This window comes from Halomonas sp. LES1 (genome assembly GCF_031846005.1).
Lineage (GTDB): Bacteria > Pseudomonadota > Gammaproteobacteria > Pseudomonadales > Halomonadaceae > Halomonas.
In genome coordinates this window covers 1-57671 of record NZ_JAVRGC010000001.1, presented here as the reverse complement: position 1 = coordinate 57671, position 57671 = coordinate 1, and the positions used below count along the sequence as shown (strand labels likewise).

The 57671-nt window shown below is 65.1% G+C and carries 51 protein-coding genes and 1 tRNA gene (1 of these 52 running past the window's edge); 30 read left to right on the top strand and 22 right to left on the bottom strand.

The window, feature by feature from the left end; translation table 11 throughout:
- Positions 1-648: the 5' end (the start) of a bifunctional acetate--CoA ligase family protein/GNAT family N-acetyltransferase gene (locus RM463_RS00260; RefSeq protein ID WP_311428509.1), read on the bottom strand. The gene continues 2100 nt to the left of window position 1, outside the view; 648 of the gene's 2748 nt are visible here — the first part of the coding sequence; the start codon lies at positions 646-648; the stop codon falls past the left edge of the window.
- 122 nt (positions 649-770) lie between these two features.
- Between RM463_RS00260 and RM463_RS00255 the strand changes: the two genes are divergently transcribed.
- Together RM463_RS00255 and RM463_RS00250 are read left to right on the top strand one after the other, a co-directional pair.
- Positions 771-1754 (top strand): histone deacetylase family protein, encoded by a 984-nt coding sequence (locus RM463_RS00255; RefSeq protein WP_311428508.1) that lies wholly within the window; start codon positions 771-773, stop codon positions 1752-1754.
- 63 nt (positions 1755-1817) lie between these two features.
- The gene (locus RM463_RS00250) at positions 1818-2450 is read left to right on the top strand and encodes an XRE family transcriptional regulator (protein ID WP_311428507.1); all 633 of its coding nucleotides are present in this window, start codon (positions 1818-1820) and stop codon (positions 2448-2450) included.
- Here the strand turns inward: RM463_RS00250 and RM463_RS00245 are convergent, their stop codons facing one another.
- Positions 2451-3302, bottom strand: coding sequence for a formate dehydrogenase accessory sulfurtransferase FdhD (locus RM463_RS00245; protein ID WP_311428506.1), 852 nt, complete (start codon positions 3300-3302; stop codon positions 2451-2453).
- 102 nt (positions 3303-3404) lie between these two features.
- Here RM463_RS00245 and RM463_RS00240 point away from each other — a divergent pair, with 102 nt between their 5' ends.
- From RM463_RS00240 to glp, 11 genes are all read left to right on the top strand, one after another.
- On the top strand, positions 3405-3836 hold the full coding sequence (locus tag RM463_RS00240) for a DUF3305 domain-containing protein (RefSeq protein ID WP_311428505.1): 432 nt from the start codon (positions 3405-3407) through the stop codon (positions 3834-3836).
- Complete coding sequence (locus RM463_RS00235; RefSeq protein ID WP_311428504.1) at positions 3833-4456, top strand: DUF3306 domain-containing protein; 624 nt, start codon at positions 3833-3835, stop codon at positions 4454-4456. The genes RM463_RS00240 and RM463_RS00235 overlap by 4 nt, the downstream gene beginning before the upstream one ends.
- Before the next feature lie 61 nt (positions 4457-4517).
- On the top strand, positions 4518-6260 hold the full coding sequence (locus tag RM463_RS00230; protein ID WP_311428503.1) for a 4Fe-4S dicluster domain-containing protein: 1743 nt from the start codon (positions 4518-4520) through the stop codon (positions 6258-6260).
- A gap of 4 nt (positions 6261-6264) precedes the next feature.
- Positions 6265-6918, top strand: coding sequence for a molecular chaperone TorD family protein (locus RM463_RS00225; RefSeq protein WP_311428502.1), 654 nt, complete (start codon positions 6265-6267; stop codon positions 6916-6918).
- 87 nt (positions 6919-7005) lie between these two features.
- Positions 7006-7209: a twin-arginine translocation signal domain-containing protein gene (locus tag RM463_RS00220; RefSeq protein ID WP_195687501.1), complete on the top strand. Its 204-nt coding sequence runs from the start codon at positions 7006-7008 to the stop codon at positions 7207-7209.
- Positions 7210-7235: 26 nt separating this feature from the next.
- Positions 7236-10088, top strand: a complete 2853-nt coding sequence (locus RM463_RS00215; RefSeq protein WP_311428501.1) for a molybdopterin-dependent oxidoreductase — start codon at positions 7236-7238, stop codon at positions 10086-10088.
- A gap of 55 nt (positions 10089-10143) precedes the next feature.
- Positions 10144-10797, top strand: a complete 654-nt coding sequence (gene fdh3B / locus RM463_RS00210) for a formate dehydrogenase FDH3 subunit beta (RefSeq protein WP_195687499.1) — start codon at positions 10144-10146, stop codon at positions 10795-10797.
- 12 nt (positions 10798-10809) lie between these two features.
- On the top strand, positions 10810-11868 hold the full coding sequence (locus RM463_RS00205; RefSeq protein ID WP_311428500.1) for a formate dehydrogenase subunit gamma: 1059 nt from the start codon (positions 10810-10812) through the stop codon (positions 11866-11868).
- Between the two features lie 86 nt (positions 11869-11954).
- Positions 11955-12302 carry a DUF1244 domain-containing protein gene (locus RM463_RS00200; protein ID WP_311428499.1) on the top strand — a complete coding sequence of 116 codons (348 nt, stop codon included), beginning with the start codon at positions 11955-11957 and terminating at the stop codon, positions 12300-12302.
- Positions 12295-12816 (top strand): molybdenum cofactor biosynthesis protein B, encoded by a 522-nt coding sequence (gene moaB, locus RM463_RS00195; RefSeq protein ID WP_311428498.1) that lies wholly within the window; start codon positions 12295-12297, stop codon positions 12814-12816. Before RM463_RS00200 ends, moaB begins: the two co-directional genes overlap by 8 nt.
- Before the next feature lie 77 nt (positions 12817-12893).
- Positions 12894-14120: a gephyrin-like molybdotransferase Glp gene (gene glp, locus RM463_RS00190; RefSeq protein ID WP_311428497.1), complete on the top strand. Its 1227-nt coding sequence runs from the start codon at positions 12894-12896 to the stop codon at positions 14118-14120.
- Here glp and RM463_RS00185 read toward each other — a convergent pair.
- From RM463_RS00185 to RM463_RS00140, 10 genes are all read right to left on the bottom strand, one after another.
- Positions 14107-14694 (bottom strand): ACP phosphodiesterase, encoded by a 588-nt coding sequence (locus RM463_RS00185; RefSeq protein WP_311428496.1) that lies wholly within the window; start codon positions 14692-14694, stop codon positions 14107-14109. The genes glp and RM463_RS00185 overlap by 14 nt on opposite strands.
- Before the next feature lie 7 nt (positions 14695-14701).
- On the bottom strand, positions 14702-15055 hold the full coding sequence (locus tag RM463_RS00180) for a TusE/DsrC/DsvC family sulfur relay protein (protein WP_311428495.1): 354 nt from the start codon (positions 15053-15055) through the stop codon (positions 14702-14704).
- Positions 15055-15342: a sulfurtransferase complex subunit TusB gene (gene tusB / locus RM463_RS00175; RefSeq protein WP_311428494.1), complete on the bottom strand. Its 288-nt coding sequence runs from the start codon at positions 15340-15342 to the stop codon at positions 15055-15057. The genes RM463_RS00180 and tusB overlap by 1 nt, the downstream gene beginning before the upstream one ends.
- Before the next feature lie 11 nt (positions 15343-15353).
- A complete protein-coding gene (gene tusC, locus RM463_RS00170) occupies positions 15354-15728 on the bottom strand; it encodes a sulfurtransferase complex subunit TusC (protein WP_311428493.1) in 375 nt (124 codons plus the stop codon).
- 12 nt (positions 15729-15740) lie between these two features.
- Positions 15741-16133 carry a sulfurtransferase complex subunit TusD gene (gene tusD / locus RM463_RS00165; RefSeq protein ID WP_311428492.1) on the bottom strand — a complete coding sequence of 131 codons (393 nt, stop codon included), beginning with the start codon at positions 16131-16133 and terminating at the stop codon, positions 15741-15743.
- An 80-nt stretch (positions 16134-16213) separates the two neighbouring features.
- Positions 16214-16888 (bottom strand): Bax inhibitor-1/YccA family protein, encoded by a 675-nt coding sequence (locus RM463_RS00160; RefSeq protein WP_195687489.1) that lies wholly within the window; start codon positions 16886-16888, stop codon positions 16214-16216.
- Between the two features lie 112 nt (positions 16889-17000).
- Positions 17001-17432, bottom strand: coding sequence for an NUDIX hydrolase (locus tag RM463_RS00155; protein WP_311428491.1), 432 nt, complete (start codon positions 17430-17432; stop codon positions 17001-17003).
- Positions 17433-17546: 114 nt separating this feature from the next.
- Positions 17547-18101 carry a YaeQ family protein gene (locus RM463_RS00150; protein ID WP_311428490.1) on the bottom strand — a complete coding sequence of 185 codons (555 nt, stop codon included), beginning with the start codon at positions 18099-18101 and terminating at the stop codon, positions 17547-17549.
- A gap of 108 nt (positions 18102-18209) precedes the next feature.
- A tRNA-Ser gene (locus RM463_RS00145) sits at positions 18210-18299 on the bottom strand.
- 86 nt (positions 18300-18385) lie between these two features.
- Positions 18386-20092, bottom strand: coding sequence for a potassium/proton antiporter (locus RM463_RS00140; RefSeq protein ID WP_311428489.1), 1707 nt, complete (start codon positions 20090-20092; stop codon positions 18386-18388).
- A 155-nt stretch (positions 20093-20247) separates the two neighbouring features.
- On the opposite strand from RM463_RS00140, the gene RM463_RS00135 reads away from it, so the two are divergent.
- Complete coding sequence (locus RM463_RS00135) at positions 20248-21444, top strand: ABC transporter substrate-binding protein (RefSeq protein ID WP_311428488.1); 1197 nt, start codon at positions 20248-20250, stop codon at positions 21442-21444.
- A 30-nt stretch (positions 21445-21474) separates the two neighbouring features.
- On the opposite strand, the gene RM463_RS00130 is transcribed toward RM463_RS00135, so the two are convergent.
- The 3 genes from RM463_RS00130 to RM463_RS00120 all read right to left on the bottom strand — a co-directional run bounded on the left by RM463_RS00130 (position 21475) and on the right by RM463_RS00120 (position 25183).
- A complete protein-coding gene (locus RM463_RS00130; RefSeq protein ID WP_311428487.1) occupies positions 21475-22248 on the bottom strand; it encodes an alpha/beta fold hydrolase in 774 nt (257 codons plus the stop codon).
- A gap of 81 nt (positions 22249-22329) precedes the next feature.
- Entirely contained in the window at positions 22330-23013 is a 684-nt protein-coding gene (locus RM463_RS00125; protein ID WP_311428486.1) for a 7-cyano-7-deazaguanine/7-aminomethyl-7-deazaguanine transporter, read from the bottom strand.
- Positions 23014-23236: 223 nt separating this feature from the next.
- Positions 23237-25183 (bottom strand): propionyl-CoA synthetase, encoded by a 1947-nt coding sequence (locus RM463_RS00120; RefSeq protein ID WP_311429106.1) that lies wholly within the window; start codon positions 25181-25183, stop codon positions 23237-23239.
- Positions 25184-25440: 257 nt separating this feature from the next.
- Here RM463_RS00120 and RM463_RS00115 point away from each other — a divergent pair, with 257 nt between their 5' ends.
- Positions 25441-25767: a helix-turn-helix transcriptional regulator gene (locus RM463_RS00115; protein ID WP_195687481.1), complete on the top strand. Its 327-nt coding sequence runs from the start codon at positions 25441-25443 to the stop codon at positions 25765-25767.
- A gap of 76 nt (positions 25768-25843) precedes the next feature.
- On the opposite strand, the gene sohB is transcribed toward RM463_RS00115, so the two are convergent.
- Positions 25844-26893, bottom strand: a complete 1050-nt coding sequence (gene sohB / locus RM463_RS00110) for a protease SohB (RefSeq protein WP_311428485.1) — start codon at positions 26891-26893, stop codon at positions 25844-25846.
- A 146-nt stretch (positions 26894-27039) separates the two neighbouring features.
- Here sohB and RM463_RS00105 point away from each other — a divergent pair, with 146 nt between their 5' ends.
- Complete coding sequence (locus RM463_RS00105) at positions 27040-27351, top strand: SCP2 sterol-binding domain-containing protein (protein WP_311428484.1); 312 nt, start codon at positions 27040-27042, stop codon at positions 27349-27351.
- 251 nt (positions 27352-27602) lie between these two features.
- Here the strand turns inward: RM463_RS00105 and nudC are convergent, their stop codons facing one another.
- Genes nudC through RM463_RS00085 form a run of 4 tightly spaced genes read right to left on the bottom strand, consistent with a single transcriptional unit; the run spans position 27603 to position 30384 of the window.
- Positions 27603-28373, bottom strand: coding sequence for an NAD(+) diphosphatase (gene nudC, locus RM463_RS00100; protein WP_311428483.1), 771 nt, complete (start codon positions 28371-28373; stop codon positions 27603-27605).
- Positions 28373-29113 carry a DNA polymerase III subunit epsilon gene (gene dnaQ, locus RM463_RS00095; protein WP_311428482.1) on the bottom strand — a complete coding sequence of 247 codons (741 nt, stop codon included), beginning with the start codon at positions 29111-29113 and terminating at the stop codon, positions 28373-28375. The genes nudC and dnaQ overlap by 1 nt, the downstream gene beginning before the upstream one ends.
- A gap of 10 nt (positions 29114-29123) precedes the next feature.
- Positions 29124-29591 carry a ribonuclease HI gene (gene rnhA / locus RM463_RS00090; RefSeq protein ID WP_195687476.1) on the bottom strand — a complete coding sequence of 156 codons (468 nt, stop codon included), beginning with the start codon at positions 29589-29591 and terminating at the stop codon, positions 29124-29126.
- Positions 29584-30384, bottom strand: coding sequence for a methyltransferase domain-containing protein (locus RM463_RS00085; RefSeq protein WP_311428481.1), 801 nt, complete (start codon positions 30382-30384; stop codon positions 29584-29586). Before RM463_RS00085 ends, rnhA begins: the two co-directional genes overlap by 8 nt.
- Positions 30385-30452: 68 nt before the next feature.
- On the opposite strand from RM463_RS00085, the gene gloB reads away from it, so the two are divergent.
- The 7 genes from gloB to RM463_RS00050 all read left to right on the top strand — a co-directional run bounded on the left by gloB (position 30453) and on the right by RM463_RS00050 (position 40148).
- Positions 30453-31220, top strand: a complete 768-nt coding sequence (gloB, locus tag RM463_RS00080) for a hydroxyacylglutathione hydrolase (RefSeq protein ID WP_311428480.1) — start codon at positions 30453-30455, stop codon at positions 31218-31220.
- A gap of 73 nt (positions 31221-31293) precedes the next feature.
- The gene (locus RM463_RS00075) at positions 31294-32484 is read left to right on the top strand and encodes a transglycosylase SLT domain-containing protein (protein WP_311428479.1); all 1191 of its coding nucleotides are present in this window, start codon (positions 31294-31296) and stop codon (positions 32482-32484) included.
- Between the two features lie 97 nt (positions 32485-32581).
- Entirely contained in the window at positions 32582-34465 is a 1884-nt protein-coding gene (locus tag RM463_RS00070; protein WP_311428478.1) for an extracellular solute-binding protein, read from the top strand.
- A gap of 78 nt (positions 34466-34543) precedes the next feature.
- Entirely contained in the window at positions 34544-35617 is a 1074-nt protein-coding gene (locus tag RM463_RS00065; protein WP_311428477.1) for a microcin C ABC transporter permease YejB, read from the top strand.
- A 4-nt stretch (positions 35618-35621) separates the two neighbouring features.
- On the top strand, positions 35622-36716 hold the full coding sequence (locus RM463_RS00060) for an ABC transporter permease (RefSeq protein WP_311428476.1): 1095 nt from the start codon (positions 35622-35624) through the stop codon (positions 36714-36716).
- A complete protein-coding gene (locus RM463_RS00055; RefSeq protein ID WP_311428475.1) occupies positions 36709-38286 on the top strand; it encodes a dipeptide ABC transporter ATP-binding protein in 1578 nt (525 codons plus the stop codon). Before RM463_RS00060 ends, RM463_RS00055 begins: the two co-directional genes overlap by 8 nt.
- Positions 38287-38498: 212 nt before the next feature.
- Positions 38499-40148, top strand: coding sequence for a GGDEF domain-containing protein (locus RM463_RS00050; RefSeq protein WP_311428474.1), 1650 nt, complete (start codon positions 38499-38501; stop codon positions 40146-40148).
- On the opposite strand, the gene RM463_RS00045 is transcribed toward RM463_RS00050, so the two are convergent.
- Both RM463_RS00045 and RM463_RS00040 read right to left on the bottom strand, forming a co-directional pair.
- The gene (locus tag RM463_RS00045) at positions 40145-40843 is read right to left on the bottom strand and encodes a pseudouridine synthase (protein WP_311428473.1); all 699 of its coding nucleotides are present in this window, start codon (positions 40841-40843) and stop codon (positions 40145-40147) included. The two genes, RM463_RS00050 and RM463_RS00045, sit on opposite strands and share 4 nt — an antisense overlap.
- Entirely contained in the window at positions 40843-41658 is an 816-nt protein-coding gene (locus RM463_RS00040) for an amidohydrolase (RefSeq protein WP_311428472.1), read from the bottom strand. Before RM463_RS00040 ends, RM463_RS00045 begins: the two co-directional genes overlap by 1 nt.
- A 125-nt stretch (positions 41659-41783) precedes the next feature.
- Here RM463_RS00040 and RM463_RS00035 point away from each other — a divergent pair, with 125 nt between their 5' ends.
- The 7 genes from RM463_RS00035 (at position 41784) to RM463_RS00005 (ending at position 57337) form a co-directional block, all read left to right on the top strand.
- Positions 41784-43799, top strand: coding sequence for a capsular polysaccharide biosynthesis protein (locus tag RM463_RS00035; RefSeq protein WP_311428471.1), 2016 nt, complete (start codon positions 41784-41786; stop codon positions 43797-43799).
- Complete coding sequence (locus RM463_RS00030; protein ID WP_311428470.1) at positions 43800-45059, top strand: capsular biosynthesis protein; 1260 nt, start codon at positions 43800-43802, stop codon at positions 45057-45059.
- Positions 45038-45814 (top strand): SDR family NAD(P)-dependent oxidoreductase, encoded by a 777-nt coding sequence (locus tag RM463_RS00025; RefSeq protein WP_311428469.1) that lies wholly within the window; start codon positions 45038-45040, stop codon positions 45812-45814. The genes RM463_RS00030 and RM463_RS00025 overlap by 22 nt, the downstream gene beginning before the upstream one ends.
- Positions 45811-47427: a sulfatase-like hydrolase/transferase gene (locus tag RM463_RS00020; protein ID WP_311428468.1), complete on the top strand. Its 1617-nt coding sequence runs from the start codon at positions 45811-45813 to the stop codon at positions 47425-47427. Before RM463_RS00025 ends, RM463_RS00020 begins: the two co-directional genes overlap by 4 nt.
- On the top strand, positions 47424-55202 hold the full coding sequence (locus RM463_RS00015) for a type I polyketide synthase (RefSeq protein WP_311428467.1): 7779 nt from the start codon (positions 47424-47426) through the stop codon (positions 55200-55202). Before RM463_RS00020 ends, RM463_RS00015 begins: the two co-directional genes overlap by 4 nt.
- Positions 55199-56539 (top strand): aminotransferase class I/II-fold pyridoxal phosphate-dependent enzyme, encoded by a 1341-nt coding sequence (locus tag RM463_RS00010; RefSeq protein WP_311428466.1) that lies wholly within the window; start codon positions 55199-55201, stop codon positions 56537-56539. Before RM463_RS00015 ends, RM463_RS00010 begins: the two co-directional genes overlap by 4 nt.
- Positions 56540-56902: 363 nt before the next feature.
- A complete protein-coding gene (locus RM463_RS00005) occupies positions 56903-57337 on the top strand; it encodes an REP-associated tyrosine transposase (protein WP_311428465.1) in 435 nt (144 codons plus the stop codon).
- Positions 57338-57671: the final 334 nt, after the last annotated feature.

Below are 57671 nucleotides of genomic sequence, written 5' to 3'. Positions count from 1 at the left end.
CAGGATGGCCTGGCTGGGCGAGTACTGGTTGATGTAGTCGAGCAGGTCGGGAAGCATCACATCGACGCTGTCCCCCAGGGTGATCAGGTGAGAAAAGCCCACCCCACGCCCCGCCGCCCAGTCGATCATCGCCGTGCCCAGCATGCCCGACTGCCCCAGGTAGGCGACCTTGCCCCGCTTGATGGTCTGGCTGGCATAGGAGGCGTTGAGTCGGCGGCCGGGAACGATCAGGCCCATGCACTCGGGGCCCAGCACGCGGATGCCCGAGGCACGGGCGGCATCCAGCATTCGGCTGCGAATCGAGGCCTTGCCGTCGCGCTCCTCGTCGAGGTGTGAGCCGCCGGAAAGCACCAGGGCGGCACGACAGCCGAAGCTTCCCAGCCTGGCGATACGCCCCGGCACCGTCTCGATCGGGGAACAGATCACCGCCAGGTCGGGCACCTCGGGAAGCTGAGACACCCGGGAGAAGCCCGGTTGACCGTGTACGCTGCTGTAGCCCTTGGGGTTCACCGCCCAGATGGCGCCGGGATACTCCCCCTCGAGAAGGTTGCGGATGACGATCCCCCCCAGGGATCCCGGCTTTTCCGAGGCACCGATCACGGCGATGGTACCGGGTTCGAAGAAGTGGTGAAGGAAACGGGTACTCACTGAGATCTCCCGGCAGTTGGCGCATGGCGCTTGAAGTAACTGCCTACTGTGTACGACCTATTGACACTGTCTGGCAAGGGCTCGAGACAAGTAAAGTGAGCCGGGTCTGCATGGAGAGCCACATGATTACCGGATATATCACGCATCCCGACTGCCAGCTTCACCATATGGGGCCTGAGCACCCGGAAAGTCCCCTGAGACTCGAGGCGATTCGCGCTCGCCTCTCCCTGACGGGAACCCTGCAGCAGACCATGCAGACCGAGGCGCGCCCGGCGACCGAGGAGGAGCTCGCCCTGGTTCATCCCGTGCGCCACCTTCGCGCCCTGGACAAGTGCGTGCCGGAGACTGGCATCGTCACCCTGGACAGTGACACCATGATGAACCCTGACAGCCTCAAGGCGGCGCGCGTCGCCGCCGGTGCGGTGCTCCGCGGTGTCGATCAGGTGTTTCGTCGCCAGTCCGACAACGTCTTCTGTGCGGTGCGCCCGCCCGGCCACCATGCCGAAGCCACCGACGCCATGGGGTTCTGTTTCTATAACAACATCGCGGTGGGCGCCGCCTATGCCCGCGAGAAATACGGTGCGCGGCGCATCGCCATCCTCGACTTCGATGTCCACCAGTGCAATGGCACCATCGACATCTTCAAGGATGATCCCGAGGTACTGGTCTGCACCAGTTTCCAGTTCCCCTTCTACCCCTGGCGCTACCTGCGTAGCGAGTGGCAGAACGTGGTCAACACGCCGCTCTCCGCCGGCACCGCCAGTGCTGGCTTTCGCCAGGCCATCGAGGATGACTGGCTACCCGCCCTGCATCGTTTCAAGCCCGATCTGGTGCTGCTCTCCTCAGGCTTCGACGCCCATCGCGAGGATGATATGGCCGAGCTCTGCCTGGAGGATGAAGACTTCCACTGGGTCACACGGATGGCATTGGAAATTGCCGAGCTCTATGCCGACGGCCGCCTGGTATCGGTACTCGAAGGGGGTTATCACCTGGCATCACTGGGACGCAGCGTCGACGCCCACGTCAAGGCACTCCTCGGGCTGCCTTTCGGTGAGGGTGATGACGATGACCCGAGCACGCTTGCGGTTGAAAGCAACCGCAGATAGCCGACACCCGGTGGCGCTGTGGTAAGCTGAGGAAAATCTGTTTCCTATAGTGAACAAAAGAGCATGCCAGATACCACCGACCAGGATGCCGCCCTGCGCATCGCCTCCGGGCGCAAGCCCTTCGTGGAACCGCTGCGCCTCGGCGAGCGTCTCCGCGAGATACGTCTCTCTAACCAGTGGACGCTGGAGGATGTCAGCCAGCGCACGGGGCTTGCCCGCTCCACCCTGTCGAAGATCGAGAATGACCAGATCTCGCCGACCTTCACCGCGGTTCAGAAGCTGATCGGCGGGCTGGACATCGACCTGCCCCAGCTTCTCTCCCCGCCACGCCAGCAGACTCGCACTATGGGGCGCCGCGACCTGACTCGCCGTGGCCAGGGCGACCTGCACCCGACACCCACCTATGAACATGAGCTGCTGAGCTGCGAGCTGGCACTGAAGCGCATGATTCCCTTCAAGACCATCGTGCGGGCACGCGCCTTCGAGGACTTCAGCGAGTGGGTGCGCCATGACGGCGAGGAGTTTCTGATGGTGCTGGAGGGCGAGATCCTGCTCTACTCGGAGTTCTACGAACCGCTACGCCTGGAGAGCGGCGACAGCATCTATTTCGACAGCGCCATGGGCCATGCGCTGGTCTCTACCAGCGAGCAGGATGCCGTGGTGCTATCGGTCTGTACCCGCGGTGAGGCCGCCTGATCAGGCCTTCTCGCGTCGCTTGTCCCCCGGGCGCCTGGCGGGGACGGCATCGAGCTCGAGGCGCCAGTGAGCATGGATCGCCTGGAAGTGGCGCCCCTTGGCGCGGGCGATCAGCATGACGCCGAACCGCTCCGCCAGCTCCACGCCCTTCTGGGTCACCCCCGAGCGCGATACCAGCACCCCGATGCCCATCTGGGCCACCTTGATCACCATCTCCGAGGTCAGGCGACCGGTGGTATAGAAGATATCCGACGCTTCGATAGCCCCCTCTCCCAGCCATTGACGCCCCGCCAGGGTATCCACCGCATTGTGACGCCCCACGTCCTCCACGAAGTCGAGCACCTCGGACTGCCGGCAGAGTGCACAACCATGCACCGCTCCGGCGCTGCGGTAGGTCTCGTTATAGGCCCCCAGATTCTCGAGTAGTGCATAGAGGACCGACTGGCGAACCGGCTCGACGGAAAGAGGCTGCTGGGGCACGGCGTCCAGCAGCCGACCGAAGACCGTACCCTGGCCACATCCGGTGGTCACGGTGCGATGCCCGAGCCGCTCATCGAGATCCTCGGGAAGGTGGCGCGTGACCACCGCCGCGGCCTCCACCTCCCAGTCGACATGCACCGCCACCAGGTCCTCGCGACGCTCTATCAATCCCTGATTGCGCAGATAGCCCGCCACCAGCGCCTCGGGGTCTGCCCCCAGGGTCATCAGGGTGACGATCTCTCGCTTGTTGAGATAGAGGGTCAGAGGACGCTCGGCGGCAATCGCCTGGCGACGGTGATCGCCATACTCATCGAGTACCTCGATCTCCAGGGTGGCGGGCAGGCGGGCGCGGCTAAGACTGATCGGTGGCATCCGTTACGAGCTCCCGGCAAACTGTAGACACGCCATGATGGCATTCCCGATACGGAAAGTCTTCAATGTAGATAGCCACCCACGTTCGAGAATTCTTTCCCCATGACAGCCTTCTCCAATCGCCGCACCGTAAGTCTCGCGCTGGATGAGCAGACAACCCGTATCAAGGGCTTCGTCTCACGGCGCTACTCTATCCGTGAGCTGACCCTCGGCGACGGCGGACCCTGGACGCTGACGCTGCAGCTCACCATGACCGAGCGTGCCGCCTACCGTTTCAATCTCACCTCCGAGACGCCGCGACTCTTCGTGCGCGGCGGCGACGCCGGCGAGCCTCCCGTCCCGTCGGCGATCACCGCCAGCCAGGACGTCGCCGGCAGCTGGATGGATGGTGAGCAGGAAGTGCTGGAGGTGGCGATGCCCCTGGCGATTCAGGCCTGGATTGAAGCCTACCTGGCCCGCCACGGCGAGGCGCCGCCAGAGGGACGCAAGAAGAAACACAAGGGCGCGGGACGCGCCCGGGAGATCACGCCATGAGCCGTTTCGAGCGCTGGTCGCGCCGCAAGCTGGGTGAAGAGTCGGAGATGGCAACGCCACTGCCCGATGGCGCGCCCCTGGACGAGCCAGACACTCACGCCACTCACGCGCCCCCCGGTGACAACCAGCCGAGTGACCACCAGGAGGGGATGACGCGAGAAGCCGAGCCGCCTACGCCGGGCAGCCTCGATCACACACTGCCGGACCCCGACACCCTCCCGGCCGAGGCCGACTTCTCAGCCTACCTGCAGCAGGGGATCAGCCGTCAGCTGCGCCGACGGGCGCTGCGCCGTCTCTGGTCGGCCGGCAACTACGGGGTGCGCGACGGCCTCGACGACTACGACGAGAACTATAATGAAGTGCTCAAGCCGCTCGCTCGGGACATGGCCGAGCAGCTGCGCCGCTGGACTCGCCCCAGTGAAGAGGCCCTCGAGGAGACCCCACAGGAGGCGCAGCACGCGGCCGATGATGTCGATTGCGATACCCAAGCGTCACGGCCTGTCGAGCCGCCATACACTGCTCAGCGAGACGACGACGCCGAGGACTTGTCGCACCATAAGGAGTCGGCGCAGAGTCCATTAGACGAAGAGACGACAGACGGCGATAATAAGCTTATCTAAATGTGATATTTTTATATTTCCTAAAATAAAAATAAACGCGACACTACGACCGTGAGGCTGCATGACACCATCCATTGATGCCAAAACCGTGGCCATTGACGCCATCACCGTGGACGATGCGGCCAACCGCAGCGCCCGCGAGATGGCGAGACAGCGTGTTTCCTGGCCGGTCAACCTGACGCCGGCCAGCGTCACCTATGAAAGTGCCGGGCATGCCCTGCTCCTCGGCGACGAGATCAGCGTGCGTCAGGCCGCGACACGCCTGCAGCGTAGTGGCCTTGCCGCCATCGCACTGCTGATCACCGAGCCGAGTGCCGATGATGCCGGGCTCGACGAGGCGCAGCTCGAGACGCTGCTTGCGAGCACCCGCCAGCTGCCCTGCCGGACGCTGACGCCCACCCAGCGTAGCCAGCTGCGTATCGAGGGCTATCTCGGGCGGTTCAGCATCGGCCTGCATGGCCCGGACGCCCCTCTTGATCTCGCACTGGCGTTGCTCGGCCATCGACACGCCGACCTGATCCTCGACCTGGGGCGCTCCCCCGTGCTGGAGCTCGAGCTCCTCCCTCCCGGCTACCGGCACCTCTCCCTCCAGGATCCAGCATCTGACGTCGCACTGAGCGAGTTTGCCGAGCTGGTCGGGGAGTTCGACAAGCCACGCTACTTCCAGATCAACGCCGACCTCTGCGCCCACTCCGCCTCCGGCAATGTGGGGTGTACGCGTTGCCTCGAGGTCTGCCCCGCTGATGCCATCTCCAGCCACAAGGGGCGCATCGAGTCGCGAATCGAGATCGACCCCTACCTCTGCCAGGGTGTCGGCAGCTGCTCCAGCGCCTGCCCGACCGGCGCCATCCAGTTCCGCCTGCCCGAACCCGCTCGCCAGCAGGAGGCCCTCATCAGCTGGCTGGACGCCTATCGCCAGGCCGGCGGCAAGGCACCGGTGATGCGCTTCGTCGAGGCCGCAGACCTGGAGGGTGAGGCCGATGCCCCGGCGGGCCACCTGCTCGATGTACCGCTGGAGGAGTTGGGCAATGCCGGGCACGACCAGTGGCTCACCGCCCTGGCCGCCGGTGCCGCCGAGGTACGGGTCCAGATACATGCCGATCTGCCGGCCACGCTGAGCGCCTTTGTCGACGACCAGGTCGCCCAGGCCCGGGTGATGCTGGAGGCCCTGGGCCATGACCCGGGGCGGATTCGTCGCATTCAGCGCGGCGACAGTGCCGCCCGCGACGCCCTGCCGGAGCGACTGCCTCTCGGCGAGGAGCCTCTTGTGCTCTCGGGGGATGGCAAGCGCGAGCGCTTCGAGGCAGTGCTGGCACGCCTGACGGCCCTGGGCGAGACCAGCGGTCGACGCCATTCCATGCCGGCGGGGTCGGCTTATGGCGGCCTGGAGGTGAATCGCGACGCCTGCACGCTCTGCTTTGCCTGCGTCAGCAACTGCCCCACCCCGGCCCTGGCCACCGGCGATCAGACGCCATTGCTCAGCTATCGCGAGGCCGACTGCGTGCAGTGTGGCCTGTGCGTCGAGGCCTGTCCCGAGGATGCCATTCGCCTGCTGCCGGGCTTCCTGGCCGATGCCAGTCGCACCGAGCGCCAGGTGCGTCACGAGGAAGCGCCCTTCTGCTGCATTCGCTGTGACAAGCCCTTCGCGACCGCCGCCACCATCGCCACTATCAAGGCGAAACTGGCCGACCACCCCTACTTTGCCGGTGATGCCGCCGCGCGTCTCGAGATGTGCGAGGACTGCCGCGTCAAGGATGTGTGGCAGTCCATGGCCCGCGACCCGGAATCACAACTCAAGGTATGACGCCATGACTCGGGAAATGGAATCGTCAGTGCCGGCCAGGGAGGATGAGGTGGCGATGGAGCAGGACGCGCTGCGCGCCGATCTCTATCGACTCCTGGCTCGCCTGATACGCGAACCCGCCGACGCGCCTCTGCTTGCCTGGCTGGCCGAACACCAGTCGGATGACGGCATCGAGGCGCACCAGGACCCCGTCGTCTCGGCCCTGATGGCCCTGGCACAGGCGGCGGCTGCCGCCAGTCCGGAAGAGCTGGAGCGCGCCCACTTCCGCCATCTGGTGGGCGTGATCCAGGGAGAGATCACTCCCTATGCCTCGTGGTATCGCCACGGCGAGCTGATGGAACAGGCGCTGGTCGCACTGCGCGAGGACCTGCGACGACTGGGCTTCACGCGGCGTGACACCAGTCATGACCCCGAGGATCATCTGGCCGCCATGCTCGAGGTGATGGCCATGCTGGTCGAGGAGCAGTCACCGGAAGCCGGGGGGTTCTTCATGTCACACCTCGCTCCGTGGGCGGAGCGTTGCCTCGACGACCTGGCTAGGGTCGATACGCTCTTCTATGCTCGAACGGGAGAGCTGGGCAAGGCCTTCATCACCGAGGAGCACAGCCAGCTGGCGGCAGAGGCGGAGCGCTCCCCGGTCAGAATCATCGAGCCCTGACCGACCCCCCAGCACCTGATCGATGTTAGCTGTTGGCCATTAAGAATATGGCGAGAAGAAGAATTGAGCATGAGAGAGGAGAAGACCATGCGTGCGACAAGCAACCCCGAACGTAGGCGCTTCCTGAAGGCACTCGGTGTGGGTACCGCCGCGGCGGGGACTGCTGCTGCAGTGGGCCATGTGACCCTGGTTCAGGCTGAAGACGAGCAGAAGGCCGCTCCTGAAAAGGCCGATACCCACTATCGCGAAACGCCCCATATCCGCGCCTTCTACGCCACCCTGCGTGATTGACGGCTGCCAGCAAGGAGAGAAATGTCATGCGTCTGACTCGTAAGGCACCGTCCCAGCAGCCTCAGGGCCTGGGCATTTCCCGTCGCCAGTTCCTCAAGCGAAGCGGTGCGACCACCGGTGGCCTCGCGGCCGCCGGCTTCATGGGAACTCCGATGATGCGGCGTGCCGAGGCCGCCGAGAAGACCGCGGTTTCCAACGCCCCGGTGGAAACCCGGCGTACCGTCTGCTCCCACTGCTCCGTGGGCTGTGGTGTCTATGCCGAGGTCCAGGAGGGCGTCTGGACCAAGCAGGAGCCGGCATTCGACCACCCCATCAACCGTGGTGCTCACTGTGCCAAGGGGGCCTCGCTCCGCCAGCACGGTCACTCCACCCGCCGCCTCAAGTACCCCATGAAGCTGGTGGGCGGCGAATGGCAGCGCCTGAGCTGGGATGATGCCATCGAGGAGATCGGCAGCAAGGTACTGGAACTCACCGACCAGCATGGTCCCGACAGCATCTACTGGCTGGGTTCGGCCAAGTTCAGTAACGAACAGGCCTACCTGATGCGCAAGTTCGCCGCCCTAGCCGGTACCAACAATACCGATCACCAGGCGCGCATCTGTCACTCCACCACGGTGGCCGGGGTAGCCAACACCTGGGGCTATGGAGCGATGACCAACTCGCTCAACGATATTCAGAACAGCAAGTCGATCATGTTTATCGGTTCCAACCCCAGCGAAGCGCATCCGGTCGCCATGCAGCACATCCTGCTGGCCAAGGAAAAGAGCAACTGCGAGATCATCGTCGTCGACCCGCGCTTCACGCGGACTGCCGCCAAGGCCAACAAGTTCGTGCGCATTCGCCCTGGCTCCGACGTCGCCTTTATCTGGGGCCTGCTGTGGCACATCTTCGCCAACGGCTGGGAGGACCGCGAATATATCGAGCAGCGCGTCTATGCCATGGACGAGGTACGCGCCGAAGTCGCCAACTTCTCTCCCGAGGAGGTAGAGCGCATCACCGGCGTGCCCGAGGCGCAGATGTATGACACCGCTCGCCGACTCGCCGAAAACCGTCCCGGCTGTATCGTCTGGTGCATGGGGGGAACCCAGCACACCACCGGCAACAACAACACCCGCGCCTACTGCATTCTGGAGCTGGCACTCGGCAACGTCGGAAAGTCCGGCGGTGGCGCCAATATCTTCCGCGGCCACGACAACGTCCAGGGCGCCACGGACCTGGGGCTGATGTCCCACTCACTGCCCGGCTACTATGGCCTTTCCGAGGGGGCCTGGAAGCACTGGGCCCGCGTCTGGGATCTCGACTACGAGTGGCTGAAGAGCCGCTTCGACCAGACCGAGTACGCCGATGGCAAGCCCATGCACACCAACGGCATCACGGTATCGCGCTGGATCGATGGCGTACTGGAAGATGACGAGAATATCTCCCAGCGCACCCAGCTGAAGGCGATGTTCTACTGGGGGCATGCGGTCAACTCCCAGACCCGCGGGCCCGAGATGCAGAAGGCCATGCAGCAGCTGGAGATGATGGTCATCGTCGACCCCTACCCCACCGTGGCGGGCGTCATGCATGGGCGGCAGGACGGTGTCTACCTGCTGCCGGCGGCCACTCAGTTCGAGACCACCGGGAGTGTCACCGCCACCAACCGCTCGCTGCAGTGGCGCGACAAGGTCATCGATCCACTGTTCGAATCCAAGCCTGACCACGAGATCATGTACCTGCTCTCGCGCAAGCTGGGCTTCGCCGAGGAGCTCTTCAAGAACATCACGGTGAATGGCACCGAACCGCTTATCGAGGACATCACTCGCGAGTTCAACGCCGGCATGTGGACGGTGGGCTATACCGGCCAGAGCCCCGAGCGACTCAAGCAGCACCAGAAGAACTGGCACACCTTCAGTTTCAGTGACCTCAAGGCCCAGGGTGGTCCCGCCGATGGCGACTACTACGGCCTGCCATGGCCGTGCTGGGGAACGGCGGAGATGGGTCACCCCGGCACACCGATCCTCTATGACACCAGCAAGAAGGTCTCCGAGGGCGGCCTGACCTTCCGCGCCCGCTTCGGCATCGAGCGTGATGGTGAGAACATCCTCTCCGACGGTTCATACAGCCGGGGGTCCGAGCTGGAGGATGGCTATCCGGAGTTCACCGCCCAGATGCTCAAGGATCTTGGCTGGTGGGACGACCTGACGGACGAGGAGAAGGCCGAAGCCGAGGGCAAGAACTGGAAGACCGACCTCTCCGGCGGCATTCAGCGCGTGGCGATCGCCCACGAGTGCGCCCCCTTCGGCAACGCCAAGGCGCGCTGTAATGTCTGGACCTTCCCAGACCCCATTCCCAAGCACCGCGAGCCGCTCTACACCAGCCGCCGTGACCTGGTGAAGGACTACCCCACCTGGGATGACGTCGACTCCCACTACCGCCTGCCGACTCTCTATCGCAGCATTCAGGAGAAGGATGTCACCGACAGGTATCCGATCATCCTGACCTCGGGTCGCCTGGTGGAGTACGAAGGCGGTGGCGAGGAGACGCGCTCCATGTCGTGGCTGGCCGAGCTGCAGCAGGAGATGTTCGTCGAGATCAACCCGGCACTGGCGAACGACCTGGGCATCGCCGAGGGCGAGGATGTCTGGGTAGAAGGCGCCGAGGGTGGGCGCGTCAAGGTCAAGGCGCTGGTCACTCCGCGCGTGGCGCGTGAGGTCGTGTTCATGCCCTTCCACTTCGGTGGCAAGTTCCAGGGCGAGAATCTGCATGACCGCTATCCGGAGGGATCGGCCCCCTACGTGCAGGGCGAAGCGGCCAACACCGCCACGACCTACGGCTACGACTCGGTGACCCAGATGCAAGAAACCAAGTGCACCCTGTGCCGCATCGAGCGCGCCTGACGCCTGACATGAAACGCGGAGTGGCCAGGTTCCACTCCGCGCCAAGGAGATTATCATGGCCCAGATGAAGTTTATGTGTGACGCGGAGCGCTGCATCGAGTGCAACGGTTGCGTCACCGCCTGCAAGAACGCCAACGAAACCGATTGGGGGATCCAGCGCCGTCGTGTCGTGACACTCAACGACGGACAGCCCGAGGAGGTCTCGATCTCGGTCGCCTGCATGCACTGTGACGATGCCCCCTGCATGGCGGTCTGCCCCACGGACTGCTTCTACAAGACCGATGATGGCATCGTGCTCCACGACAAGGACCTCTGCATCGGCTGCGGTTACTGCCTCTATGCCTGCCCCTTCGGCGCCCCGCAGTTCCCCCAGCAGAACGCCTTCGGCGAGCGCGGCAAGATGGACAAGTGCACCTTCTGTGCCGGCGGCCCGGCGGAGACCAAGGAGGAGGAGTTCCAGAAGTACGGTGCCAACCGTATCGAGGAGGGCAAGCTGCCGCTGTGCGCCGAAATGTGTTCCACCAAGGCCCTGCTGGCCGGTGATGCCCAGGAAGTGGCGGATATCTTCCGCCAGCGGGTCGTGCGTCGCGGCCACCCCGATGGGGGCTGGTCCGGTAACCAACGCCGAGAAGGGCAGCAGACCAGGGCGGGCCAGCCTGATGTTTCCATGGCTGACTCTCTCGCTTACGACGCCGCACGCCAGGGCTGAGGAGGTGATGTCATGAGTCACACCATCCATTGGCGGTCGCTATGGCGACTGCCTCTCATGGCACTGTTGCTGATCGTTGGCCTGGCACTGACCCAGGTCGCCGAGGCTCAGTCGGACCCCCAGGCGGAGGCGGCGACCGCCGTGCCCGCCCTGGATGCCGACACCTGGCGGCAGGTTCGCAGTGGCGAGGTCGATGCCTACTATCGCGACAGTCGCTTCGACTCCACCTATAACCTGGTCAATGCCAGCGGCGAGACCTGGCGCCAGTGGCGTAATCGCTGGGTATCGCCCTATGGCCTGATCGTCATGGGCGGCATGCTGGTGATGATCGTCATCTTCTACCTGCTCGCCGGTCGCAAGCGACTGGAGGAGCCACGCACGGGCAACAAGCTGCTGCGCTGGAGTGCGCTCGAGCGGGCGCTACACTGGAGTGTGGCAACACTGTTTATCCTGCTGGCACTGACCGGCGTCACGCTGCTCTACGGCAAGCATGTGTTCTACCCGCTGTTCGGGGCCGGTATCTGGGGCGCCATGGTGTCGGCCTCCAAGCTACTGCACAACTACCTGGGGCCCCTCTTCGGCATCCTGTTGATTGTGCTGCTGGCCAAGCTGTTCGTGCACAACCTGCCGAAGAAGCATGACCTCGAGTGGTTCCGCAAAGGCGGCGGCATGATCGGCAATGAGCACCCCGATGCCGGTTTCGCCAATGCCGGCGAGAAGGCCTGGTACTGGCTGCTGGCGACCGCCGGCATTGTGGTGATCATCAGCGGCCTGGTGCTCGACTTCCCCAACTATGGACAGGCACGGGACACCATGCAGTGGGCCAACCTGATCCATGCGGTGGGTGCCCTGGGCCTGACCGCCGTGGCCTTCGGGCATATCTATATCGGCACCATCGGCACCGAGGGTTCCCTGGAGGGCATGACCACCGGCTATGTCGACGAGACCTGGGCCAAGGAGCACCACAACCTCTGGTACGAAGAGGTGAAGGGAGAGTCGATCCCCGAGGAGCAGATCGCCTCGCGTGGCAAGGATGACACCGCCGAGGGACCCGCCCAGAGCTCCCCGTGAGCCACTCACCCCTCAACCATCGACACCGCCCTCGGGCGGTGTCTTTTTGTTATGCTGGACGAAAACCGCACAGAGGAGAGCGTCTTATGCAACATCTCGACGAAACAACCCGTACCGAGCTCGAGGCCGCGGCGTTTCGCCACCTTCTGCGCCACCTCGACGAGCACAAGGAGGTGCAGAATATCGATCTGATGATCCTTGCCGACTTCTGCCGCAACTGCCTGTCGAAGTGGCTGGTGGGCGCCGCCGAGGAGCGCGGTGCCGAACTCGACTACGAAACGGCACGCGAGTATATCTACGGCATGCCCTATGGCGAATGGAAGGAAAAGTATCAGCAGGACGCCACGCCCGAACAGCAGGCCGCCTTCCAGGCTCAACAGGCGCGCAAACAGGCCAGCAAACAGGGCAACGAGGAGTCATCCCAGAATGGCTGAGCCGATGATTCCCCTCTCCGTCGCCGTATTGACGGTCTCCGATACACGCACCGAAGAGTCCGACCGCAGCGGGCAGGCACTGGTCGAACGACTCGAGCGCACGGGGCACCGCCTGGCCGACAAACATATCGTCCGCGATGACATCTATCAGATTCGCGCCGTCGTGGCGGCCTGGATCGCCGATCCGGATATTCAGGTCGTGCTGACCACCGGGGGAACCGGCTTTACCGGACGCGACTCCACACCGGAAGCGGTCTCGGTGCTGATGGATAAACGCATCGAGGGGTTTGGTGAACTGTTCCGGCAACTGAGCTGGCAGGAGATCGGCAGTTCCACCGTGCAGAGCCGCTGTCTGGCCGGACTCGCCAACGGGACCGTCATCTTCTGCCTGCCCGGCTCCACCGGTGCCTGCCGCACCGCCTGGGACGGCATCCTGGCCGAGCAGCTCGATAGCCGTCACAAGCCTTGCAACTTTGCCAATCTCGTGATTCCCGAGCGGGGTCAGCATGACTGAGATGACCATCAATCCGCACAAGCCATGCAACTCCTTATACCTTCAGGCCAACCTGGTGATTCCCGAGCGAGGCCAGCATGAGTAGCGCAGGGAGCAGCAAGCTGAAGCCGGTGGCGGCGGCACTCGAGGCGCTGCTAAAGGATGTGGGAGTGCTCGAGACCCAGCGCGTGGCATGCGAGGAGGCCGCCGGTCGTGTGCTGGCCAATGACGTCACGGCGCGACTCGATGTGCCCTCCTTCGACAATAGCGCCATGGATGGCTATGCGCTGCACCATGGCGATGCCGGCCAGGCACTGCCCATTCGCCAGCGCATCGCCGCCGGGACGCCGGTGCAGCCACTGGCGCCCGGTAGCTGCGCACGGATCTTCACCGGCGGAGAGATTCCGCCGGGCGCCGACTGCGTCGTGATGCAGGAGCGTGTCGAGGTAGCCGATGGCGTCGCCACTCTTCCCGGCGATATCCCGCAGGGTGACAACGTCCGTCGACGGGGCCGAGACGTTGCCTCGGGCTCGGTCCTGCTGGAGGCCGGCCGTCGCCTGGAAGCCGCCGCCCTGGGCCATCTCGCCGGCCAGGGCATCACCGAGGTGGAGGTCCGCCGGCGACCACGCGTCGCGCTGCTCTCCACCGGCGACGAGATCGTCGATCCCGGCACCCCACTGGGGCCGGGACAGCTCTATAACTCCAATCGCCCCATGCTGCGCCGCCTGCTGGAGCGCTTCGGGGCGACGGTCGTCTCGATGGCATCGATTCCCGACGACCCCACCACTACCCGCCGCATGCTCGCCGAGGCCGCCGGCCAGGCCGACATCGTGGTGACCACAGGAGGTGTCAGCGTCGGCGAGGAGGATCACGTCAAGGCGGCGGTGGAAGCGCTGGGGGAGCTGGACATGTGGCGGCTGGCGATTCGTCCGGGAAAACCGCTGGCCCTGGGCAGAATCGGCCGCGGCAACGGGGATGGTGAGGCACGCTTCGTGGGACTTCCCGGCAACCCGGTCTCAAGCTTCGTCGGGACCTGGCTGTTCCTGAGGCCCCTGATAGGCCGCATGCTGGGCTGCCCGGCCCTGGCCACGCTGCCCGAAATACCGGCGCGCAGTGGCTTTGCGACCCGGACAGGGCCTCGCGCGCACTATATGCGTGTGAAGCTACGCTTCGATGATCGGGGCGTACATGCCGAGGCCTTTGCCGACCAGAACTCGGCCATCCTCTCCTCCTGCATCGAGGCCGATGCCCTGGCGGTCATTCCCGCGCAGACCTCGATCTCCCCCGGAGAGTCTATCACCTGCCTGTGGCTCATGACCGACTAGTATCATCAGGCGTGACTTCCAGCGCTTCGCGCACATCGGGCCAGAGGCGCTGGAACCCTTCACCCAGCCTGGGATATTCGGCTTCCAGCCAGGGCACCAGCTCCGCGAGCCGATTGGGTCCCGAGAGGCGCTGACCGATGCCACGGATGGCGCGGCAGGTGAAGCTAAAGTCGGCATAGCGGCGCAGCCAGTCCTGTTCCACCAGCACGGGCACCATCGGTGCCAGCCGTGAGGGTGCCGAGCGGCGGTTCAGCAACCGATAGCTGCGTGACACGACCGACGACTCCTCACCCTCCGAATCTTCAAGGCCCAGGGCCACAAAGTGATCCCAGACCAGATCCAGGGCGATGCCCATATAGCGCCTGCCAGAGCGTGGCGAGCACGCCAGGATATCTCGGGTTACCCCGTGACGATCCACGAAGGCATCGACACGACGATGGTGACGAATTCCTCGCGCCACCTCGGTGGACCAGGCCTCCAGGTCGTTCCCCTTCACGCCATCGGCGATCAGATTGCCATACAGAAAATCGTCGCCTCCACCGCGGGCGAGCCAGGCATGGGCAAGGAAGTTCATGACGGCCTCATAGGCAGTTGGCGGGCTTGGGCAACCCTGCCAGGCGAGCGCCTACCTTGGCGGGGCTGCCCGGAAACAGTTTCATCAGGTAGATCGAGCGTCCCTTGTCGGGCCCCAGGGCCTGGCCGACGGCCTTTACCAGTGGACGCATCGCCGGCGCCTGTTCGAAGCGGTCGTAAAAGTCCCGCAGCACGTGGATGACCTCCCAGTGGTCTACGGTCAGGGCGATGCCCTCTTCCTCCGCGAGTCGCTCACAGACGTCAGTCGACCACTCGTTCATATTGACCAGATAGCCTTCGGGATCGAGCGGGATATCCTGATCATTGACGGGTAGATAACGGTATATCTCTGTACTTGCCATCAGTACCAGCTCACCGTGCGCTCGCACGTTTCGGTCATGGAGATGAAGCCACCGACGTCGACAACCCGCACCGCTTCGTCACGGAGCGAAAGAAGTCCACGGGACTCGAGGTCTTCCTGCAGGGCATAGAGGCGCCCCGCCACCCGGTCGAAGCGCTCCCGGTGTGCCGGCAAGGCACCGATGACGCCATCTTCGATCAACAGCAGCTTGTCATCCGGTCCCATTCCCGCCAATGCCTGGGCAAGAACCTGGGATGTCGGGGGCCTGTTCAGGGTATGCAGCAACATGGAGTGCCTCGTCAGAAATTCAGTACCAGGGCATGGGATGCCACCAGGCGAGAGATCTCGGTGTCACCCACCCCCCTGACAGGGAGCATCAGCTGGTCGCTGGTCAAACCCAGCTCATCCATGCCCCGCTGCTCCACCAGCAGATCGTCGATGTCATACATCTCGAGCATGGCCAGAGTCGGGGCCGTGCCCTTCTGCCCCAGCGGGCCTGGCTGTTGTCCCTCGAGCAGCGCCGTGATGCCCTCCCCCATGAACAGCAGCGTGACTCGCCGATCGAAGGCCGCAGCGACCAGGGCGACATCGAGCCCCTCCTTCAGCCAGCTGGATCCATGGGGGGCATGGCGCAGGATCACCATCAGCTCGGCCGGAGATGCTGTATCTTGCATCGGAAACTCTCCTCAGGGACCAAAGGTGATCAGGCGATCGCAGCGCAGGCCCAGGTCGACGAGCTGCCCCAGCCCGGTCAGCTCGAAGGGTGGCGCAACGCTGGCCCCCTCCTTGCCATGCCGTGCGGCCTCCTGTTCGTCGAGCAGGCCACGCCTCAGGGCGGCGGCAATGCAGACCTGAAGGGGCACGCCGTGCTCCCGCGACAGCTCGGCCCAGGCATCGACCAGATGTGGCTCATCCTGTGGCGGTGCGGCAAGCCTGGCCGCGTTATGCACGCCGTCATGGTAGAAGAACACTCCTTCGACGTCATGCCCCCGCGCCAGCAGCGCGCGGGTAAAACGCAAGGCGGAGTGGGATGCCTGGCTGGTGTAAGGCGCATCGAGTAGAAGGATGGCGTAGCGCATCCGGAGACTCCTGAAACTGGCCAGCAAACAGACTGGCCCCGCCGAAGCGGGGCCAGCCCTGTCTCGCGTGACTCGCGCTGTCAGTCGCTGCTCATGATGCCCAGCAGGGAGAGCAGGCTGACGAAGAGGTTGTAGATCGACACATAGAGCGTGATGGTGGCCAGGATATAGTTGGTCTCACCGGCGCGATGAACGATCTCACTGGTCTGGTAGAGGATCGCCGCGGAGGAGAACAGCACGAAGCCGGCGGATACCATCAGCATCAGCGCGGGGATCTGGAAGAACAGCCCGGCGACCATGGCCAGCACCAGCACGATGGCACCCGCCATCATGAAGTTGCCCAGGAAGCTGAAGTCCTTCTTGGTGATCAGCGCCACGGCGGAGAGACCGATGAAGGTCAGCCCGGTCATCGCCAGGGCATTCATCACCAGGGCGGCGCCGTTGGGCATCGCCAGGTAGGCGTTGAGGATCGGCCCCAGGGTGAAGCCCATAAAGCCGGTGAAGGCGAAAGTAGTCAGCAGACCCATCGCGGAGTTTGCCGTCTTGTGGACCAGGAACATCAGTCCATAGGCACCGATGAAGAACACCAGAATGTTCATGCGCTCGATACCCATCGCCATGGCGGCACCCGCCGTCACGGCGGAGAAGAGCAGCGTCATGGCCAGCAGGCCATAGGTGTTGCGCAATACCTTGCTGGTATTGCTGACTCCCACCTGACTCTGCTGGCGGCTAATCTGTGACTCTTGGTAGGCCATTGATCCTGTGCTCCCTAACGTCAGTTGATCTTGCCAATCGACTAGCATGCCGGCTGGAAGTTCCTCGCGCAAGAGCCTGATGCACGGGACCTCAAGGCTGTTTCTGCTGACCTCATGCCGCCAACAGCGCGCCAGCGACCCTGGCCGCGCTGCTGCAGACATCGGGCCCCGCCCTTTCCAGCGCGTCCCGATCGAGCCAGACCAGCTCCCTGGCGTCGCTTGCCGCAGCCTCCTCACCGCCCTGCCACGCCATGCGCAGCACGACAACCACATGATGTGAGCGTAGATGACCCATGGGGTCATGGTCGAGCACATCGATGGCGGCAAGCACCTCACCCGCTCTCGCCAGCAACCCGGTTTCTTCGTGCAGCTCACGTTCGGCGGCGACCTTCAGCGTCTCACCAGGCTCCACCTTACCCCCGGGCAGAGCCAGCCGCCCGGCATTCGGGGCATGGGCGCGGCGAACCATCAGGATCCGCTCGTTGCGGATCACGGCAGCGGCAACCGCGAGTGTCGGGCGGGGCAAGGTGTCAGGCGTCGACATGAAGTGTCTCTCAGCAGCGGGCCTCCCCCTACTCTGCGAGCTCCGCCCCCTGCTCGCAAGGGGGCCTTGCCAGCGAACCGACTGACGGGCCAGCTGCCCGGCACGGTCTGCCGACTATCGACGCGTGCCGGCTTCCTGGCGCACCTCGACGCCAACCTCTACCGCCGTCTCGGCATTGGCCAGCCAGATGGCGCCATCCTGGATGGTGATATTGAACTCCATGCCTCGCTCCGCCAACTGCCCAAGCGCGGCCATGGTCTCCGGCGAGATGTCATAGACGGAGAGATTGCCCAGGTTGGCCAGCTTGCTGCCGAGCTGCTCCCACCAGATCCCGGCTCCCTGGCCGCTGTAGGTATAGAGCACTACCTGGCGGGCGCGGCCGCAAGCACGACGTATCTCGCGCTCATCCGGCTGCCCCAGCTGAATCCAGAGCTCGATCTCGTCGGTCAGGCTCCGCACCCAGAGATCGGGCTCATTGTCGGTGCTGACACCGCGACCGAAGGCGAGATCGTCATGGGCATGTCGGGCAAAGGCCAGCACGCGCAGCATCATGCGCTCGTCGGTCTCCGAGGGGTGTCGAGCCAGGGTGAGCACATGGTCGCCGTAGTAGTGGCGGTCCAGATCGGCAATCTGCAGCCGTGCCTTGTAAATCGTGGCTTTCAATGCCATTCGGGTCGCCTCGAGGAAAGGATGCTATGGCATGGGCCGTGGTAGAAGCCAGGAGAGAAGCTTAAAAAAAGAAAAAGCCACTGAGAACAGTGGCTTTTTCTAGTGTAGTGGCGGAGGGACAGGGATTCGAACCCTGGGTAGGCTCTCACCTACGCCGGTTTTCAAGACCGGTGCATTCAACCACTCTGCCATCCCTCCGGCTTACGGCGGTGAATATTACCAGCTTTCTCCCTCAGGTCAAGAGCCAATTGCGATCAATGCCTTAGCGGATATATCGGTGATGGCTAGTAAAGCCGCAGACCAACCCGGGTGACGCGGTTGCCATCCATCTCGCTGACCACCCAGTGGATACCATGCCAGTCCACATCATCGCCGACCACCGGGTGGCCACCGACACGCAACGAGACAAACTCGCTGAGGCTCATCTCCCGCTCACCGGGGCTCAGGGTCAGCCCGTAGGCATCGGCGATATCCTGCATCCTGGCCCCCCCTTCGAAGGTAAACGTGCCGAAGAAGGCGCGCTCCTGCTTGAGCTTGGCCTCTCCATTGAAGAGCCGGTTCAGCGCCGGCAGATCCTCGCTGCGACCGATCACGCAAAGCACATCCTCCAGCTGCAATCGCGTACTCCCCTTGGGGTGCAGCATGGCGTGCTCGCGAAAGAGGGCCGAGATCAGGGCGCCGGAGGGAAAGCGCAGCAGGCGAATGGGGACATCGGCAAGATCCTCGTTCTCGACCCGGTAGACGAACATCTCGTAATCATTCTCGGGCAGAATCCCCAGAGGGCCGCGATGGTTGGGGCTGACCGGCGTCGGTATCAACACCCGAGTCCAGCGCGCCATCAGCGACAGCGTGCCGCCCTGCAGCAGCAGGGATAACAGTACCACCGCGAAGGCCACGTTGAAGTAGAGCGCCGCCCCCTCCACGCCACCGATTACCGGGAAGATCGCCAGCACGATCGGCACGGCCCCACGCAGGCCGACCCAGGAGATGAAGCCGAGTTCGCGCCAGCGAAACTTGAAGAAGGGCTTGAGCGAGACCAGTACCGCCAGGGGGCGCGCCACGAAGATCAGCATCAGCCCCACCAGGGTCGCAGGCAGCGCATAGTGCAGCAGGTCCGATGGCGATACCAGCAGCCCCAGCACCAGGAAGAGCCCTATCTGGCTGAGCCAGGCCAGGCCATCATGAACCGGCAGGATGTAGTTGAGGTGGCGCCCCTTCTGGTTGCCGATCATCAGGCCGGCCAGATAGATCGCCAGGAAGCCGCTGCCTCCGAGAAAGCTGGTCAGGCCGAAGATACAGAACCCCAGCGACAGGGCGAGCAGGGAGTAGAGCCCGGGTGCCAGATCGACCCAGCGCAGCAGGCGGCCGCTTAACCAGCCGGCCCCCACGCCAATCACCAGGCCGAGGCCGAACTGCTGGATCAGCATCAGCCCTGTCTCCATGGGCCCACCGATGTCGCCGACCAGGATCTCCACCAGGACCAGGGTCAGGAAGATCGCCATGGGGTCGTTGGTGCCGGACTCGATCTCAAGGGTCGCCCCGACCCGCTCGTTGAGATTCAGCCCTCGCCCGCTGAGCATCGAGAACACCGCGGCCGCATCGGTCGAACCCACGATGGCCCCCACCAGCAGGCCCTCGGCCAGGCCAAGGTCGAATATCCACATGGCAAACAGGCCGACCAGCCCCCCGGTGATAAAGACACCGGCAGACGCCAGGGTCAGGGCCGGCTTGAAGGCGACGCGGAAGGTCTTCAGGCGTGTCCGTAGTCCGCCATCGAGGAGAATCATGGCCAGGGCCAGATGGCTGATCAGAAAGGCCAGGGGATAGTTATCGAACTCGATCCCGAGCACCCCCTCCTCGCCGGCCAGCATGCCCAGACCAAGAAAGATCAACAGTAGAGGAAGGCCAATCAGTGAGGAGACTCGGCTACCTAGCACGCTCAGGGCGATCAGCAGCCCGGTGAAGAAGAACAGGGTATTGATGACGTCCATGGCATCCTCTCAAGGGCAGGACAAACATTATTGCATGTGCCCGGAAACCGTGCGACAGCCGTGGGCGGCTCACCTGGATGGCAACTGGCGAGTCGGCCGGCGTTGAAGATACACTTGCCGGCGGCCGCACACCTCTTCAGCCGCGGAGCCCATGAATGCCCAAGCACCCAGCCCCCCTCTCCTGGCGTCGCCTATGTCTCGCCCTCGGCCTGCTGGCACTCCAGACGCTGGCGCCCGCCACGACCTGGGCAGAGGAGGGCCTGGAGGCACCACCCGCTCCCCTGACCCTGGAGGGTGATGTGATGGTGCCGGTCATCGAGGCCCTGCCGAAGCCGGCTCCGCAGACCACCGAGGGGCTCGAGCCCGAGCAGGCCCCCTCCATCGGCGAGTCGGAGCCCGGCGAACCTGTCATGCCGGTCCCCAGCGTCATCCATGCGCCCCCCGAGCCGTTGGCGCCGCCGCCGCTGGAGTCGTTGACCATCATGCTCGACTGGTACCCCAGCCTGCACCACGCCGCCCTGATCCTGGCGGCGAGCAACGGGCTACCCCAGCGCGAAGGCCTCGAGTTGGAGATTCGAACACCGGCCGACCCCGGCGCACCGCTTCGCCTTCTCGATGCTAGGCTCATCGACCTGGCACTCACCCACCAGCTGCAACTGCATCTGCAGGTCGACCGTGGCAAGGCCCCCCTCCGCGTCGCAACGCTGGTCGACACCCCGCTGACCGGCGTGGTGACGCGCGAGTCCGCCGATGTCGAGGGGCCGGAGAGCTTCGCCGGCCTCAGCCTCGGGCACGCGACCGACGTGGCCCGAGATATCCTCCTGCCGGCCCTTGTCGACCCCCAGGGCATCGCTACCGATGAGGTCCAGCTTGTCGAGACCGGCTTCGCCCTGGCCACCGCCATGACCGAGCAGGCCCTGGACGGGCTGGTGACCCCCCTGCGCCTGACACTGCCTCGCCAGCTGGCGAACCGAGGCGTGGCAAACCGACTGCTCAAGGTCGAGGAGTACGGGATTCCCCACCATGACGGCCTGATACTCGTGGCCCACCGCGACCAGTTACCGCGCTTGCGAGAGCCGATCAACGAGCTGCTCGACATCCTGCGAGAGACCACCCTCTGGATGATCGAGCACCCCGACGCGGCCTGGGAGGCCCTGATCGAACAGGAGCCGACGCTGGACACCTCCGTGAACCGGGCGAGCTGGAACGCCACCCTGCTGCGCATGAGCGCCCAGCCGGCGGCGCTGGACAGCGGGCGCTATCGCCGTGTCGAGGCCTACCTGCATGAAAACGGGCTGATCGATACGATCAGCCCGCTGGAGAGACTGGCAGTGGACCCGGGTGCTGGGTAGCCTCCAGAGATAGTGTCTGGGTCAAGAGCGCTACAGCGCGTCGATAAAGCTGTCGATGGCGCCACGAAATGCCTCGGGCTGTTCGGCATGCAGCCAATGCCCGGCGTCCAGCGTCACCAGCTGTGCCTCCGGCAGCACCTTGCGCAGTGCCGGGAGGTGCTCGTCGGCGACATAGTGAGAGGCACTGCCTCGCAGCACCAGGGTGGGCCCGGTGAAGGGCTCGCTACCCGCCGGCTCGGCCATGATCGACTCATAGTCCGACTGAATCTCGTCCAGCCCGAGGCGTAGCGCCAGCCCCTCGTCTTCACCACGCACCAGATTGGTGGCCAGGAACAGGCGCACCGCCCTCTCCTTCACATGCTCCGCCAGCAGCGCATCGGCTTCGCGGCGATTCGCGGGGCGACCCTCCTTCACACGGCGCAGTCCCGCCATGACACTGTCGTGATCATGCCCATAGGCCACCGGCGCGATATCCCCGATGATCAGCGACGCGACCCGCTCCGGGGCCCGACGCGCCAGGGTGATGGCCACCTTTCCCCCCATGGAGTGTCCGAGAAGGTGGGCACGGGAGATCGACAGGCTATCGAGCAGAGCCAGAATATCGTCGGCCATTGCCGTGTAACCCATGCCCTCCACATGCGGGGAGCGACCGTGGTTGCGCAAATCCACCGCCACCACCCGATGACGCTCCTCCCAGGCCTTGATATGGGAGCGCCAGTTATCGGCACTGCCGAACAGGCCGTGGATCACCACCAGTGGCGTGCCATCGCCGCCGGTATCCAGGTAGTTGAGCTCGATCGACATGGTAGGGTCCTCGTGCTGTGGTTCGTGAAGCAGGGTTCGGAAAACCGAGTTCGGGTAATAGGGGTTCGCAAAAACCGAAAATCAGTAACGGGCGCGCGCCACTTCAGGCGCCACATCCTCGCCCCCGGTGACGCTCACCAGGCGACGGCTGAGCCAGGCCAGCAGCACGCCATAGAGAGGCAGGAAGAACACCACGCTGATCAGTAGCTTGACCGCATAGTCGACCAGGGCGATCTCCAGCCAGTTGGCTGCCATAAAGGCGTCGGAACTGTTGTGGAAGGCAATCGAGAAGAAGGCCAGGGTATCGGCCAGATTGCCCAGTACCGTGGAGATCGCGGGTGCCACCCACCAGGCGCGCAGTCGACGCAGGCGATCGAAGACGTGAACATCGAGCAACTGACCCAGCACATAGGCCATGAAGCTGGCCAAGGCAATGCGCGCCACGAACAGGTCCCACTCGCCCAGCGCTTCCACTCCCGCAAAGCTGCCACGTGGAAACACCACCGACACGACATAGGAGACCATCAGCGCCGGAAACATCACCCGCATGATGATCGCCCGGGCCGCCCCCTTGCCAAACAGACGCACGGTCAGGTCGGTCGCCAGGAAGATAAAGGGAAAGCTGATGGCGCCCCAGGTGGTATGTAGGCCGAACACCATGAATGGCAACTGCACCAGATAGTTGCTGGCGGCGATAACGGCGATATGGAAGGTAACCAGCAACGCCAGGCAGCGACGATACTGTAGTGAAGAGAGCACGAACATCGTGAATCCTTTTTTGGGGAGGGGTGAGGGAACCCTCGTGCAGGATTGCGTCGGTAGCGACGCGGCGCGGGCGCATTATACGGCGTGGGGGGCCGACTGGCCATGCGCGACGCCAGGGCCAGCGCAGATGACACTAGCAGGGTGGAGGGCGCCCGCCCGAAACGCCGCACGCCGCCCAATGGGGCGGCGTGCGATCACATCATGATGTCACCCAGCGCGGCGCCTAGACCTGGTGCGCCTCGCTGGCGGCACCGACGTCATGGGCCTGCATGGCCTCGTGAATCTCCTCGAGACTCGCCGGGTCATCGATGGTGGAAGGCACCGAGTACTCCTTGCCATCGGCAATGTTGCGCAACAGCTTGCGCAGGATCTTGCCGGAGCGCGTCTTGGGCAGGCGATCCACCACCAGCACCTGCTTGAAGCAGGCGATCGGCCCGATCTTCTCCCGCACCAGGACGATCAGCTCCTTCTCCAGCTCCACCTCCCGCCCATCGAAGCCATCCTTGGGGATGACCAGCCCCACCGGCAACTGCCCCTTGAGCGCGTCATGGACACCGATGACGGCACACTCGGCCACGGCAGGATGGTCGCCAACGACCTCCTCCATCTCGCCGGTGGAGAGGCGGTGACCGGCCACATTGATGACATCATCGGTGCGCCCCATGATGAACAGATAGCCGTCCTCATCGATATAGCCGCCATCCCCGGTCAGATAGCACCCCGGAAAAGCTGCCATATAGGCCGAGTGGAAACGCTGAGGATCTCCCCACACCCCCGTCAGACAGCCCGGCGGCAGGGGCTGCTTGATCACCACGCTACCCTGGGCCATGGGCGCCATGGACTCCCCCTCGCGGTCGAGGATCTGCACGTTGAAACCGGGCACCGGCACGGTGGCACTGCCCGCCTTGGTGGGCATGGGCTCGAGGCCATGGAGGTTGGCGGCGATGGGCCAGCCGCTCTCGGTCTGCCACCAGTGATCGATGACCGGCACGTCGAGCAGGTCATCCAGCCAGTGGAAGGTCGGCGGGTCGAGGCGCTCCCCCGCCAGGAACAGCGCCTTGAGACTCGAGATATCGTACTGTGCCAGCAGCTTGCCGTCCGGGTCCTCCTTCTTGACGGCACGGAAGGCCGTCGGCGCGGTGAAGAAGCTCTTCACCCCATACTCCTCGATGATCCGCCAGAACGCTCCGGCATCCGGCGTCTTCACCGGCTTGCCCTCGTAGACGACGGTGGTCGCCCCGCGCAGCAGCGGCGCATACACGATGTAGGAGTGACCGACCACCCAGCCCACATCCGAGGCCGAGAAGAACACCTCGCCCGGCGCCACGTCATAGATGACGTCCATGGAGTAGGTCAGCGCGACCGCATAGCCGCCGGTATCGCGCACCACCCCCTTGGGCTTGCCCGTGGTACCCGAGGTGTAGAGGACATAGAGAGGGTCCGTGCCCTTCACCGGCACACACTCGGCGGGCGTCGATGTCTCGACCAGCGTCGCCCAGTCATGGTCGCGCTCACCCAGCTCGGCGAGATGCTGCTCGCGCTGGAAGATCACACAGGCATCCGGCTTATGGGCACTCTGCGCGATGGCCGCGTCGACGATCGGCTTGTAGGGCAGAACCTTGCCGACCTCGACGCCACAGGAGGCGGCGACGACCACCTTGGGGGCGGCATCTTCGATGCGCACCGCCAGCTCGTGGGGGGCGAAGCCACCGAACACGACCGAGTGCACCGCGCCGAGCCTGGCACAGGCATACATGGCGACCAGAGCCTCGGGCACCATGGGCATGTAGATCACCACCCGGTCGCCCTTCTCGACCCCCATCGCCTTCAGCGCACCGGCAAACCGCGCCACCTGATCGCGCATCTCTCGATAGTTCAAGGTGCGCTTGCTGTCGGTCACCGGGGAGTCCCACAGCAGGGCAGGCTGCTCCCCCCTGCCCTGCTCGACATGATAGTCGAGAGCGGCATACGCAATATTCAGCTCGCCGTCGCCGAACCAGCGGGCATGGTTGGCCTCATCATACTCGAGGATCCTCTCAGGCTCCTTGAACCAGGGGATGCGGCGCGCCTGCTCGGCCCAGAAGGTTTCAGGGTGATCTATCGAACGACGAAACTCATTGGCGTAGCTGTTCATCGAGTGGTTGCTCATGGCGATCCTGTCACGGTCCAGTGCATGTAATTGTTGACACTGTAAAGCACAGATCCCCGGGCTCCCTCATACGATAGGCTAAGTTTCGACGAAAGAAGCAGATCTTGATGCTTTATTGTCAACAACTGTAGTGAGGCGGGCTCCATGAAAAAACCACCGCCTCGAGGCCCACAGACAACAGGATTTACGCTATGCTTGAGCAAAGCATGATATACCGTCGCGGCGCTCGATAGCGTCGCATACGACCCCTCCACTCACGCGCAGCGCGGGGACATGCCATGAAGACTCCCAGCCGCGAGGCAGCACGACTCATCGAAGGGGGGAGCGGCGCCATTGATCGCGCCACCGCCCTGCTCAAGGCGATGGCCAACGACAACCGCCTTCGCATCCTCTGCCTGCTCGACACGGGCGAGATGTCGGTGACCGAGCTCAACGGACATCTGGCACTGAGCCAGTCGGCCCTATCGCAACACCTGGCCATACTGCGTCGGGAGGAGCTGGTATCGACCCGCCGCAGCTCACAGACCATCTACTACTCGCTGCAGGGCGACAGCGTCAGGTCGATCATCGCCACCCTCGTCAACCTTGGCCTGGCGGACGGCTGACGAGCGAGGGCGTCATATCAAGCCCTCCGGGCCGAAGGCCAGACCTCCAACCAGGAGGGCGACGCAGGCGCCAGGCTCAGTGCTTCTGCCAGCGACTAGCATCCAGCGCCTGGGCACCGCGCAGCAGCGCCTGCTCCACTCCCGCGGATACCGCCGCACCGAGCCTTTCGCCGAGCCGGCGTGACGGCTCCAGCTTGACCCGTATGACCCTGGACTCCTGCATGCGCTCGACCAGATAGGCCTCGCTGGTACCCAGAGCATCGACCAGCCCCCTGTCGAGGGCCTCGCTGCCGTACCAGATCTCGCCGGTGGCGATCGCCTCGATATCGAGCCCGGGCCGACGCTTTGCCACATGGCGCTTGAACAGCTCGTGGGTCCTCTCCAGATCATCGATGAACTTCTCGCGCCCCTCCTCGGTATTCTCGCCAAGCACTGTCAGGGTGCGCTTGTAGCGCCCGGCGGTCAGAACCTCGACATCGATATCGTGGCGCTTGAGCAGGCGGTGCACATTGGGCACCTGGGCCACCACACCGACCGAACCCACCACCGCCAGCGGCGCCGCCCGCACCCTGTCCGCCCCACACGCCATGAGGTAACCACCGCTGGCGGCCACCTTGTCGATACAGACCGTCGTGGCCAGCCCCGCATCACGCAGGCGGTCGAGCTCGGCGGCAGCCAGACCATAGGCATGCACCAGGCCACCCGCGGACTCCAGGCGCACCACCACCTCGTCTCCCGACTCGGCTGCCGCGATGACCGCCGAAATCTCTTCGGCGAAGCGGTCGGTCCCGCTGGCTCGAATATCCCCATGGAAGTCGATCAGCCAGACCGTCGACCGGCTCTCCCCTCCCTCACGCTTATGGGACTTGCCGGCCTTGGCCTGCTGCTTGTCCTCGCGACGAAAGGCCTTGAGCAGGCGCTTGCGAGCCCCCGGCTCGCTGGCCGCCAGCCGCAATCGCCGCTTCCTTTCGTCACGCCCCCGATTGAGTTCCACGAGCTTGAGCCGTGAGTCGCTGCCCGCCTCCTGGCGCAGCCTGGCCACCACCGCGACAGCGAGCCCGACCACCAGCACCACGCTCAGCAACTGGACCAGAAACAGTCCGACGTCCGCCAGCCACTCTCCCATCAATGCCTCCCTAGGGGCCCGGCGCCCTGTGCATGACAACAGGCATGACAACAGTGCTGCACACGACAGCAGCCCAGGCCCGCTTGATCTAAACAGTTGTTTGAAATACGCTCACGCCATCCCCCACCCAACCCCAGGAGTCTCCCATGAGCCAGTCTACCCTCGACACCCTGACGTCTCGCTTCGACCCCCAGGCCGCCAGCGGCATGGATGAGGTCTTCCAGTTCCATTTCGACGATGCCGAGAGCCACTACCTAGTCATCCAGAATGAGTCGCTGAGCGTTGAGCAGGGGGAGCACGACGACCCGTCCGTCAGCTTGACCATGAGCACCGCGACACTCAAGGGCCTGATGACCGGCGAGGTCAACGGCATGACGGCCTTCATGACCGGCAAGCTCAAGGCCACCGGCAACATCATGCTGGCCACCAAGCTGACCAGCCTGTTTCCCGGCGAATAACCGCAACACCCCGTCCCAGCCGGGCCCACTGAAGGCGCAATGCGGGTTACACCCCGAAACCAAGGGTCGCTGGGGACAAGCCGAGAAGGAGATCCGAGGACCAGGGACGGCCGAGGTAGCGTACAGGGAAGTATTCACAGCGCCTCCTCGTCGGTCCGGCGCTTGTCGCCAGATCAGCCCCGAATATCGAGGTGCCAAGCTATCTGCAAATAGCCCTGATATCGGTTTCCCCTCGCCTTATCTGGGCATACCTAACGGGCCGCCACCTCGGCCAGATGTGTCTCGATCAGGGCCCGTGAGATCGAGTAGAGCGGAGGTAGCTGAGGTAGCTGGCGAGGAGAGAACCAGGCGGCATCGGCGATCTCCACGCCATCGATGCGGATGCGTCGACTGGCCGCCTCGGCAAAGAAGCCGAGCATCAGGGCGTGGGGAAACGGCCAGGCCTGGCTGCGGAAGTAGCGAATCCTGCCTACGCTCACCCCCACCTCCTCGAAGATCTCGCGGCGCACCGCCTCCTCTGCCGACTCCCCGGGTTCGATAAAGCCTGCCAGGGTCGAGTAACGCCGTGGTGGAAAACGCGGGCTGCGCGCCAGCAACAGCGACTCCCCATGCGTCACCAGGGTGATGATGCAGGGCGAGATACGAGGGTAGTTGCGGTGCCCGCAGCCGTGGCAATGCATCGCAAACTCGGCGTCGAGGCGCGCCGCCGGTGCGCCGCATCGGCCGCAGAAGCGGTGGTTGCGTAGCCAGGCGGCCACCTGCAGCGAGGTCGAGACCAGCCCGAAGCGCGACTCCGGCAACCGCGACAGCCACTCACGCCCGCCTGGCCAGTCATCGCCCGCCTCGGCCTCGAGTGAGAGCGCCACCGGCACGTCATGCCAATAGCCCAGCGGCTGCATCTGCTCCGTCCAGGGCATGATCGGCTGCAGGACCCCGCCGTCGGGCGCCGGCGCGATGCGCCCTTCGGCAAGCCGAATCACATGGCCTTCTCGCGCCTCGAGGGGGAGTTCGCGGCGCAGCATCAGTGTGGAATCCCTTCCACGCCATCCCACAGGCACTCGCCTGCCGCCTCGCGGATGCTTGTCAGCTTCTTGCGATGGGCGGCCAGCTCCTGGTCGCTTGGCGTCGACACGCGCAGCTGACCCGCCGCTACCGATACGGGGCGATGCTGGATGCCGGCCTTTCTGCCCCCCTCCGCACTCATGGAGGCGTCCAGAAGCAGGGCGGTCTGGCCACCGGTCATCGCCAGATAGACCTCGGCGAGTATCTCGGCATCAAGCAGGGCGCCATGGAGGACCCGGTGACCGTTATCGATCTCGTAGCGCTTGCACAGCGCATCCAGGTTGTTGCGCTGGCCTGGATGCTTGTCGCGTGCCAGCTGCAGGGTATCGAGAATGCGACAATGCTCCGCTACCGGCCCCAGCCGTGGCTCGCCGCGCGAGTCATTGAGCATGGCCAGCTCATGGTCGATAAACCCCACATCGAAGGGAGCGTTATGGATGACCAGCTCGCCACCCTCGATAAAGGCCCAGAACTCATCCGCGATCTCCGCGAACAGGGGCTCACCGGCAACCCGTTCATTGGTGATGCCATGCACCGAGATCGCCTCCTCCTCGATCTCGCGCTCGGGGTTGATGAACTGGTGGTAGGTGCGCCCGGTCAGGCGGCGATTGACCATCTCCACCGCGCCGATCTCGATCAGGCGGTGGCCTTCCCGGGGGTCGATGCCCGTGGTCTCGGTGTCCAGAATTATCTGCCGCATCACATCTCCCTCACGTCTGCTGGCGGTGGCTGTCGATGGCCTCATTGGCAAGCGCATCGGCGCGCTCGTTCCCCGGATGACCGCTATGCCCCTTGACCCAGTGCCACTCGATCTCGTGGCGGTGGGTCTCCTCGAGCAGCTCCTTCCACAGCTCGGCATTCTTGACCGGCTGTCGACCGGCCGTCTTCCAGCCCCGCTTGACCCAGCCATGGATCCACTCGGTGATACCGCGGCGCAGATACTCGGAATCGGTCCATAGCGCCACGCGACAGGAGCGCTTGAGCTCGCGCAGTGCCATGATCGCCGCCATCAGCTCCATGCGATTATTGGTCGTGCGCGCCTCGTAGCCATTCAGCGTTTTCTCATGGGGTCCGCTGATCAGCAACGCCCCCCAGCCACCGGGTCCCGGGTTGCCACGGCAGGCGCCATCGGTATAGATCGTCACCGACGGGGAGCCGCCGGCCTCTGAATCACTCAATCTCTGTCATCCTTCTTTCGTGGGCCGCCCCCTGTCGAGCCGCGGCCTGGTCGGGCTCCAGGCGGGCGGTGCCGAACGCCGCCCCTCCCAGGGGAGCGGTAAAGCGCAACCCGCTACTGCGGGTCTCGATCAGCTGCGGACGGCGCTGGGCCTGGATCATGTAACTATCGCCCAGGGGCAGATTGTGGCGGCGCCCCAGCGTCTCGAAGAAGGAGTTGCGGGGCAGTCGTCCAGGCAGTTGAAAAGCGCAGTAGTCTACCCGCTCGATCTCGAAGTCGACAAACGCCAGCCAGTCGCGCAGACGAGCGGGAGAACGCCACTGACCCCGCCAGGGCAGCCGTTGGCGACGCCCGGGCGACAGCCGCCCCAGCGCTATCGTTGAGAGTGGCATCCAGCCGAAGAGAATGAGCCGCCCCTCATCGGCGGTGATGCGTGCGGCCTCCTGCAGCATGTGATGCGGGTCGGGGGCCACCTCGAGCAGATGGTGGACGACCACCAGGTGGAGACTGCCATCGGGGAGTGGCAGCGCGTCGGGTGAGCAGACCAGCGTCGACGCCCCCTGGGCCAGCTCTCGGGTCGGTGCCCACTGCATGGGGTGGCGTACCGGACACATGTCGGCCAGCACACTGCCGAACCCCAGCTCGAGACTGTGCATACCGAAGAGCCGCTCACAGACCGGCCCGAGGCAGGCTCTTTCGGCACGCCGTACGGCCTCGCCTGGCGGCGTGGCCCAGAAGCGCTGGCCTTCACGAAACAGTGCCGCCAGCCGCTGGGCTCCCCTGTCGGTTGACATGCCCCTCCCTACTCTTCATATTGAGCGGATTTTGCGAACCGTTCATGCCCATTCAGGACACTCAGCCCATGTTGAGCGTGACACCGATTCCCGCGTTTAGCGATAACTATATCTGGCTTCTGCGTCAGGACACGACCCCCGATGTCTGCGTGGTGGATCCCGGCGATGCCGCCCCTGTCATCGAGCTGCTCGAACGCGAGTCGCTGACCCTCTCGACGGTGCTGATCACCCATCATCACCCGGACCACACCGGTGGCTTGCCCGAGCTGATCGAGCGCTACTCCCCGCGGGTGATCGGCCCCGACAACGATGCCATCGACGGCATCGACACCAGGGTGACCGAGGGCGATGAGGTTCGCGTCATGGGACGGCTGTTCGAGGTGATCGCGGTGCCCGGCCATACCCTGGATCATATCGCGTTCTTCACGGCCGGTATCCCGCCGCTGCTGTTCGGCGGCGATGCCCTGTTCAGCGCCGGCTGTGGTCGCCTCTTCGAAGGTACACCGGCACAGATGCACGCCTCGCTGCAGAAGCTTGCGGCCCTGCCCGATGACACCCTGATCTTCGCCGCCCATGAATATACTCAGGCCAACCTGCGCTTTGCGTTGGCCGCCGACCCCCACAATTCGGACGTGGTCCAGGCCATGGAAGAGTGCCAGCGTGCCAGGGAGCTTGAGCGCCCGACACTGCCCACCTCCCTGGCCCGCGAGAAACGCATCAACCCCTTCCTGCGCGTGGCGGATGCCGGCGTACGCCAGGCCAGCTCGGCCCATGGCGACGTCGACAGCGACGAGGCGACCTTCGCCACCCTGCGCGCCTGGAAAGACAACTTCTGAACTCGATCCGTGGACGCCTGATGCCTTCCGACACTGCCGGAGGCCCTGACGCGCCCTGGAGGAACACGACCGGATGACCTACTACACCACTCGCCGCCGGCTCTTCGCCTTCGCCAGCAGCGCGGCCCTGCTCGGGGCCTTGATGAGCGCCGGCGCCCAGATCCAGGCCGCGACGTTCGACCAGAGCCGTGGCGCCCGAGCGGCGCAGCACGCCACCTTTACTCCATCCCCGGTCCTCACGTCCCAGCACTTCTGGGACGAACTGGCGGTTGAGCCCCGTGACGCCTGGAGCCAGCTGCGCGACAGCTTCCAGTGGCAGGACGAACTGGACGAGCCACGCGTGCAGGCCTGGATCGACCACTATCGCCAGTCTCCGCACAATATCGCCGAAATCACCGAGCGTGCACGCCCCTGGCTGGCCTGGATCATCCAGAAGGTCGAGGAGCGTGGCCTGCCCGGTGAAATCGCCCTGATTCCGTTTATCGAAAGCTCCTTCGATCCGAGCGCGCGCTCCCATCGCGGTGCCGCCGGCCTCTGGCAGTTCATGCCACGCACCGGTGACTCCCTGGGCTTGAGCCGGCAGCGCGGCTATGACGGGCGTCTGGATGTGGTGGCCTCGACCTACGCCGCCCTCGACTATATCGAATACCAGGCCGACCAGTGGTACGAGGGCGATCTCGAGCTCTCCCTGGCGGCCTATAACGCCGGGGCCGGGACCGTCAACAAGGCACGCCGCCGGGCTCTCGCCCAGGGCAAGAGCGGCGACTACTGGGGTCTCTCGCTGCCTCGCGAAACCATGAACTACGTGCCCAAGCTCAAGGCCATTGCCGCCATCATCGCTTCGCCCGAGGAGTACCAGGTCACCCTCCCCGCCATCGAGCATGCCCCGGCCTTCGCCAAGATCCCCGTTGAGCGCCCACTGCGCCTGGACGAGGCCGCCCGCCTCGCCGGTGTCTCGAAGGGCACGATCGCCGAGCTCAACCCGGGGGTAACCGGCGGCACCGTTCTCCCCGGCAATGATCGAGTGCTGCTGGTGCCCGCCGCGCGCGCCGACGCCATGCTGGCACGCCTCGACACTCCCGCGGCGCCAGGCGGCACCCAGGACTCCCGCTACCTGGTGCAGCGTGGCGACACCCTGGCCGAGATCGCCGCCCTCCAGGGCATCAGCGTCGCCGAGCTGCGCCAGGCCAACGGCCTCTCGGGCAACCTGATTCGCCCGGGGCAGACGCTTGAGCTTCCCACCCGCAGCCTCGCCTCGCGTTAAGCACGGCATGGGTATTGTCTTTCACGCTCGAGACTGACACCTTATCAGGCAACGACGCCGGCGCCAGCCGGCGTTACCGTCGACACGGGATGTCTGAATGCCTACACCATCACGCCGCTGCCTAGCCGCCTCACGCCTCTTGCTGCTTACACTTATCGGCCTCTTCGTATCTCAGGCCAGCGCCCAAGCCGCACACGACCCGAAGGCCCCGGCGACGAACGATGACAGAGTTCCCACCGTGCACGGACTTTCGCTCTACGGTGAGCCGGCACTCCCCGAAGGCTTTGCGCACTTTCCCTACGTCAACCCCGAAGCGCCCAAGGGGGGCAGCCTGACCCAGGCCGCCGTGGGGGGCAGTTTTGACTCCACCAACCCCTTTATCATTCGCGGCACCCCCGCCGCCGGGGTATCGCGCATCTACGACACCCTGCTCGAAGGCAACCCCGACGAGCCCTTCTCGCTCTACGGCCTGCTGGCCGAAGGCATCCGGCTGGACCCCGACCGGGAGTGGATCGAGTTCGACCTGCGCCCCGAGGCGCGCTTCCACGACGGCGAGCCCCTGACGGCCAGGGACGTCGTCTTCAGCTTCGAACTGCTCACCGAGCAGGGCAACCCCTTCTACGGGGCCTACTACGCCGACGTCGAGAGCGTGACCGCCCTGGACGATGACACGGTGCGCTTCGAGTTCGCCTCCACCCACTCCCGGGAGCTGCCGCTGATCGTCGGCCAGTTGCCGATCCTGCCCAGGCACTACTGGGAAGGCCGCGACTTCGGCTCGCCGACCCTGGAGCGACACCCCGGCTCCGGACCCTATCGCATCGCCGAGGTCGACCCCGGAAGGCGCATCGTCTATAAGCGCGTGGAAGACTACTGGGCGCGCGATCTGCCGGTGAAGCGTGGCCGCCACAATATCGGCCGCCTGGTCTACGACTACTACCGCGACCGGGACATCGCCTGGGAGGCCTTCAAGGCCGGCGTGCTGGACTATCGTGTCGATGCGCGCGCCGCCACCTGGGCCACCGGTTACGACTTCCCGGCCTTCAACAACGGGCTGGTCAGGAAACTCCGCGTGCCCGACGGCCAGCCGGCACGGATGCAGGCCTTTATCTACAATCTGCGCCAGGAGAAGTTTCAGGACCCCAGGGTCCGCGAGGCCCTGGCATTGACCTTCGACTTCCCCTGGCTCAACGCCAATATCTTCTACGATGCCTATCGACGCACCGAGAGCTTCTTCCAGAACTCCGAGATGGCCGCCACGGGGCTGCCGAGCGAGGCCGAACTCGAGGTGCTCACGCCCTGGCGAGACCAGCTCCCCGAGGATGTCTTCAGCGAGCCGCTGCCCATGAAGCATCCTGAGGCGCTGCGCGAGCGGCTACGCCTCGCCCTCACGCTGCTGCGGGACGCGGGCTACAGGGTGCGCAACGGCGGCCTGGTCGATGCCGAGACGGAGGAACCGCTGGCGCTGGAGGTGCTGCTCTACGACAGCGGCATGGAGCGGGTGGTCCAGCCGATGCTGCGCAATATGGCACGCCTGGGGATCCGTGGCACCATTCGCATCGTCGATATCAACCAGTATCTGAACCGGCTACGCAGCTTTGACTTCGACCTGGTGGTCGGCCAGTTCCCCCAGTCCAACAACCCCGGCAACGAGCAGCGGGAGTTCTGGACCAGCGATTATGCCCAGAGGCCCCAGAGCCGTAACCTGATGGGGCTGGCGAACCCGGTCGTCGACGACCTGGTCGAGCAGCTGATTCGCGCCGACAGCCGCGAGACCCTCAACACCCTCACCCGGGCCCTCGACCGGGTACTGCGCCACCACTTTATCGTCATTCCCCACTACCACTCCGGCGAAACCCGGCTGGCGGTATGGGACAAGTTCGGCTGGCCCGAGCCCTCGCCCCGGTACGGCATGGATCTCGAGGCCTGGTGGGTGGACCCCGAGCGCGCCGCGCGACTCGAACAGCGCAAGCAGGGAGACTAGGAGCATGTCGATGATTGGCAGGGCCCGCCACCCACAAGGGTGGCGGGCACGAGGACTGCGAACACGAGGGCCGCAAACGTGAGCCGTTATATCCTGCGCCGCCTGCTGCTGATGATTCCGACCCTGCTCGGCATCATGCTGCTCAACTTCATCATCGTGCAGGCCGCCCCCGGCGGCCCCATCGACCAGATGCTCGCCCGCCTCGAGGGAGTCGACAGCCTGTCCAGCACGCGTCTCGACACCGGCGGTGGCGAAGTGGTGGTGCAGGATGAGTCCCGGGGTGCGAGAGGCATCGACCCACGCTTTATCGAACAGCTAGAGGCCCAGTTCGGCTTCGATCAGCCCGCCCACGAGCGCTTCATCGGCATGCTGGCGGATTACGCCACCCTCGACTTCGGGGTCAGCTTCTTTCGCGACCGACCGGTCATCGAACTGATGATCGAGCGTCTGCCGGTGTCGGTATCGCTGGGGCTATGGACCACCCTGCTGGTCTATCTGATCTCGATTCCGCTGGGGATTCGCAAGGCCCTGCACCACGGTTCGCGCTTCGATGTCTGGACCTCGGGGCTGGTCATCGTCGGCTATGCCATACCCGGCTTCCTGTTCGCCATCCTGCTGATCGTGCTGTTCGCCGGCGGCAGCTACTGGGACCTCTTCCCCCTGCGCGGCCTCACCTCCCCGAACTTCGATGACCTCTCGGCCTGGGGCAAGATCAAGGACTATGTCTGGCACATCACCCTGCCGGTGATCGCCATGACCATCGGCAGCTTCGCCACCCTGACCATGCTCACCAAGAACAGCTTCCTGGACGAGATTCACAAGCAGTATGTGCTGACCGCTCGCGCCAAGGGGGCCAGCGACCAGCGCGTGCTCTACGGCCATGTCTTCCGCAACGCCATGCTGATCATCATCGCCGGCCTCCCCGGCGCGCTGATCTCGATCTTCTTCACCGGGTCGCTGCTGATCGAGGTGATCTTCTCTCTGGAGGGGCTCGGGCTGCTCGGCTTCGAGGCGGTGATGCAGCGCGACTACCCGGTGATCTTCGGCACCCTGTTCCTCTATACGCTGATCGGCCTGCTTCTCAAGCTGGTCTCTGACCTCACCTATGTATGGGTCGATCCCCGCATCGACTTCGAGACACGGGAGTCCTGAGCCGATGGTCTCTGCCTTTACCAAGCTGGCGGGGCGCTTCTCCCCCATCACGCGGCGCCGTTTCGGGGTGTTCCGGGCCAATCGCCGTGCCTGGGTCTCGCTCTGGATCTTCGGCGCCCTGTTCGTGGTGAGCCTCGCCGCCGAACTGATCGCCAACGACAAGCCCCTGGTGATGCAGTATCAGGGGGAGTGGTATGTACCACTGCTGATCGACTACCCCGAGACCGAGTTCGATGGCTTCCTGCCGACCACCACCGATTATCACGACCCCTTCGTGCGCGAGCAGATCGCGACGCACGGTTGGGCGCTGTGGCCGCCGGTGCCCTTCTCGTACCAGACCCTGGACATGCAGATGATGCGCCCCTCGCCGGCCCCCCCCGATGCTCGCCACTGGCTGGGCACCGACGACCAGGGGCGTGATGTACTGGCCCGGGTGATCTATGGTTTCCGACTCTCGGTGGCCTTCGCCCTGGTGCTGACCGCCGGCTCCCTCGCCTTGGGTGTGCTGGTCGGCGGCATCCAGGGCTACTTCGGTGGCAAGACCGACCTGATCGGCCAGCGCTTCACCGAGATCTGGCAGGGCCTGCCGGTGCTATTCCTGCTGATCATCCTGGCCAGCTTCGTGCAGCCCGGCTTCTGGTGGCTGCTCGGCATCATGCTGCTGTTCTCCTGGCTCGGCCTGGTCGACGTGGTGCGCGCCGAGTTCCTGCGCGCCCGCAACCTCGAGTATGTGCGGGCAGCGCGCGCCATGGGGCTGACGCCGAGGCTGATCATGTGGCGGCATGTGCTACCCAACGCCATGGTCGCCACCCTGACCTTTATCCCCTTCCTGTTTACCGGCGCCATCACCACCCTCACCGCCCTGGACTTCCTGGGCTTCGGCCTGCCGCCGGGCTCACCCTCGCTTGGCGAGCTGGTCGCCCAGGGCAAGAACAACCTGCATGCCCCCTGGCTCGGCATCACCGCCTTCGTCAGCCTGTCGTTGATGCTCTCGCTGCTGGTATTTATCGGCGAGGGTCTGCGTGATGCCTTCGACCCCCGGCATATCCAGCATGCTGCCCCCGCCCCGGCCATCGAGAGGAGTCCCGCCGATGCCTGACCTGTTGCGTCTCGAGGACCTCTCCATCGCCTTCGACGGCGTCAGCGTGGTGGAGCGCCTGACCCTCAGCGTCGGGCGTGGGGAGACCCTGGCTCTGGTCGGCGAATCGGGGTCCGGCAAGTCGGTGTCGGCGCTGGGCACCATGGGCCTGCTGCCGGGCAACGCCCGCGTGACCGGCGGCCGCTGGCTGGGCGATACCGATCTCGCCCGCCTGCGCGCCCGTGACTGGCAGGGCCTTCGCGGCGGCCGGGTGGGCTTCATCTTTCAGGAGCCGATGACCTCGCTCAATCCGCTGCATACCGTCGGCAAGCAGATCGGCGAGACCCTGCGCCTGCACCAGGGGCTCTCCGGCAAGGGGGCCAGGGCCAGGGTCATCGAACTGCTGGAGCAGGTGCAGCTGCCCCGCGCCGCGGAGCTGGCCGACGCCTGGCCCCACCAGCTCTCCGGCGGCCAGCGCCAGCGGGTCATGATCGCCATGGCCATCGCCAATGGGCCGGAGCTGCTGATCGCCGATGAGCCCACGACGGCACTCGATGTCACCGTGCAGCAGGAGATCCTCGCCCTGCTCGCCGAGCTGCGTGACCAGCACGGCATGGGCATGCTGTTTATCACCCATGATCTGAACCTGGTGCGTCGGCACGCCGACCGGGTGTGCGTGCTCTACCAGGGCCGCGAACAGGAGACGGGGACGGTGGAGCGGGTCTTTACCTCGCCCCGCAGCGCCTACACCCGGACCCTGCTGGAGGCCGAGCCCGACGGCCGCCCCGTGGCGGTCGCCTCGACGACGCCGCTGCTGAAGGCAGAGCGTCTCGGGGTAAGCTTCCAGCGCCCCAAGAAGCTGCTGATGAAGCGCCCGCCGGCCTTCGAGGCGGTAAAACCCCTGTCGCTGCGGCTCGGTCATGGCGAGACCCTGGGCATCGTCGGCGAGTCCGGCTCCGGCAAGACCACGCTTGCCATGGCGCTGCTGCGCCTGGTGCAGAGTCACGGCGAGATCCATCTCGATGGCACCCGCCTGGACGGTCTCTCCGGCGGCGCCCTGCGGCGCATGCGCCAGCGGGTGCAGATCGTCTTCCAGGACCCCTACGGCTCGCTCTCCCCTCGACTGCCGGTCGCCGATATCGTCAGCGAGGGGCTGCGCTTCCACCACCCGGAGCTCGAGGAGGGGGAAGTCCGCCGCCGCGTGGCCGACACCCTGCGCGAGGTGGGGCTGCCCGAGGCGTGCGCCGACCGCTACCCCCATGAATTCTCGGGGGGCCAGCGCCAGCGTATCGCCGTGGCCAGGGCGATCATCCTCGAACCGGCACTGCTGGTGCTCGACGAGCCCACCTCGGCCCTGGATCGCACCGTGCAGAAACAGCTGGTGGCGCTGCTGCGCGACCTCCAGGCGCGACGCGGCATCAGCTATCTGTTTATCAGTCACGACCTGGCGGTGGTACGCGCCATGGCGCACCGCATCCTGGTACTCAAGGAGGGCGAGGTCGTGGAGCAGGGCGACTGCCTGGAGGTGCTCGAACGGCCACGCAGCGACTATACCCGCGCCCTGGTGGCCGCGGCGAGCCGACAGACATGACCAACCTTGCGTTGATTCTCCCCGTTTGAGTCGATGGGGGCGCAACCCGAAGTCCGGTCTATAATCGGCGTTGTCCCGTTTTCAAGCGGTGCCCCATGCGCCCCTGCCTAGCCCTGCTGCTGAGCCTGTTGTGTTTGCTGGCGACACCCGTCGCCACTGCGTCGCCATCACAGCCGATCGCCGGGTGGGAGTGGCGCTGGGGCGACTCGCCCGTGGATCCCTCAGAGTCTCTCGCCTGGCTAAACGAAACCGGGGAGGCCGGCTGGCAGGCCATCGACTTCCCCTCCAACCCTCCCGACCGCCAGAATCACGAAATCCTGTGGCTACGAACGGTGCTCCCCGCAGGGGAGTGGCGAGACCCCGTCCTATACATCTACAGCATCGACCTGATTGCCCAGTTCTACCTTGATGGAAAGCCGCTGTATCAGTACGGCGAGTTTGACGCTCGGGGCCGCGGCGAGTTTGCGGGGTGGCCCTGGCATATGATCGAGCTGCCGGACGACTTTGCCGGCAAGCCCCTACATATCAGGGTGTTCTCCGACTACACCGATATCGGCCTCTGGGGAGAAGCGATGGTTCTGGATCGTCTTGACCTGCTGACATTGGTCATGAAGCGTTCCTGGACCGATGTGGTGATCAGCGCCTTCTCGTTGCTCGTTGCCCTGCTCGCCGGCTGCTTTGCCCTTGTAGGCACCCAGCGCCACAGCCTAGGAGCGGTGGCGCTTTTCTCACTGGCTGCCAGCACCATGATCTTTGCCGAGACACAAGCCAGCCAGCTGCTTGTGAACCGACCATTAATTTGGGACGGCCTGGCGGCTGCCGGGTACTTCATCCTGCCAGTGGGGATCGGGATGCTACTCACGCACTGGATGACAGGGGTTCCGCAACGCTGCGTTCAGGCTCTCTGGCGCCTGCATCTAGCTTATCTGCTCGGTGCGGTAGGGCTCAGCCAGTTGGGTCTGGTGACCATCGCCAGCACCTATCCACCCTTCGATCTGATGCTGGCGATCACCCTGCCCTTGATGCTTGCGGTTTCCGCCTGGGATTTCCGCCGCCTGAAGGGTGAACAGCGTTGGATCATCGGCAGCTTCGCGATCATGGCGGGCCTGCTGCTGGCGGATATGGCCGTTGCCCACGGCCTTCTAGCGTGGCGCCAGGTGCCCGTCAGCCTGGGCTTGCTGGTCTTTTCACTTACCATCGTCGGCGTGTCGCTATGGGACTATCGACGTACCCAACACCAACTTACCCGGCTCCATCACCACCTGGAGGAGCAGGTGCGCACGCGTACCGTCGAGCTCGACCATCTGGTGCGCAAGCTCGAGGAGTTCTCCTATGAAGACCCACTGACCGGGCTCAAGAATCGCCGCTACTTCGATGAGCTGATGCAGCACGAGGCCACGCGCGCCGACCGTGAGGGGACGCCACTGTCATTGATCATGATCGACCTGGATCACTTCAAGCAGGTCAACGATCGATATGGGCATGCCGCAGGAGACAGCGTGCTGATGTCGGTGGCCGAGCTCCTGAAGGATCATTTTCGCCATGCCGATGTGGTGTGCCGATTGGGAGGCGAGGAGTTCGTGGCCCTACTGCCGGGCGCTACCACCGAAAGTGCCGAAGCGCGTGCTCAAGCGCTGGTCGAGAGCGTTCGGCAGCTGAGAATGCGATACGCCGAGATGGCGCTGCCAACGATTACCCTATCATGCGGGGTGGCGACCTACCCCTGTCATGCACGTGAGCCCATCGCTCTGCTGGGACTCGCCGACAAGGCCCTTTATCAGGCGAAATACGGGGGGCGCAATCGCAGCGCCACCTGGAGTGCGGTGACGCTCGACTCATCGCCATCGATCGCTTCTGGCTAGAAGGTGGCAACTTCCTCTGGAGAGAGTTCGCGCCACTCGCCTTCGGCCAGCTCGCCCAGGGCCAGCGGACCGACCGATTCACGGTGCAGAGCCACGACGTGATTGCCGATGGCCGCAAACATCCGCTTCACCTGATGATACTTGCCCTCGTAGAGGACCAGTTCGGCGACGCGCGGCTCGCGCATCGAGAGCTCGGCGGGCCGGGTCGGCTTCTCCTCACCCTCGAGCACGACCCCCTCCGCGAAGTCGCGAACGGCATCATCGAGCCGACTCCCCTCGAGAGGCTCGTCGAGCGTTACCCGATAGACCTTGCCGCAGCGCCGCTTGGGCGAGGTGACCCGGTGCGACCACTGACCGTCGTCGGTCAGCAGCACCAGACCGGTGGTATCGACATCCAGGCGCCCCACCGTCTGCAGACGGTCGAGCATCGGCAGATCGATCAGGTCGATGGCGCGCGGATAGAGCGTGCGTCGTGCGGTACACTCGACGCCGGCCGGCTTGTGCAACATCACATAGCGCAGGCCCACCAGCACCAGCGGCTCGCCCTGGAGAGTCACGCGACTCGCCTCGTTCACCTGGGTGGCCGGGTTCTTGATGACCTCGCCGTCGACGCAGACCTCGCCGCGATGCATCGCCTTCTTGGCCAGGCTGCGGGTCAGCTCGGTGGATTCACAGATAAAGCGGTCGAGACGCATCAGCAGCCCACCCCATCCGACAGGCGGAAGTGGTCGGCATCGCGCCAGGCGGGAAACTTGTCGCGGAATCGCTGCAGCTCCTCCAGGGAGAGCGTGGCGGTCTTCACAAAGGAAGTGCCCTCGGGTTCGTCGATCAGCGCCTCGCCCTTGGCATCGATCAGCATGGAGTCACCACTGTAGGGCAGCCCCTTGGCATCCTCGCCGACACGATTCACCCCGATCACCGGACAGAGGTTCTCGATGGCCCGCGCCTGCAGTAGCACACGCCAGGGGTGGCGCCGGGGTGCCGGCCAGTTGGCCACACACAGCAGGGCGTCATACTCGAAGTGTTCGTCAGCGCCCGGCTGCTGCCGCAGCCAGACCGGGAAGCGCAGGTCATAGCAGACGCTGAGCAGAATCCGGAAGCCTTTGAGCTCGACGATCACGCGCTCGTGCCCCATGGCATAACGCTCGTGCTCGCCGGCCATGCGAAACAGGTGGCGCTTGTCATAGGTGGCGTAGGAGCCATCGGGACGCGCCCACACCAGCCGGTTGTAGTAGTCGCCATTGTCGACCACCGCCACGCTACCGGTGACCACGCAGCCCCGCTGCCACGCCTGCTCCCTTAGCCAGGCCACGGTGGCACTCTCACCCATGGGCTCGGCCATCTCGCGAGAGTTCATGGTGAAGCCCGTCGCAAACATCTCCGGCAGAACGATCAGGTCGGTGTCATCCCCCCCGAGATCGCCAAGCGTCTCCTCCAGCATCCGGCAATTGGCCGTCGGATCCTCCCAGCGCAGATCACACTGCACCAGGGTCGTTCTCAGCTCGCTCATCGGTACTCCCTCTGGGATGACTATATTGACGCCCAGACTACCCCACACGGCGATCATCGTCAGCCAGCGCCAGGGGAATCGCGTACAATGCGCCCCCATCGTTACAGCATGGAGCACGTAGCAGGATGCCTCCCCTAACCGCCGCCTGTGCCACGCCTGGCATTCGTCGACTCGCTATTCTCCCTGCCTGTCTCGGCGAATTTCAACGCTTTTCCAGGCTGCGACCCTGGCAACGGCCGGATGCCGTGCTGGGCTGGGGGCTGAAGCCAACTAGCCGGAAGGCCCGACAGTTCGCGGCGCGCCGAGGGATTCCCTATGTGTCTCTGGAGGATGGCTTTCTGCGCTCCTGGGGGCTCGGCGTCAGCGGCCATCAACCGCATAGCCTGGTGGTCGATCATGCCGGTATCTACTACGACGCCACCCGGCCGTCGGATCTCGAGAATCTTATTCTCGAGGCCCCATTCGATGCAGAAGAACTGGGGCGAGCCCGCTACTGCATGGCGCTACTGCGCCACTACCGCCTGACCAAGTACAACCATGCTCCACTTCAACCACTGCCGCCCGCCGATCGACCGAGGGTCCTAGTGGTCGATCAAACCGCCGGCGACGCCTCCATCGAGTTCGGACTCGCCGATGCGGCCACTTTCGAGACCATGCTGCAGGTTGCCCTCGATGAGCATCCACAGGCCGACATCCTGGTCAAGGTGCACCCCGATGTGATTGCAGAAAAAAAGCGGGGGCACCTGCTGGAGGCGGCCCGCAAGCACCCGCGCTGCCAGCTGCTGGGCGACGACCTCAACCCATGGGAGCTGCTCGACGCGGTCGACTGCGTTCACGTCGTCACCAGCCAGCTCGGCTTCGAGGCCTTGCTGGCCGGCCGCCGGGTCGTCTGTCATGGCATGCCCTTCTATGCCGGCTGGGGCGTGACCGACGACCGTCTCGGCTGCGAACGGCGAGGCCAGTCTCGCACCCTGGAGCAGCTCTTCGCTGCGGCCTACCTGCGCTACTGCCGCTACGCCAACCCCTATACCGGTGAACCATCGACGCTTGAAGCCACCATCGACCTGATTGCCGACCAGCGCCGACGGCAAGCGCAACTGGCGGGCGAGTGGATAGGTATTGGCTTCTCATCGTGGAAGCGGGGCTTCGTTGGTGACTTCCTCGGAGGGTGCGCCAGCCTGCGCCACGCCAGGAGCGTCTCCCACGCCGACCCAGCACCCTGGGAGCACCTGCTGGTGTGGTCGAGCGACCGTCAGACACACCAGAAACTGGCCCGGCATCAAGCGCTGCCGAGGCCATGGCGAATGGAGGATGGCTTCATCCGCTCAGTCGGTCTCGGGGTGGACCTGGTACGGCCGCTATCGCTGGTGATCGATGGCAGTGGCATCCACTACGACCCTAGCCGCCCCAGCGACCTGGAGACACTGCTCGAGGAGAGCGAGTTCTCGGTCCACCTACTAGCGCGAGCCAGACGCCTGCGTGAGCGAATCGTTGCCCTGGGGCTGAGCAAGTATAACGTTGGCGACCAGGATCACGGGCTGTCGCTTCCCCGGGACAAGCATATTCTGCTTATTGTGGGCCAGGTGGAGAGCGACGCCTCGGTACGCCTCGGCGCTCCCAACATAGCCACCAACGCCGAGCTGATTCGCCGCGTGCGGGATGCCCACCCCGATGCTTATCTCCTCTACAAACCGCATCCTGATGTCGTGAGCGGCGCCCGCGTTGGACAACTCGATGCCCAGGCAAAACAGCTGTATGATTGCCTTCTGACAGACATAAGTATTACGGCACTACTCGATCGAGTCGATGAACTTCATACCATGAGCTCACTGGCTGGTTTCGAGGCATTGCTGCGCGGGTGCCCGGTGACGACATGGGGAGTGCCGTTCTATGCGGGTTGGGGGCTGACTCGGCATCGCGGGCCAACCTGCCCGAGGCGGACCCGCCGGCTTACCCTGGATGAGTTGGTGGCCGGCTGCCTGATTCGCTACCCCACCTATGTCGAGCCACGCACGCGCCGGCTCGTCAACGTCGAAACGGTCGTCGGCCTGCTGGAACAGCAGCGACGCACCACCGGCGCGCCGCCACTGCCCCACCGCCTCTATCGCTGGTACCGTAACCACTTCATCGGACGACACTAGATGCGCGACCAAGGACGATCCTTTCTACTGTTGCAAGGCCCCTGCACGCCGTTTTTTCGTCGGCTCGGCGAGCGGCTAGGCGCGCGTGGGCATCGGGTGCATGTGGTCAATTTCAATGCGGGGGATCGCCTCTACCGCCGAGGACTGACCCAGCACCACTTTCGCGGTCGCCTGGAACAACTGCCGACCTTCCTGGCCGACCTCTACCAGCGATACGCTATCACCGACCAGGTGATGTTCGGCGACCGCCGCCCGGTGCATCGCCCGGCCATCGCCGTGGCTCGCTCCCGGGGCGTTCGCAACCATGTGTTCGAGGAGGGCTACCTGCGCCCCTTCTGGGTCACCCTGGAGCGCGAAGGGGTCAATGCACACTCGCTGCTGCCCAGAGACCCCGCCTGGTATCGGCAGGTCGCCCCAAGGCTCGACCCGGCGCCGGCGACGAGCCGGTTTCGCACGCGCTTTCGGGTACGTGCCATGCATGACGTCGCCTATCATCTCGCCGGGCTGGTCAACCCGCTGACCTTTCCCGCCTATCGCAACCACGCCCCGGTCACGGCCCCGCGTGAATATCTGGGCTATATCAAGCGCTTCACCAGGCTACGCATAACACGGTGCCACCGGCGTGATAGCGCCTGCATTCAACAGCTCGCCACGGGGCATGCCCCCTACTTTGTGCTGGCCCTGCAGCTCAATGGCGACGCCCAGATCCGCGACCATTCACCGTTCAAGGATATGCGCCAGGTCATCGACACCACCCTGCGCTCCTTCGCCGCTCACGCCGTGCCAGAGGCACGGCTGGTGGTCAAGAACCACCCACTGGACATGGGGCTGGTCGACTATGCCGCCCCCCTGAACCGCCTGGAGGCCGAGCTGGGGCTGACTGGGAGAATCCACTATCTGGAGACTGGTGATCTCAACCTGCTGCTCAAAAAGGCGGCCGGCATGGTCACCGTCAACAGCACCTCGGGGCTGGTCGCCCTGGAGAATGGCTGCCCCACGCTGACCCTTAGCGACCCGATCTACGCCCTGCCGGGGCTAACCCACGCGGGCTCACTGGACAAGTTCTGGACGCAGGCAACGCCCCCGGACAGAGCACTGCTTCAGGCCTTTCTTACCACCCTGTTGCACTGCGCCCAGATCAATGGCGGCTTCTACTGTCGGCAGGGCATCGAGCTGGCCATCACCCATGCCCTGCCGCAGCTGGAAGCCGAACACTCCACTCTGGAATCGTGGTTGTCATGCTTGTCGAACGCCGCCTGATCCTGATTACCGGTGCCAGCGGCGCCATCGGCGGTGCTCTGGCCCTGGCCTATGCCGAACCCGGCGTCGAGCTGATGCTCAACGGACGCAACCGTCAAGCGCTGGAAGCGCTCGCCGGACGATGCCTCGCCCTGGGGGCCGAGGTCACCCTGTCGCCTCACGACCTGACCGACACCGACGCCCTGCTCCGCTGGCTGGAAACGCTCAGGGACGCTCGCCTGCCGGACCTGGTCATCCTGGCCGCCGGTATCAATATCAGTCACCAGCCAGACGGCAACGGAGAGGGGGTTGACGCCGCCAGCCGGCTGATGACGCTCAATCTACGGGTGCCCATGCGTATCGCGCAGGAGCTCGCGCCACGCATGCAGGCGCGGGGCAGCGGTCAGATCGTCTTCATCAGTTCGCTGGCGGCCTGGCATGGGCTACCGGCCACTCCCAGCTACAGTGCCAGCAAGGCAGGCATCAAGGCCTATGGGGAAGCCCTGCGCGGCTGGCTGGCCCCCCATGGGGTGGGGGTTACCGTGGTCATGCCGGGCTATGTCGCCTCGGCCATGGCCCATGGCATGCCGGGCCCCAAGCCCTGGTTATGGTCGGCCGAGCGGGCGGCCCGCGTCATTCGGCGCGGCGTCCAGCGCAATCGCGCCCGCATCAGCTTTCCTTTCCCGCTGGCCTTCGGCACCTGGTGTCTGGCCGTGCTCCCCGCCGGCCTCGCCCAGCGTCTGGTGGGCTGGTTCGGCTACGGGGTTAAGCCATGACGGCCCTGCTGCTCGCCTTTACGCTGGGCGGTGGGGCCAGCCTCCTGCTGGAGGGTCTGGTGCGCCCTAGGGTCACGCCATGCTGGCAACGCCCACCGGCGACCCTGCTGGTGCATCTCGGCACCTGGTGCCTGCTGTATGCCGCCTTTCTGCTGGTGGTGCAGCGCCCCTGGTTTGCCACCGCCTTTATCCTCTCTCTCCAGTTGGTGCTGCTGCAGAGCCACCACGTGAAGTGGCACTCGCTCAAGGAACCCTTTCTGGCGCAGGACTTCGCCTACTTCATCGACGCCATGCGTCACCCGCGCCTCTACGTGCCCTTCTTCGGCATCGGGCTGGCGATCGGCGCAAGCCTGGCCGGGGCCTTCGCCATCGCCGCCTTCCTGTGGCTCGAGCCCTGGTGGCTCGACGACGTGGGGACCAGGGCCGCCCTGCTCTCCGTCGCCACACTGACGGTGGCGGGTGTTGGCCTGCTGGTGGCCGGGTTGCGGCGTCTGCCAGCGATTACCCTGCGGCCCGCCGAGGACCTGGTCGCGCTGGGGCTCTACGCCTATCTATGGAGCTATGCGCGCCGGCTCAAGCAACCCCTGGACGAGCGGCGATCGCCGAAAGCGTTTCGCAACGCACCCGCCGTCAATCGCGAGGGATTGCCCCATGTGGTGGCGGTGCAGAGCGAGTCATTCTTCGACCCGCGTCGCTGGAGCGATGCCGTCTGCCCGGACGTGCTCCCCCACTGGGACCGACTAAAGGCCACGAGCCTCTCCCATGGTCCACTGACGGTGCCCGCCTGGGGCGCCAATACGGTTCGCACGGAGGCCGCCTTTCTCAGTGGCCTGACACCAGAAGGACTGGGGATTCACCAGTTCAGCCCCTATGCCCGCTTCTCGCTCCAGCCGCCCCCCAACCTGCTACGTGCGGTCAAGCAGTGGGGCTATCGCTGCGTGGCCATACATCCCTACCCCGCCAGCTTCTACCAGCGTGATCGCGTACTGCCGGCGCTTGGCATCGATGAGTTTCTGGATATCGGTGATTTTGATGATTGTGAGAAGGATGGTCAGTATATCGGCGATGCGGCACTAACCGAGCGCGTGCGCCGACTCCTCGACACCGCCGACGACCAGCCACTTTTCATCCTTGTCATCACCATGGAGAATCATGGCCCGCTGAATCTGGAGCCGCCCAGGAAGGAGGACTGGAAACGCCTGGCGCGAGACTTCGACTGCGACAGCGAGCGCGCACGACTCGACGATCTGGCGGTCTACCTGCGCCACCTAGGCAATGCGGACGCCATGCTGGGCGCCGTGAGCCAGCGCCTGGCTCAGGAGACGCGAGGTGGCCTGCTGTGCTGGTACGGTGACCATGTGCCCATCATGGACAAGGCCTATGACCACCTCGGCGATCCAGCAGGCACCACGGACTACCTGATCTGGTCGACGCAGCGATCCCAGCCACCACGGTGCCCTCTTCAGCGTCACGTCGCTGAACTGGGTGTTGAACTGCTTCAACAGATTGTTGAACACACTCAACCCTGCTCACCCAGTCGACAGGACGTCGTAAATAACACCCCCAAGGACACAAGCGTGGCGCCTTGGCGCCACTCGCAGGAGCAAGCATGACTCGACGTGTTGCCATTATCGGCGCTGCCCACCGTTTCCCGGGTACCACATCCGAAACGTTCTGGCGTGATCTGCAAGCCGAGAAGGACCTGGTGACCCACGTCGCCGAGGATCGCTGGAGCCATGAGGCCTACCAGCACCCCGACCGCCGCCACCCCGGTACCAGCGTGACCTTTTCCGCCGGCAGCCTGGGAGATATCAGCGGCTTCGATGCCGAATTCTTCGGCATCTCTCCGCGCGAGGCCACCAGCATGGATCCCCAGCAGCGCATGTTGCTGGAGCTGGCCTGGGAGGCCATGGAGAGCGCCGGCGTGGTGCCCTCCACTCTGCGCGGCAGCCAGTGCGGGGTCTTCGTGGGCATCGCCAGCATGGACTATGCCTATCGCATCGCCGATGACATGGCGGCCATCGACGCCTCCACCGCCACCGGCAATACCTCGAGCATCGCCTCCAACCGACTCTCCTACGTGTTCGACCTGCATGGACCGAGCATGTCGCTGGATACCGCCTGCTCCTCGTCACTGGTTGCCTTTCACCAGGCCTGCCAGGCGATCCGCTCCGGCGAAACCGATATGGCGCTCGCCGGCGGCATCAGCCTGCACCTGCACCCCTACGGTTTCATCATCTTCTCCAAGGCGAGCATGCTCTCCGCCACCGGGCGCTGCCAGGTGTTCGACGCGGACGGCAACGGCTATGTGCGCTCCGAAGGGGCCGGACTCTTCCTGCTCAAGGATTACGACAAGGCGATGGCCGATGGCGACCACATCCTCGCCATGGTGGCGGGCTCGTCGGTCAACACCGATGGTCACAAGTCAGGGCTGACCGTTCCCAACCCCAGCGCCCAGGTGGCACTGATGCGCCAGGCTTACGCCCAGGCCGGCATCTCACCCGACGAGATCGACTACCTGGAGGCTCACGGCACCGGCACCGCGGTGGGCGACCCCATCGAGACCCGTGCCATCGGCGAGGCCCTGGCCAAGCACCGCAAGACACCGCTGCCCATCGGCTCGGTGAAGAGCAATGTCGGCCACCTGGAGACCGCCTCCGGTGTGGCCGGCCTGGCCAAGGCGCTCTACAGCCTGCAGCACCGCGAGGTGCCCGCGACCATCGGCATCCGCAAGCTGAACCCCAACATTAAGTTCGATGAGTGGAATCTCGAGGTCGTGACTGAGGCCCACCCCTTGAAGCCCGAGGGCCGCCTGGTGATCGGCGTCAACTCCTTCGGCTTCGGCGGTGCCAACGCCCACGTTATCCTGGAGAGTGCGCCGCAGCCTGCGTCCGCCACCGAGCCTCACGACGCTACCCGGCCTCATGGCGCCACCGAGCCGCGCGGTGCCTTGCCGCTGCGCCTCTCGGCGCGCGGCGAGCCCGCCCTTCGTGCCATGGCCGGCGACCTCGCCGCCTGGCTCCAGGAGAGCGACGCCGACCTCTACGATATCGCCCACAGCCTGCACCACCATCGCGAGCACCATCGGGATGGCGCCCTGCTGTTTGCCGACAGCAAGGCCGAGGCCGCCCGCCTGCTTTCCACCTTCGCCGACCCTGACCGGGAGGATCCCGCCGAGGTCACCCTGGGGCAACGCCTGGTCGACCCCAGCGCACCCGGCTTCATCTATGCCGGCAACGGCTGCCAGTGGGCGCGCATGGGCGCCGACCTGCTGGCAGGCTCGACCATCTTCGCCGTCGCCGTGGATGAGGTGGATGCTCTCTTTCAGCGCTATGGCGACTTCTCGCTGCGCGCCGAGCTCGAGGGGCGCAACGAAGGGGGGCGCACCGGTGAGGGTGGTAGTGGGGAGGGGCCTAATGCAGAGGAGCGCCTGGCTCAGACCGAGATCGCCCAGCCAACGCTCTTCGCCGTGCAGGTCGGCCTCACCCGACTATTGCGCCACCATGGCATCGCGCCAGCCGCCGTGGCGGGCCATAGCGTGGGTGAGGTCGCCGCCGCCTGGGCCTGTGGCGCCCTCAGCCTTGAGGATGCGGTCAAGGTCATCTACTTCCGCAGCCACCACCAGGGCAAGACCCGGGGCCAGGGCGAGATGAGCGCCGTGGCGCTGAGCGAGGTGGAGATCAACGAGTGGCTCGCCACCGGCGACTACCCGGGGGTGCACCTGGCAGGTATCAACAGCTCACGGGGCGTCACCCTGGCCGGCGACCCGGCCGCCCTGACGCGCCTCGAGCAGGCCCTGACCGATGCCGGCACCTTCGCCAAGCGTCTGCCGCTGGATTACGCCTTCCATAGCCCGTCCATGGACCCCATCGAGGCCGGGGTGATCGACTCGCTCAGGGCTATCACCCCCCGCGAGGAGACGCTCCCCTATATCTCCACGGTTACCGGTGAGCGCCTGACCGGTCGCGAGCTGGGTGCCGACTACTGGTGGCACAATATTCGCCAGCCGGTGCGCTTCGACGACGCCATCAAGGCCATGATCGACGACGGCACCCGCCTCTTCATCGAGATCGGCGCCCACCCCATTCTGCGTCGCTACCTGAGCGATGCCCTACGTGACCGCGAGAGCGACGGCCAAGTGCTCGCTACCCTGGAGCGCGAGAAGCCTGGCGCTGCATGCATGACCCGGACCATCGGCCAGGCACTGCTCAGCGGCATGCCCCAGGACGACACCCGCTGGTTCCCGGTCGCCGGCCAGTTCGTCGAGCTGCCCCGCTACCCCTGGCAGCGTGAACGCTACTGGCTCACCGGCACCGCCGAGGGTCAGAAGCTGCTCGAGCGCGACTACGAACATCCGCTGCTCGGCTACCGCCTGGCGCAGCAGGACCATACCTGGGAGAGCCAGCTCGATACCGGCCGCCTGCCCTGGCTGGCCGACCATGTGGTGGGTGAAGGTGCGGTGTTCCCCGGCGCCGGCTTCGTCGAACTCGCCCTGGCCGCCGCCCTCCACTGGCGTGATGTCGACCTCCTGGACCTCGAGGAGCTCGAGATCCACGCTCCCCTGCTGCTCGACAGCCAGCATGGCCGCCGCATGCGCCTGCACCTCGCCCCCAAGGATGGCCGCCTCGAGATTCGCTCTCGCGAACCACTGGGCGAGGGCGAGTGGCAGCTCAATGCCGTGGCCCGCGTCATGGAGCAGAGCCGTGGCTTTCTGCTGCGCCGCCAGGCCCCGCCTCTGCCCACTCGCGAGCCCGATATCCACCTGGCCGAGCATCTCGCCGAGGCCGAACGGCTCGGGCTGCACTACGGCCCCGCCTTCCAGGCGATCTCCCGGGCCTGGGTCGAGGGTGACAGCATCCTCGGCGCCATCGAACCGCCCGCCGCGGTTCGCGACACCCTCGAGCCCCTGAACCTGCACCCAGGCATCCTCGACAGCGCCTTCCAGCTGTTTATTCCGCTGCTGGCCGAGGAGGCTCGCCGACAGGGAGTCGACGGCGACGGCATGGCCTTCGTGCCGGTGCGCGTCGGCCGCCTCCAGCTGCTCACCGATGCCGGCGTGCCGACGCTGGCCCATGCGCGCATGCTCAAGCACGCGCCACACTCCTTCACCGCCGACTTCGAACTCTTCGATGCCGACGGACAGGCCGTGGCAGTGCTCAGCGAGACGCGCTTCAAGGCGATTCGCCTGCGTCGCCAGCACCACCAGCGCTTCAGCTATCTGGATGTGGCGCTGACCCCGGCGCCGCGCCACAGCAGCGTCGATGCCCTCGACCTCGGCGCCCTGTATGCCGCCATGCCGAGCCTGCTCGACGACTTCACGCGCCTGACCGGCCGCCGCTACGCCAACGAGGTCGACCCACTGCTCGACAGCCTGGCCGACGCCTTCGCCGCCCAGGCCCTGCGCCGACTGGCGACTACTGAAAACACCCTCTCCCAGGCGCGCTATCGCGAGCTCACGCGCACCCATCTCGATGGCCGCCGGCTGCTCGACCAAATACTCGCCCACCTCCAGGCCGCTGGCCACCTCGAGGCTGACGAGCATGGCTGGACGCTAATGGACGACGAGGAAGCGGTCGCTCCCGAGGCCATCTGGCAGCTGCTGGTGCGCGACTATCCCGACCACTTCGCGCCGGTACAGCGCCTGGGGCGCTTCGGCCTGCACCTCGCGGCGCTGCTGGAGGGCCGAGTCACGGCCGAGGACCTGGGCCTCAACGCCGATGTCCTGGCGAACCTGACGCGCCAGTTACCGGGGGCCGCCGGCTGGCAGGCGATCGCCGGAGCCCTGCGCCAGGCGCTGCCCTCGGTTCTCGAGGGGCTGCCCAACGGCCAACGCCTGCGCCTGCTCGAGGCCGGTGCCGCCGCACCGGCGCTGGGGGAGCGACTCTGCGATCTGCTCGACCCCGACCGCTGCGATTACGCCATCCTCGGCGTGGGCGAGCAGGCCTGGCACCAGGTAGAGCAGCTGCAGCAGCGCTTCCCGCTGATCGATATCGAGCGCCTGGACGGCGCCGCCGCGCGAGGACCGCAGGCCCAGCTGGCCCTGGTCAGCCTCGAGCCCGGTCACTGCGAGCGCAACCGTCGCCTGCTGCAGGCCACGGCCCAGCGCCTGGCCCCCGGTGCCCAGCTGCTGGTAGTCGGCACCCAGCCCAGCGCCTGGCTCGACATCCTGCTGGCCACCCCTGGCCTCGAGGACGAAGGCGTCCTGCTGCAGGCCATGGAACGCGACGACGTTATCGCCGAACTCGCAGCCCTCGGCGCCGGCAATATCGAACAGATCCCGCTGGAAGACGACGAGCGCGGCGCCTACCTGGTCCATGCTCAATGGCATCAGGACCCTCAGCAGGACTTGGGCTCTACCCTTGGGGAAAGCGTCGAGACGGTCAGCTACCAGCTGATCGCCGACGACACTGGTCACTCTCTAGCCGAGCGTCTGGCCGCCGGTTTGGCCGCCCGCGGCCACCAGGCCCGGGTCACTGCTGCCGTCGACCCCATCGAGAATGGCGAAGGGCGACCCGTCACGATCATCGATCTACGACAGGGAGAGCAGCGCTGCGAGCACGCCATGCAGTGGGCCAAGTGCCTCGAGCCCCTCGGCGAGCAAGCCAGCCTATGGCTGATCACCCGCGGCGTCGCCCCCATGTGGCAAGGGTTGAACCGGCGATTAGCGCCCCCCGTAGGAGCCCGATTTATCGGGCGATTGGATTCAGGAGCCCAACTTACCGGTGGTCCGACATCTCGGCGATCAGCGGAGGCCACGCAATCACCCGGCGGCACCGAATCGCGCGATAAATCGCGCTCCTACAATGATCTGGGCACCTCCCCCGATCCTGTCGCCGAATCGCGCTCCTACAACCATCCGGTGGCGAATTCGGAGGTAATCCCCAATCTGGACGCCGCCCTCTGGGGCTTCAGTCGCTCCCTGGCCAACGAGTCGACCGGCTACGCTGTGCGCCTGCTCGACCTCCCCTCAGGGGAGCTCGACGACGCCGTGATCGAGGCGCTGCTCGACGAGCTGACCGCCCCCGATGCCGAGACCGAGATCGTGCTCGACGGCGATGGCCAACGCTTCGCCACCCGGCTGCGCACCGTGCCGGCTCCGACTGCCGCTGCCGAACCGCAACCGAACGAACGCCAGGCGATGACCCTGGGCTTCGAACTGCCTGGCCAGCTTCGCCACCTGCGCTGGACGCCGATAGCGCTGCCCCTGCCGGGCCCCGGCGAGGTGGAGATCGACGTCCAGGCCACCGGCCTCAACTTCCGCGACGTCATGTACACCCTCGGCCTGCTCTCGGACGAGGCGATCGAGAACGGCTTCGCCGGCCCCACCCTGGGCCTGGAGTTCTCCGGCGTGGTCGCCGCCGTGGGCGACGGGGTGGGCGACGGGGTGGAGGATCTCGCGGTGGGCGATGCGGTGGTAGGCTTCGGCCCCGCCAGCTTCAGCGATCGGTTGGTCGCCAGTCGCCAGGCCGTGGCACCGGTGCCCGAGGGCGTGAGCTTCGCCGCGGCGGCCACCATCCCGACCACCTTCTTTACGGTCTACTACGCGCTGAAGCACCTGGCGCGACTGGCCCCGGGTGAGAAGATCCTGATCCACGGCGCCGCCGGTGGGGTCGGCATCGCCGCCATCCAGGTCGCGCAGTGGCTTGGGGCGGAGATCCACGCCAGTGTCGGCAGCGACGAGAAGCGTGACTTCCTGCGCCTGCTGGGAGTCGAGCACCTCTACGATTCTCGCTCGCTGACCTTCGGCGAGGAGATTCTCGAGGTAACCGAGGGCCGGGGCGTCGATGTGGTGCTCAACTCCCTGGCCGGCGAGGCGATCAACCAGAACCTGCGCGCCCTGCGCCCATTCGGCCGCTTCCTCGAGCTTGGCAAGCGCGACTTCTACGAGAACACCCATATCGGGCTACGCCCGTTCCGCAACAACCTCAGCTACTTCGGTATCGACTCCGATCAGCTGATGAAGGAGCTCCCCGAGCTCACCGGCCAGCTATTCGGCGAGATGATGGCACTGTTCCAGGACGGCACCCTCACCCCGCTGCCCTATACCGCCTTTGCAAGCCAGCAGGTAGTCGAGGCCTTCCGCTATATGCAGCAGGCACGCCAGATCGGCAAGGTGGTGGTCACCCACGAACAGGCCCAGGCTCCCGCGGAACTCCGACACAAGCCGGGGGCTGGCCTCAGCCTACCGGCCGAGGCCAGCTACCTGATCACCGGTGGCCTGGGCGGTTTCGGCCTGAAGACCGCCCAGTGGCTTGCGAAAAACGGCGCCCGTCACCTGGTACTGGTGGGGCGCAGCGGTGCGTCCAGTGACGAGGCCCGGGCCGGCGTCGCCGAGCTCGAGGCCATGGGGGTCGAGGTGGTGGCCGCAGCCTGCGATATCACCGACCGCCAGGCGCTGGAGGCGCTGCTCGGCGAGTGCCGTGCCACGCTTCCCCCCCTGCGTGGCGTCGTGCATGCCGCCACGGTAATCGACGATGGCCTGATTCGGAACCTGGACGAGGCGCGCATCCGCCGGGTGCTGGCCCCCAAGATCGACGGCGCCCGCCATCTGGATGCCCTGACCCGCGGCGCCGATCTGGACTTCTTCGTCATGTACTCCTCGGCCACCACCCTGTTCGGCAACCCGGGCCAGGCCAGCTATGTGGCCGCCAACCACTGGCTCGAGGCGCTGGCGGCGGCGCGTCGCCACCAGGGCCTGCCCGCCACCTGCCTGCGCTGGGGGGCCATCGAGGATGTGGGCTTCCTGGCCCGCAACACCCGCACCCGCGACGCCCTGCAGGAGCGACTGGGTGGCGCGGCACTGCGCTCCGATGACGCCCTCCGGGTGATGGGGCAACTGCTGCTGGGCCGGGACGAGCAGCTCGGCGGCCCCAGCCTGGGCGTGCTGGAGCTCGACTGGTCGGCCCTGGCGCGCTTCCTGCCTACCGCCCAGAGCCCGCGTTTCAACGAGATCGCCCGCCAGGCCGATGATGATGGCCATAACGATGACAACGGCGACAATCTCGCGGAGCTCTTCGCCACGCTGAGCCCCAAGGAGCTGCACACGGCGGTGATCGACCTGCTGCGCGCCGAGCTCGCCGCCATCCTGCTGATCGATGAGGAGAAGATCGATACCCAGCGCTCGGTCTACGAGATGGGCTTCGACTCGCTGATGGGGGTCGAGCTGATGACTGCCATCGAGTCACGTATCGGTATCAATGTACCGGTGATGGTGCTGAGCGAAGCCTCGACCATCGACAAGCTGGCCGGCGTGCTGATCCAGAAGCTGCAGCACGGCGGTGACGAGGAGGAGCCGGACGAAAGCGACCGGTTCGCGACACTGACCAGCCAGCATGGCGCCGCGGAGCTCGGCCAGGATGCCAGGCAGATCGAGGGAGTCCAGCCATGAGCCAACGTCGTGTCGACCTCAAGAACCAACTGCTGGCCCAGGCCCGCAAGCGCCAGCGCCCGCGTGACAAGGCGGGGGCGCCCTTGTCGACGGAACGGGGAGCACAACCCGGGGCTGGCACGGCCGGCAGCGTGCCGGAGCGCTTTACCCGCTTCGATGCGCACCCCGGTTACTTGCAGATCAGCATGCTGCGCGAAGGGGCCCGCCGGCTCGGCCTGACGGACCCCTTCTTCAAGGTGCATGAGGGCAACGCCGGGGCCACCTCGACCATCGATGGCCGCGAGGTCATCAACTTCGCAAGCTACAACTACCTGGGGTTCTCCGGCGATCCTCGGGTCAATCGCGCCGGCCAGCAGGCCCTGGAGCGCTACGGCAGCTCGGTCTCGGCCAGCCGGGTGGTATCCGGTGAGCGTCCGATCCACCGCGAGCTGGAGCAGGCCATCGCCGCCGCCTACGGTGTGGAAGACGCCGTCGCCTTCGTCAGCGGGCATGCCACCAACGTCTCCACCCTCGGCTATCTGCTGGGCCCCCGGGACCTGGTGCTCCATGATGAGTACATTCACAACAGCTCACTGGTGGGGGCCCAGCTCTCCGGGGCCAAGCGAATCCCCTTCCCCCACAATGACGCCGCGGCGCTGGATGCAATGCTCACCCGGTATCGCGGCCAGTTCGAGCGTGTGCTGATCGTGATCGAAGGGCTCTACAGCATGGATGGCGATGTGCCGGACCTGCCGCGCTTTATCGAACTCAAGCGCCGCCACCAGGCCTGGTTGATGGTCGATGAGGCCCACTCATTCGGGGTGCTGGGCGATCACGCCCTCGGCCTGCGCGAGCACTTCGACCTGCCCGCCGAAGAGGTGGATATCTGGATGGGCACCATGAGCAAGAGCCTGGCCGGCTGCGGCGGCTATATCGCCGGCTGCACCGCCCTGGTGGAGACCCTGCGCTACCTGGCACCGGGGTTTCTGTATAGCGTCGGCATGCCCGCCCAGGTCGCCGCTCCATCGCTCACCGCCCTGCAGCTGATGCAGCAGGAACCCGAACGGGTCCAGGCCCTGCATGACATCTCGCGCTACTTTCTGGAGCAGGCTCGAGAGATGGGGTTCGACACCGGCCACAGCATCGGCGCCGCGGTAATCCCGGTGATAGTCGGCAGCTCCCCCCTCGCCGCCAGGCTCTCCCACGACCTGTTCGAGCGCGGCATCAACGTCCAACCTATCCTCCACCCCGCAGTACCGGAGAAGAGCGCCAGGCTGCGTTTCTTCCTCAGCTGCGAGCACACTCACGAACAGATCGACCAGACCTTGAGCGCCCTAGCCAGTGCCATGGCGGTATAACTGTCGCAGCAACGTCGTAGGAGCGCGATTTATCGCGCGATTGATAGGTCACTGCAGCTGCCACCTCGTAGGAGCTCGATTTATCAGGCGATCTGATCGTCGGCGATTGCCAACACCATCGCCGGATAAATCCGGCTCCTACAATGGTACTTCGGCGGCAACGTCGTAGGAGCCCGATTTATCGGGCGATTCCAGCCACGGAGTAACCACAGCCCCTCGTAAGAGCCCGATTTATCGGTGGTCCGACATGTCGGCGATCTGGACGTCAGCGATTGACCAGCGTTAACCAAAACCAAACCACCTGGCACAGCTTCATCGCCGACTCTATATTGACCGGTAACCTGTCATTGTTGGGTAATCGTCATGGACAAACCACATGGCCATTCGCTTCGTAAGGGGCGTGTATCCCTACCCGGCCATTACTATCTTGTCACCATTGTTACCCGTCACCGGCAACCCTGGTTTCATACCTATGGCCATGCGGCCATCGCGTCACGCAACCTCTACCACCATACCGTACTGGCCAGTGCAGAAACCCTATCCTTCGTCGTCATGCCAGACCACATTCACTGGCTTCTGGAGCTACATACCAACCTTTCCGAAGCAGTGCGCAAGTACAAGAGCCGCGTTTCCTGGGAGGTCGGCATCCCCATATGGCAACGCGGCTTCCATGATCACGCTCTGAGAAAAGAGGAAGACCTGCGGCGAGTCGCGCGCTACATCGTCGCCAACCCTCTGCGTGCTGGTCTGGTTGACAACATTGGCGACTATCCCTATTGGAACGCCATTTGGCTATAAGGGCACCTGATCGCGGGATAAATCCGGCTCCTACAATGACACTACGGCGGCAACGTTGTAGGAGCGCGATTTATCGCGCGATTGATATGGCACCGCCACCAACACCATCGCCGGATAAATCCGGCTCCTACAACGGCACTACGGCGGCAACATCGTAGGAGCACGATTTATCGCGCGATTGATATGGCACCGCCAAACACCATCGCAGGATAAATCCGGCTCCTACAACGGCACTACGGCGGCAACATCGTAGGAGCACGATTTATCGCGCGATTGATATGGCACCGCCAAACACCATCGCCGGATAAATCCGGCTCCTACAACGGCACTACGG

What these genes read in the sequence shown, in the direction of transcription:
- RM463_RS00255 (WP_311428508.1), top strand. Translation starts at nt 771, where the DNA reads ATGATTACCGGATATATCACGCATCCCGACTGCCAGCTTCACCATATG.
- RM463_RS00250 (WP_311428507.1), top strand. Translation starts at nt 1,818, where the DNA reads ATGCCAGATACCACCGACCAGGATGCCGCCCTGCGCATCGCCTCCGGG.
- RM463_RS00245 (WP_311428506.1), bottom strand. Translation starts at nt 3,302, where the DNA reads ATGCCACCGATCAGTCTTAGCCGCGCCCGCCTGCCCGCCACCCTGGAG.
- RM463_RS00240 (WP_311428505.1), top strand. Translation starts at nt 3,405, where the DNA reads ATGACAGCCTTCTCCAATCGCCGCACCGTAAGTCTCGCGCTGGATGAG.
- RM463_RS00235 (WP_311428504.1), top strand. Translation starts at nt 3,833, where the DNA reads ATGAGCCGTTTCGAGCGCTGGTCGCGCCGCAAGCTGGGTGAAGAGTCG.
- RM463_RS00230 (WP_311428503.1), top strand. Translation starts at nt 4,518, where the DNA reads ATGACACCATCCATTGATGCCAAAACCGTGGCCATTGACGCCATCACC.
- RM463_RS00225 (WP_311428502.1), top strand. Translation starts at nt 6,265, where the DNA reads ATGACTCGGGAAATGGAATCGTCAGTGCCGGCCAGGGAGGATGAGGTG.
- RM463_RS00220 (WP_195687501.1), top strand. Translation starts at nt 7,006, where the DNA reads ATGCGTGCGACAAGCAACCCCGAACGTAGGCGCTTCCTGAAGGCACTC.
- RM463_RS00215 (WP_311428501.1), top strand. Translation starts at nt 7,236, where the DNA reads ATGCGTCTGACTCGTAAGGCACCGTCCCAGCAGCCTCAGGGCCTGGGC.
- fdh3B (WP_195687499.1), top strand. Translation starts at nt 10,144, where the DNA reads ATGGCCCAGATGAAGTTTATGTGTGACGCGGAGCGCTGCATCGAGTGC.
- RM463_RS00205 (WP_311428500.1), top strand. Translation starts at nt 10,810, where the DNA reads ATGAGTCACACCATCCATTGGCGGTCGCTATGGCGACTGCCTCTCATG.
- RM463_RS00200 (WP_311428499.1), top strand. Translation starts at nt 11,955, where the DNA reads ATGCAACATCTCGACGAAACAACCCGTACCGAGCTCGAGGCCGCGGCG.
- moaB (WP_311428498.1), top strand. Translation starts at nt 12,295, where the DNA reads ATGGCTGAGCCGATGATTCCCCTCTCCGTCGCCGTATTGACGGTCTCC.
- glp (WP_311428497.1), top strand. Translation starts at nt 12,894, where the DNA reads ATGAGTAGCGCAGGGAGCAGCAAGCTGAAGCCGGTGGCGGCGGCACTC.
- RM463_RS00185 (WP_311428496.1), bottom strand. Translation starts at nt 14,694, where the DNA reads ATGAACTTCCTTGCCCATGCCTGGCTCGCCCGCGGTGGAGGCGACGAT.
- RM463_RS00180 (WP_311428495.1), bottom strand. Translation starts at nt 15,055, where the DNA reads ATGGCAAGTACAGAGATATACCGTTATCTACCCGTCAATGATCAGGAT.
- tusB (WP_311428494.1), bottom strand. Translation starts at nt 15,342, where the DNA reads ATGTTGCTGCATACCCTGAACAGGCCCCCGACATCCCAGGTTCTTGCC.
- tusC (WP_311428493.1), bottom strand. Translation starts at nt 15,728, where the DNA reads ATGCAAGATACAGCATCTCCGGCCGAGCTGATGGTGATCCTGCGCCAT.
- tusD (WP_311428492.1), bottom strand. Translation starts at nt 16,133, where the DNA reads ATGCGCTACGCCATCCTTCTACTCGATGCGCCTTACACCAGCCAGGCA.
- RM463_RS00160 (WP_195687489.1), bottom strand. Translation starts at nt 16,888, where the DNA reads ATGGCCTACCAAGAGTCACAGATTAGCCGCCAGCAGAGTCAGGTGGGA.
- RM463_RS00155 (WP_311428491.1), bottom strand. Translation starts at nt 17,432, where the DNA reads ATGTCGACGCCTGACACCTTGCCCCGCCCGACACTCGCGGTTGCCGCT.
- RM463_RS00150 (WP_311428490.1), bottom strand. Translation starts at nt 18,101, where the DNA reads ATGGCATTGAAAGCCACGATTTACAAGGCACGGCTGCAGATTGCCGAT.
- RM463_RS00140 (WP_311428489.1), bottom strand. Translation starts at nt 20,092, where the DNA reads ATGGACGTCATCAATACCCTGTTCTTCTTCACCGGGCTGCTGATCGCC.
- RM463_RS00135 (WP_311428488.1), top strand. Translation starts at nt 20,248, where the DNA reads ATGCCCAAGCACCCAGCCCCCCTCTCCTGGCGTCGCCTATGTCTCGCC.
- RM463_RS00130 (WP_311428487.1), bottom strand. Translation starts at nt 22,248, where the DNA reads ATGTCGATCGAGCTCAACTACCTGGATACCGGCGGCGATGGCACGCCA.
- RM463_RS00125 (WP_311428486.1), bottom strand. Translation starts at nt 23,013, where the DNA reads ATGTTCGTGCTCTCTTCACTACAGTATCGTCGCTGCCTGGCGTTGCTG.
- RM463_RS00115 (WP_195687481.1), top strand. Translation starts at nt 25,441, where the DNA reads ATGAAGACTCCCAGCCGCGAGGCAGCACGACTCATCGAAGGGGGGAGC.
- sohB (WP_311428485.1), bottom strand. Translation starts at nt 26,893, where the DNA reads ATGGGAGAGTGGCTGGCGGACGTCGGACTGTTTCTGGTCCAGTTGCTG.
- RM463_RS00105 (WP_311428484.1), top strand. Translation starts at nt 27,040, where the DNA reads ATGAGCCAGTCTACCCTCGACACCCTGACGTCTCGCTTCGACCCCCAG.
- nudC (WP_311428483.1), bottom strand. Translation starts at nt 28,373, where the DNA reads ATGCTGCGCCGCGAACTCCCCCTCGAGGCGCGAGAAGGCCATGTGATT.
- dnaQ (WP_311428482.1), bottom strand. Translation starts at nt 29,113, where the DNA reads ATGCGGCAGATAATTCTGGACACCGAGACCACGGGCATCGACCCCCGG.
- RM463_RS00085 (WP_311428481.1), bottom strand. Translation starts at nt 30,384, where the DNA reads ATGTCAACCGACAGGGGAGCCCAGCGGCTGGCGGCACTGTTTCGTGAA.
- gloB (WP_311428480.1), top strand. Translation starts at nt 30,453, where the DNA reads ATGTTGAGCGTGACACCGATTCCCGCGTTTAGCGATAACTATATCTGG.
- RM463_RS00075 (WP_311428479.1), top strand. Translation starts at nt 31,294, where the DNA reads ATGACCTACTACACCACTCGCCGCCGGCTCTTCGCCTTCGCCAGCAGC.
- RM463_RS00070 (WP_311428478.1), top strand. Translation starts at nt 32,582, where the DNA reads ATGCCTACACCATCACGCCGCTGCCTAGCCGCCTCACGCCTCTTGCTG.
- RM463_RS00060 (WP_311428476.1), top strand. Translation starts at nt 35,622, where the DNA reads ATGGTCTCTGCCTTTACCAAGCTGGCGGGGCGCTTCTCCCCCATCACG.
- RM463_RS00055 (WP_311428475.1), top strand. Translation starts at nt 36,709, where the DNA reads ATGCCTGACCTGTTGCGTCTCGAGGACCTCTCCATCGCCTTCGACGGC.
- RM463_RS00045 (WP_311428473.1), bottom strand. Translation starts at nt 40,843, where the DNA reads ATGCGTCTCGACCGCTTTATCTGTGAATCCACCGAGCTGACCCGCAGC.
- RM463_RS00040 (WP_311428472.1), bottom strand. Translation starts at nt 41,658, where the DNA reads ATGAGCGAGCTGAGAACGACCCTGGTGCAGTGTGATCTGCGCTGGGAG.
- RM463_RS00035 (WP_311428471.1), top strand. Translation starts at nt 41,784, where the DNA reads ATGCCTCCCCTAACCGCCGCCTGTGCCACGCCTGGCATTCGTCGACTC.
- RM463_RS00030 (WP_311428470.1), top strand. Translation starts at nt 43,800, where the DNA reads ATGCGCGACCAAGGACGATCCTTTCTACTGTTGCAAGGCCCCTGCACG.
- RM463_RS00025 (WP_311428469.1), top strand. Translation starts at nt 45,038, where the DNA reads ATGCTTGTCGAACGCCGCCTGATCCTGATTACCGGTGCCAGCGGCGCC.
- RM463_RS00020 (WP_311428468.1), top strand. Translation starts at nt 45,811, where the DNA reads ATGACGGCCCTGCTGCTCGCCTTTACGCTGGGCGGTGGGGCCAGCCTC.
- RM463_RS00015 (WP_311428467.1), top strand. Translation starts at nt 47,424, where the DNA reads ATGACTCGACGTGTTGCCATTATCGGCGCTGCCCACCGTTTCCCGGGT.
- RM463_RS00010 (WP_311428466.1), top strand. Translation starts at nt 55,199, where the DNA reads ATGAGCCAACGTCGTGTCGACCTCAAGAACCAACTGCTGGCCCAGGCC.
- RM463_RS00005 (WP_311428465.1), top strand. Translation starts at nt 56,903, where the DNA reads ATGGACAAACCACATGGCCATTCGCTTCGTAAGGGGCGTGTATCCCTA.